Annotated in this window: 70 protein-coding genes (2 of these 70 only partly in view); 56 read left to right on the top strand and 14 right to left on the bottom strand. The window is 69.5% G+C overall.

Annotated elements, in window-relative coordinates; translation table 11 throughout:
- The 5 genes from STRCI_RS06475 to STRCI_RS06455 all read left to right on the top strand — a co-directional run.
- Positions 1–525, top strand: the 3' portion of a protein-coding gene (locus STRCI_RS06475; RefSeq protein ID WP_269657885.1) for a hypothetical protein. The gene continues 222 nt to the left of window position 1, outside the view; the window shows 525 of its 747 coding nt (coding positions 223–747); its start codon lies off the left edge, out of view; the stop codon is at positions 523–525.
- Positions 525–737 (top strand): hypothetical protein, encoded by a 213-nt coding sequence (locus tag STRCI_RS06470; RefSeq protein WP_269657884.1) that lies wholly within the window; start codon positions 525–527, stop codon positions 735–737. Before STRCI_RS06475 ends, STRCI_RS06470 begins: the two co-directional genes overlap by 1 nt.
- A 2-nt stretch (positions 738–739) precedes the next feature.
- A complete protein-coding gene (locus tag STRCI_RS06465; protein WP_269664499.1) occupies positions 740–1,207 on the top strand; it encodes a helix-turn-helix domain-containing protein in 468 nt (155 codons plus the stop codon).
- Between the two features lie 218 nt (positions 1,208–1,425).
- Positions 1,426–1,830, top strand: coding sequence for a hypothetical protein (locus STRCI_RS06460; RefSeq protein ID WP_269657883.1), 405 nt, complete (start codon positions 1,426–1,428; stop codon positions 1,828–1,830).
- Positions 1,827–2,345, top strand: coding sequence for a hypothetical protein (locus STRCI_RS06455; RefSeq protein WP_269657882.1), 519 nt, complete (start codon positions 1,827–1,829; stop codon positions 2,343–2,345). The genes STRCI_RS06460 and STRCI_RS06455 overlap by 4 nt, the downstream gene beginning before the upstream one ends.
- A gap of 104 nt (positions 2,346–2,449) precedes the next feature.
- On the opposite strand, the gene STRCI_RS06450 is transcribed toward STRCI_RS06455, so the two are convergent.
- Positions 2,450–2,908 carry a hypothetical protein gene (locus STRCI_RS06450; RefSeq protein WP_269657881.1) on the bottom strand — a complete coding sequence of 153 codons (459 nt, stop codon included), beginning with the start codon at positions 2,906–2,908 and terminating at the stop codon, positions 2,450–2,452.
- A 47-nt stretch (positions 2,909–2,955) separates the two neighbouring features.
- On the opposite strand from STRCI_RS06450, the gene STRCI_RS06445 reads away from it, so the two are divergent.
- The 5 genes from STRCI_RS06445 (at position 2,956) to STRCI_RS06425 (ending at position 5,556) form a co-directional block, all read left to right on the top strand.
- Complete coding sequence (locus tag STRCI_RS06445) at positions 2,956–3,624, top strand: hypothetical protein (RefSeq protein ID WP_269657880.1); 669 nt, start codon at positions 2,956–2,958, stop codon at positions 3,622–3,624.
- 4 nt (positions 3,625–3,628) lie between these two features.
- A complete protein-coding gene (locus STRCI_RS06440) occupies positions 3,629–3,847 on the top strand; it encodes a hypothetical protein (RefSeq protein WP_269657879.1) in 219 nt (72 codons plus the stop codon).
- Between the two features lie 164 nt (positions 3,848–4,011).
- Positions 4,012–4,386 carry a hypothetical protein gene (locus STRCI_RS06435; protein WP_269657878.1) on the top strand — a complete coding sequence of 125 codons (375 nt, stop codon included), beginning with the start codon at positions 4,012–4,014 and terminating at the stop codon, positions 4,384–4,386.
- Between the two features lie 145 nt (positions 4,387–4,531).
- Positions 4,532–4,933 (top strand): helix-turn-helix domain-containing protein, encoded by a 402-nt coding sequence (locus STRCI_RS06430; protein WP_269657877.1) that lies wholly within the window; start codon positions 4,532–4,534, stop codon positions 4,931–4,933.
- A gap of 110 nt (positions 4,934–5,043) precedes the next feature.
- Positions 5,044–5,556, top strand: coding sequence for a zinc finger domain-containing protein (locus tag STRCI_RS06425; protein ID WP_269657876.1), 513 nt, complete (start codon positions 5,044–5,046; stop codon positions 5,554–5,556).
- Positions 5,557–5,680: 124 nt separating this feature from the next.
- On the opposite strand, the gene STRCI_RS06420 is transcribed toward STRCI_RS06425, so the two are convergent.
- The 4 genes from STRCI_RS06420 to STRCI_RS06405 form a co-directional block, all read right to left on the bottom strand.
- Positions 5,681–6,142 (bottom strand): hypothetical protein, encoded by a 462-nt coding sequence (locus STRCI_RS06420; protein WP_269657875.1) that lies wholly within the window; start codon positions 6,140–6,142, stop codon positions 5,681–5,683.
- A 17-nt stretch (positions 6,143–6,159) separates the two neighbouring features.
- Positions 6,160–6,510, bottom strand: a complete 351-nt coding sequence (locus STRCI_RS06415; protein WP_269657874.1) for a hypothetical protein — start codon at positions 6,508–6,510, stop codon at positions 6,160–6,162.
- A 602-nt stretch (positions 6,511–7,112) separates the two neighbouring features.
- Positions 7,113–7,709, bottom strand: coding sequence for a hypothetical protein (locus tag STRCI_RS06410; RefSeq protein WP_269657873.1), 597 nt, complete (start codon positions 7,707–7,709; stop codon positions 7,113–7,115).
- A gap of 32 nt (positions 7,710–7,741) precedes the next feature.
- On the bottom strand, positions 7,742–8,020 hold the full coding sequence (locus STRCI_RS06405) for a hypothetical protein (protein ID WP_269657872.1): 279 nt from the start codon (positions 8,018–8,020) through the stop codon (positions 7,742–7,744).
- A gap of 423 nt (positions 8,021–8,443) precedes the next feature.
- Here STRCI_RS06405 and STRCI_RS06400 point away from each other — a divergent pair, with 423 nt between their 5' ends.
- From STRCI_RS06400 to STRCI_RS06235, 34 genes are all read left to right on the top strand, one after another.
- Complete coding sequence (locus STRCI_RS06400; protein ID WP_269657871.1) at positions 8,444–8,599, top strand: hypothetical protein; 156 nt, start codon at positions 8,444–8,446, stop codon at positions 8,597–8,599.
- Between the two features lie 150 nt (positions 8,600–8,749).
- A complete protein-coding gene (locus STRCI_RS06395; RefSeq protein ID WP_269657870.1) occupies positions 8,750–9,052 on the top strand; it encodes a hypothetical protein in 303 nt (100 codons plus the stop codon).
- A gap of 99 nt (positions 9,053–9,151) precedes the next feature.
- On the top strand, positions 9,152–9,796 hold the full coding sequence (locus tag STRCI_RS06390; protein ID WP_269657869.1) for a hypothetical protein: 645 nt from the start codon (positions 9,152–9,154) through the stop codon (positions 9,794–9,796).
- A gap of 94 nt (positions 9,797–9,890) precedes the next feature.
- Positions 9,891–10,127: a hypothetical protein gene (locus tag STRCI_RS06385; protein WP_269657868.1), complete on the top strand. Its 237-nt coding sequence runs from the start codon at positions 9,891–9,893 to the stop codon at positions 10,125–10,127.
- Positions 10,128–10,278: 151 nt separating this feature from the next.
- Positions 10,279–10,635 carry a hypothetical protein gene (locus tag STRCI_RS06380; protein ID WP_269657867.1) on the top strand — a complete coding sequence of 119 codons (357 nt, stop codon included), beginning with the start codon at positions 10,279–10,281 and terminating at the stop codon, positions 10,633–10,635.
- A gap of 44 nt (positions 10,636–10,679) precedes the next feature.
- Positions 10,680–10,847, top strand: coding sequence for a hypothetical protein (locus STRCI_RS06375; protein WP_269657866.1), 168 nt, complete (start codon positions 10,680–10,682; stop codon positions 10,845–10,847).
- On the top strand, positions 10,847–11,170 hold the full coding sequence (locus STRCI_RS06370) for an HNH endonuclease (RefSeq protein WP_269657865.1): 324 nt from the start codon (positions 10,847–10,849) through the stop codon (positions 11,168–11,170). Before STRCI_RS06375 ends, STRCI_RS06370 begins: the two co-directional genes overlap by 1 nt.
- 566 nt (positions 11,171–11,736) lie before the next feature.
- A complete protein-coding gene (locus STRCI_RS06365; protein WP_269657864.1) occupies positions 11,737–13,266 on the top strand; it encodes a hypothetical protein in 1,530 nt (509 codons plus the stop codon).
- Between the two features lie 23 nt (positions 13,267–13,289).
- On the top strand, positions 13,290–14,552 hold the full coding sequence (locus STRCI_RS06360; RefSeq protein WP_269657863.1) for a phage portal protein: 1,263 nt from the start codon (positions 13,290–13,292) through the stop codon (positions 14,550–14,552).
- On the top strand, positions 14,545–15,594 hold the full coding sequence (locus STRCI_RS06355; protein ID WP_269657862.1) for an HK97 family phage prohead protease: 1,050 nt from the start codon (positions 14,545–14,547) through the stop codon (positions 15,592–15,594). The genes STRCI_RS06360 and STRCI_RS06355 overlap by 8 nt, the downstream gene beginning before the upstream one ends.
- 141 nt (positions 15,595–15,735) lie before the next feature.
- Positions 15,736–17,121 (top strand): phage major capsid protein, encoded by a 1,386-nt coding sequence (locus tag STRCI_RS06350; RefSeq protein ID WP_269657861.1) that lies wholly within the window; start codon positions 15,736–15,738, stop codon positions 17,119–17,121.
- A gap of 64 nt (positions 17,122–17,185) precedes the next feature.
- Positions 17,186–18,334 (top strand): glycosyltransferase family 4 protein, encoded by a 1,149-nt coding sequence (locus tag STRCI_RS06345; protein ID WP_269657860.1) that lies wholly within the window; start codon positions 17,186–17,188, stop codon positions 18,332–18,334.
- Positions 18,331–19,371: an FkbM family methyltransferase gene (locus STRCI_RS06340; RefSeq protein WP_269657859.1), complete on the top strand. Its 1,041-nt coding sequence runs from the start codon at positions 18,331–18,333 to the stop codon at positions 19,369–19,371. Before STRCI_RS06345 ends, STRCI_RS06340 begins: the two co-directional genes overlap by 4 nt.
- Before the next feature lie 3 nt (positions 19,372–19,374).
- Positions 19,375–20,031: a hypothetical protein gene (locus tag STRCI_RS06335; protein ID WP_269657858.1), complete on the top strand. Its 657-nt coding sequence runs from the start codon at positions 19,375–19,377 to the stop codon at positions 20,029–20,031.
- Positions 20,028–20,837 (top strand): head-tail connector protein, encoded by an 810-nt coding sequence (locus STRCI_RS06330; RefSeq protein ID WP_269657857.1) that lies wholly within the window; start codon positions 20,028–20,030, stop codon positions 20,835–20,837. The genes STRCI_RS06335 and STRCI_RS06330 overlap by 4 nt, the downstream gene beginning before the upstream one ends.
- Positions 20,837–21,298: a hypothetical protein gene (locus STRCI_RS06325; protein ID WP_269657856.1), complete on the top strand. Its 462-nt coding sequence runs from the start codon at positions 20,837–20,839 to the stop codon at positions 21,296–21,298. The genes STRCI_RS06330 and STRCI_RS06325 overlap by 1 nt, the downstream gene beginning before the upstream one ends.
- Before the next feature lie 90 nt (positions 21,299–21,388).
- On the top strand, positions 21,389–21,721 hold the full coding sequence (locus tag STRCI_RS06320; RefSeq protein WP_269657855.1) for a hypothetical protein: 333 nt from the start codon (positions 21,389–21,391) through the stop codon (positions 21,719–21,721).
- Positions 21,721–21,951, top strand: coding sequence for a hypothetical protein (locus STRCI_RS06315; protein WP_269657854.1), 231 nt, complete (start codon positions 21,721–21,723; stop codon positions 21,949–21,951). Before STRCI_RS06320 ends, STRCI_RS06315 begins: the two co-directional genes overlap by 1 nt.
- A gap of 3 nt (positions 21,952–21,954) precedes the next feature.
- Entirely contained in the window at positions 21,955–22,437 is a 483-nt protein-coding gene (locus tag STRCI_RS06310) for a phage tail tube protein (protein WP_269657853.1), read from the top strand.
- A complete protein-coding gene (locus STRCI_RS06305) occupies positions 22,434–22,910 on the top strand; it encodes a hypothetical protein (RefSeq protein ID WP_269657852.1) in 477 nt (158 codons plus the stop codon). Before STRCI_RS06310 ends, STRCI_RS06305 begins: the two co-directional genes overlap by 4 nt.
- A gap of 9 nt (positions 22,911–22,919) precedes the next feature.
- Positions 22,920–23,396 (top strand): phage tail assembly chaperone, encoded by a 477-nt coding sequence (locus tag STRCI_RS06300; RefSeq protein ID WP_269657851.1) that lies wholly within the window; start codon positions 22,920–22,922, stop codon positions 23,394–23,396.
- Between the two features lie 176 nt (positions 23,397–23,572).
- A complete protein-coding gene (locus STRCI_RS06295) occupies positions 23,573–28,069 on the top strand; it encodes a phage tail tape measure protein (RefSeq protein ID WP_269657850.1) in 4,497 nt (1,498 codons plus the stop codon).
- Complete coding sequence (locus STRCI_RS06290) at positions 28,066–29,532, top strand: hypothetical protein (RefSeq protein WP_269657849.1); 1,467 nt, start codon at positions 28,066–28,068, stop codon at positions 29,530–29,532. The genes STRCI_RS06295 and STRCI_RS06290 overlap by 4 nt, the downstream gene beginning before the upstream one ends.
- Positions 29,533–29,536: 4 nt before the next feature.
- On the top strand, positions 29,537–30,616 hold the full coding sequence (locus STRCI_RS06285) for a DUF5047 domain-containing protein (RefSeq protein WP_269657848.1): 1,080 nt from the start codon (positions 29,537–29,539) through the stop codon (positions 30,614–30,616).
- A gap of 10 nt (positions 30,617–30,626) precedes the next feature.
- Positions 30,627–31,442, top strand: coding sequence for a hypothetical protein (locus tag STRCI_RS06280; protein WP_269657847.1), 816 nt, complete (start codon positions 30,627–30,629; stop codon positions 31,440–31,442).
- 66 nt (positions 31,443–31,508) lie between these two features.
- The gene (locus tag STRCI_RS06275) at positions 31,509–32,282 is read left to right on the top strand and encodes a glycine-rich domain-containing protein (protein ID WP_269657846.1); all 774 of its coding nucleotides are present in this window, start codon (positions 31,509–31,511) and stop codon (positions 32,280–32,282) included.
- A gap of 3 nt (positions 32,283–32,285) precedes the next feature.
- On the top strand, positions 32,286–32,690 hold the full coding sequence (locus STRCI_RS06270; protein WP_269657845.1) for a hypothetical protein: 405 nt from the start codon (positions 32,286–32,288) through the stop codon (positions 32,688–32,690).
- Between the two features lies 1 nt (position 32,691).
- Positions 32,692–32,904: a hypothetical protein gene (locus tag STRCI_RS06265; protein ID WP_269657844.1), complete on the top strand. Its 213-nt coding sequence runs from the start codon at positions 32,692–32,694 to the stop codon at positions 32,902–32,904.
- A 2-nt stretch (positions 32,905–32,906) separates the two neighbouring features.
- Complete coding sequence (locus STRCI_RS06260; protein WP_269657843.1) at positions 32,907–33,164, top strand: hypothetical protein; 258 nt, start codon at positions 32,907–32,909, stop codon at positions 33,162–33,164.
- On the top strand, positions 33,161–33,400 hold the full coding sequence (locus STRCI_RS06255; protein ID WP_269657842.1) for a hypothetical protein: 240 nt from the start codon (positions 33,161–33,163) through the stop codon (positions 33,398–33,400). The genes STRCI_RS06260 and STRCI_RS06255 overlap by 4 nt, the downstream gene beginning before the upstream one ends.
- Positions 33,400–33,603: a hypothetical protein gene (locus STRCI_RS06250; protein ID WP_269657841.1), complete on the top strand. Its 204-nt coding sequence runs from the start codon at positions 33,400–33,402 to the stop codon at positions 33,601–33,603. Before STRCI_RS06255 ends, STRCI_RS06250 begins: the two co-directional genes overlap by 1 nt.
- A gap of 3 nt (positions 33,604–33,606) precedes the next feature.
- Positions 33,607–34,542, top strand: coding sequence for a peptidoglycan recognition protein family protein (locus STRCI_RS06245; RefSeq protein WP_269657840.1), 936 nt, complete (start codon positions 33,607–33,609; stop codon positions 34,540–34,542).
- Between the two features lie 12 nt (positions 34,543–34,554).
- The gene (locus STRCI_RS06240; protein WP_269657839.1) at positions 34,555–34,743 is read left to right on the top strand and encodes a hypothetical protein; all 189 of its coding nucleotides are present in this window, start codon (positions 34,555–34,557) and stop codon (positions 34,741–34,743) included.
- Positions 34,740–35,033, top strand: coding sequence for a hypothetical protein (locus STRCI_RS06235; protein WP_269657838.1), 294 nt, complete (start codon positions 34,740–34,742; stop codon positions 35,031–35,033). The genes STRCI_RS06240 and STRCI_RS06235 overlap by 4 nt, the downstream gene beginning before the upstream one ends.
- Positions 35,034–35,102: 69 nt before the next feature.
- On the opposite strand, the gene STRCI_RS06230 is transcribed toward STRCI_RS06235, so the two are convergent.
- The 4 genes from STRCI_RS06230 to STRCI_RS06215 all read right to left on the bottom strand — a co-directional run bounded on the left by STRCI_RS06230 (position 35,103) and on the right by STRCI_RS06215 (position 37,115).
- Entirely contained in the window at positions 35,103–35,855 is a 753-nt protein-coding gene (locus STRCI_RS06230) for a hypothetical protein (RefSeq protein ID WP_269657837.1), read from the bottom strand.
- 17 nt (positions 35,856–35,872) lie between these two features.
- A complete protein-coding gene (locus tag STRCI_RS06225) occupies positions 35,873–36,187 on the bottom strand; it encodes a PadR family transcriptional regulator (RefSeq protein ID WP_269657836.1) in 315 nt (104 codons plus the stop codon).
- Positions 36,188–36,516: 329 nt separating this feature from the next.
- Positions 36,517–36,732 carry a hypothetical protein gene (locus STRCI_RS06220; RefSeq protein WP_269657835.1) on the bottom strand — a complete coding sequence of 72 codons (216 nt, stop codon included), beginning with the start codon at positions 36,730–36,732 and terminating at the stop codon, positions 36,517–36,519.
- Between the two features lie 44 nt (positions 36,733–36,776).
- Entirely contained in the window at positions 36,777–37,115 is a 339-nt protein-coding gene (locus tag STRCI_RS06215) for a DUF6233 domain-containing protein (RefSeq protein WP_269657834.1), read from the bottom strand.
- A 62-nt stretch (positions 37,116–37,177) separates the two neighbouring features.
- Between STRCI_RS06215 and STRCI_RS06210 the strand changes: the two genes are divergently transcribed.
- Positions 37,178–37,459: a hypothetical protein gene (locus STRCI_RS06210; RefSeq protein WP_269657833.1), complete on the top strand. Its 282-nt coding sequence runs from the start codon at positions 37,178–37,180 to the stop codon at positions 37,457–37,459.
- Between the two features lie 276 nt (positions 37,460–37,735).
- Here STRCI_RS06210 and STRCI_RS06205 read toward each other — a convergent pair whose 3' ends face one another.
- The 3 genes from STRCI_RS06205 to STRCI_RS06195 all read right to left on the bottom strand — a co-directional run bounded on the left by STRCI_RS06205 (position 37,736) and on the right by STRCI_RS06195 (position 39,802).
- A complete protein-coding gene (locus STRCI_RS06205) occupies positions 37,736–37,981 on the bottom strand; it encodes a hypothetical protein (RefSeq protein WP_269657832.1) in 246 nt (81 codons plus the stop codon).
- A 197-nt stretch (positions 37,982–38,178) separates the two neighbouring features.
- Positions 38,179–38,622 carry a GNAT family N-acetyltransferase gene (locus STRCI_RS06200; RefSeq protein ID WP_269657831.1) on the bottom strand — a complete coding sequence of 148 codons (444 nt, stop codon included), beginning with the start codon at positions 38,620–38,622 and terminating at the stop codon, positions 38,179–38,181.
- On the bottom strand, positions 38,600–39,802 hold the full coding sequence (locus STRCI_RS06195; protein ID WP_269657830.1) for a helix-turn-helix domain-containing protein: 1,203 nt from the start codon (positions 39,800–39,802) through the stop codon (positions 38,600–38,602). The genes STRCI_RS06200 and STRCI_RS06195 overlap by 23 nt, the downstream gene beginning before the upstream one ends.
- Positions 39,803–39,995: 193 nt before the next feature.
- Here STRCI_RS06195 and STRCI_RS06190 point away from each other — a divergent pair, with 193 nt between their 5' ends.
- The 8 genes from STRCI_RS06190 (at position 39,996) to STRCI_RS06155 (ending at position 46,307) form a co-directional block, all read left to right on the top strand.
- Positions 39,996–40,538: a hypothetical protein gene (locus tag STRCI_RS06190; RefSeq protein ID WP_269657829.1), complete on the top strand. Its 543-nt coding sequence runs from the start codon at positions 39,996–39,998 to the stop codon at positions 40,536–40,538.
- Positions 40,535–41,035: a DUF6415 family natural product biosynthesis protein gene (locus tag STRCI_RS06185; protein WP_269657828.1), complete on the top strand. Its 501-nt coding sequence runs from the start codon at positions 40,535–40,537 to the stop codon at positions 41,033–41,035. Before STRCI_RS06190 ends, STRCI_RS06185 begins: the two co-directional genes overlap by 4 nt.
- Before the next feature lie 142 nt (positions 41,036–41,177).
- Positions 41,178–41,423, top strand: coding sequence for a DUF397 domain-containing protein (locus tag STRCI_RS06180; protein WP_269657827.1), 246 nt, complete (start codon positions 41,178–41,180; stop codon positions 41,421–41,423).
- Positions 41,424–41,493: 70 nt separating this feature from the next.
- A complete protein-coding gene (locus STRCI_RS06175; RefSeq protein ID WP_269657826.1) occupies positions 41,494–42,012 on the top strand; it encodes a hypothetical protein in 519 nt (172 codons plus the stop codon).
- A gap of 19 nt (positions 42,013–42,031) precedes the next feature.
- On the top strand, positions 42,032–42,928 hold the full coding sequence (locus STRCI_RS06170) for a JmjC domain-containing protein (protein WP_269657825.1): 897 nt from the start codon (positions 42,032–42,034) through the stop codon (positions 42,926–42,928).
- Between the two features lie 255 nt (positions 42,929–43,183).
- Complete coding sequence (locus tag STRCI_RS06165; RefSeq protein WP_269657824.1) at positions 43,184–43,906, top strand: DNA alkylation repair protein; 723 nt, start codon at positions 43,184–43,186, stop codon at positions 43,904–43,906.
- Between the two features lie 269 nt (positions 43,907–44,175).
- Entirely contained in the window at positions 44,176–45,345 is a 1,170-nt protein-coding gene (gene tuf, locus STRCI_RS06160; protein WP_269657823.1) for an elongation factor Tu, read from the top strand.
- Between the two features lie 122 nt (positions 45,346–45,467).
- Positions 45,468–46,307, top strand: a complete 840-nt coding sequence (locus STRCI_RS06155; RefSeq protein WP_269657822.1) for a spermidine synthase — start codon at positions 45,468–45,470, stop codon at positions 46,305–46,307.
- Here STRCI_RS06155 and STRCI_RS06150 read toward each other — a convergent pair.
- Entirely contained in the window at positions 46,269–47,594 is a 1,326-nt protein-coding gene (locus STRCI_RS06150; protein WP_418953314.1) for an MFS transporter, read from the bottom strand. The two genes, STRCI_RS06155 and STRCI_RS06150, sit on opposite strands and share 39 nt — an antisense overlap.
- Positions 47,595–47,632: 38 nt before the next feature.
- The gene (locus tag STRCI_RS06145) at positions 47,633–48,640 is read right to left on the bottom strand and encodes a DUF8017 domain-containing protein (RefSeq protein ID WP_269657820.1); all 1,008 of its coding nucleotides are present in this window, start codon (positions 48,638–48,640) and stop codon (positions 47,633–47,635) included.
- A gap of 174 nt (positions 48,641–48,814) precedes the next feature.
- Between STRCI_RS06145 and STRCI_RS06140 the strand changes: the two genes are divergently transcribed.
- The 3 genes from STRCI_RS06140 to STRCI_RS06130 form a co-directional block, all read left to right on the top strand.
- Positions 48,815–49,252: a DUF4442 domain-containing protein gene (locus STRCI_RS06140; RefSeq protein ID WP_269664498.1), complete on the top strand. Its 438-nt coding sequence runs from the start codon at positions 48,815–48,817 to the stop codon at positions 49,250–49,252.
- A gap of 406 nt (positions 49,253–49,658) precedes the next feature.
- Entirely contained in the window at positions 49,659–51,245 is a 1,587-nt protein-coding gene (locus STRCI_RS06135) for an RICIN domain-containing protein (protein WP_418953454.1), read from the top strand.
- A 214-nt stretch (positions 51,246–51,459) separates the two neighbouring features.
- Positions 51,460–53,877: the 5' portion of a beta-glucosidase family protein gene (locus STRCI_RS06130; protein WP_269657818.1), read on the top strand. The gene runs 51 nt beyond the window's last position; 2,418 of the gene's 2,469 nt are visible here — the first part of the coding sequence; the start codon lies at positions 51,460–51,462; the stop codon falls past the right edge of the window.

The following is a 53,877-nucleotide window of genomic DNA, read 5'->3' as shown; positions in this document are numbered from 1 at the left end:
CTGGTCGTGTCCCGCTTCGACGTGGCGATGGAGCCCGCCCCGGAGGAGGAGCCGGTCCTCACCGTTGGCGCGGTTGCCCAGGACGGGCGCCCGGTGGCGTTGTGCTTCGACCCGGAGACGCGAGCCAAGGTCGCGAGCTGGCTCGCCCTAGGAGAGGCGGACACCGCCGAACTGGAGCGCCTCCGGGTCTTCGCCCGCGCGACCGAGCGGCGGAACGACGTGATCCGCGCCCTGCTGGCCCGCGTCGACATCTGCGACAGCGCGGAAGCCTGGGACCTCGGCATGGCCGTCATCGCCATCGTCGAAGGCCCGCTGCATCCCGACGACGAGACTGCGCCCCGACTGGCCGACTTCGAGATCGTCGACTACAGCCACCGAGATCAGTACCGGGCCGCCGACGAGTACCGGTGCCGGAAGTGCGGCGCGATCGGCGCGCAGGGCACCGAGCCGAAGACGCTCGCCGACTTGATCGGCATGGTGCTGCGCCACGAGTGCCTGCCCCACGTCGAGCGCGGAGGCGCGTGATGGCGATCGGCTACGCGCACACCCTGTTCTGCGACCGTCCCGGCTGCCGCGCCAAGGTCACCGTCGCGGACACCCGGAACGCGGCGCACGCCCGCCGGGTGGCGCACGCCAGCCAAGGGTGGCGCTGCGACAGAGCTGGCGACTTCTGCCCCAACGACCGTACGACGGGCGCCAAGGAGCGCCCCGTCGCGCGCCAGGGAGCCAGCCGGTGAACATGCCCGCCCCCCTCACCATCACCGCGCGCCGCGCCATGGTCGAGGAACTGATGCGCCAGGAGCCGGGCATCAGCGCCCGAAAGATCGCAGCTCGGCTGGGGGTCAGCAAGGACACGATCCGCCGCGACCTCGCCGAGATCGAGACGGCGCAGCGCCAGCCCACGCCCGAGCAGCAGGCCCCCCAGCCGGAGCCCGAGCCGGATGCGCCAGCGGCCGAGACGGACCATGCGCCACGCGACCCGCTCGACGAGCCACTGCGCAAGTGGCTCACCCCCGAGGCGCGAGCCGACCTCGCCCTGCTCCAGGAGACCGGCCACTCGCCCGGCTACGCACTGCGCCGCGCCCTGGAGGTCCTTGCCGACACCTACCGCGGCGCCTGGGACCGCGGCCTGTACCCGCGCGGCACCGCCCCCGAGATCACCAGCATCAGCGTCCGAACGAACACCCTGAAAGGCCCCACGCCGTGAGCCCACTACCCGAAGCCACTGTGGAGGCGGTCAAGGAGGAGCTGGCCACCCAGCTCCGCGACCGAACCGAGTGGGATGAGGTACCCGCAGTGTTCACACTGCACAGCCTGCCCTGCGGATCCGCGCGAATGGACGAAATGTGGATCCCGGGCGCGCTCTGGGAGGCCGTTCCGCATCCCCCTACCGCGCTCGCCAGGTTCGCGGAGGTGGCAGCCCAGATGCCCAGGCGCAGCGACGGGCAGCACGTGATCGTGCCGGGAGACGGCGACCTGGTTGCGGTGGCCTTCCGGTACGAGGCGTACTCGATTAGCGAGGACGCGGACCACCCGGCCGCGCGGGAGGCTGCGCGCCGTCGCATGTCTGGCGGCTCCACACCCCGCTTCGAGCACATTCCCGGCCGCATCGAGCAGCGCTGCATCACCGCCGTAGACATCGGCGGCGGACGCTACATGGCCAGCAGCAATCGCATCGACGGCTCCCAGCCCGACACCACCGAACCGCGTGCCGCCTACCTTGCCCCCGACGACCCGAGCGGGGACCAGATGACGGGCAACGTCGTCAACGCCGTCCTCCGGATGCTCAACGCCATCAAGCCCCTGCCGACGAAAGGCCCCGCCATATGAGGCCCGTCGTGTGCAGCTTCCACATCCGCACCCCGGCCGAAGTCGGCCAGTTCCGCTACGACCACGTCAACATCGGCAGCCCGCACGGCGACGGCAAGTTGCACACGCCGTACCCGCCACAGGTCGGAGACCTGATCCACCTGTGGGACCCCTTCGAGAAGAAGGGTGGCACCTTCGAGGTCCTTGCCCGGCAGTGGCTGCACTCCAGCTACGGCTCGACGAACTGGCCGGTCCTGGCGCAGCAGCCGACCGTGGGTCCGCTCCTGGACCTCATCGTGCAACCGGCCGAGGGCGTGTTCCGGAACGAAGCGCCGCACACGGAAGAGGATGACGACGAGCGAACTACCGTCCGTACCCCGACGCTGACCACGCCCTCGCCCAGGTGGAGCGGGCCACCGGGCTACGCCTGTCCTGGAAGCGCGCCGCGCTCGGCCTGGCTGTCTCCGCCGTCACCCACTACATCGCCGACCGGTAAGGCGGCCACTGGCGCGACGAGCAGCCGCGCGGTGTCGTGAAGCTCGCCGCCGCAACCGGCCACGCCGGATGGCTCCATCGCGTTCCGAACGCCGGCTACCTGCTCGACCTTCTCTGCACCAAGTCCTGGGCCCAGCCTTGGCAGTTAGGGTATTTGGAATCCGATCTCGGCAAGGAGGTCGCGTGTAGTGAGGACCTCGATCCCGCGGTCTCGCGATCGATTGGTGAGGCGCTTCTCGTTTGTGACGAGGGCGCACTGTTCGAAGTCTGCCGTGACGGCGATCAGGGCGTCGCGCGTGTGGTCGATGTTGCCGGACCGCAGCGCCTCGGTGACTTCCTCGTCGTCGTTGAGGCGGCAGAAGTCCAGTCGCGAGTAGTCCAAAGCCGCCGCGCCCGTGGGGACAAGGGTGCCGAGGTCACAGAGGAGCAAGAGCAGGAACGAGCGCCGATCCAGGTCTGGGATCGCTGCGAGCTCGTCGATGTTGACGTGTGTGATCAGGAGTTCGATCTTGCCGTCGACGATCGCGGCCCGAGTGGCCTCGTAGGCCCCCGGGGTGTCAGCTATCGGGTCGATCGCGTTGGAGTCGAGCACAAAGCGGCGCATTCTGCAGACGCTACTGGTCGCGGCCTCGTATCCGCAGGTGGTTTCTGATGACCTCCATCGATCAGGTTGCGACGTTCGCGACGGTGCTCTCTGTCGCTCACAATCTCGCTGATCATGTGATCGGGCAGACCGACCACCAGGCCGTTGGCAAGGCGGCGCCGTCGGAGGCAGAGGTCGTCGACGGCGTGAGCCCGCGGCGGGGCTGGGGGGCGTGCCTGGGACGCGTAGCCCGGTACCACTTGGTGATGGTCGCGATGCTGGCGCTGGTGTGGGCCGTCCTTCCGCTTCACATGTCCTGGACCTGTCTGGCGGCGGGGCTCGCCGTCTCGATGGGCACGCACGGGTTCTTCGATCGCCGGTGGCCGGTCCGCTGGCTTCTGGAGCACATCGGTTCCAAGGGCTTCGTCAACGGACCAGTCCTGGCACAGGGGCTGGATCGCAGTCGCCGCGGCCGTCATCGCCGGAGGGGACCACTCGTGACCGACCGACATCCCCGCCGCACGACGGACCGCCGCGGTGACAGCGCCGGGCCCTCGCCGGTCGACGTCTGGCTCATGGGCGACGACGCGGCCGTGCGCCAGCTGGTCGTCGCGCTCCAGCAGGCCGCGAACCTCGGCCCCGCCTCCTACTGGCCCATGCGCGGCAGCGACGGCACCCGCGCCTATCTCTCCGTCGTTGTACCTCCGGCCATGACGCACCCGTCCACGGGAGGATGACCCCATGACCACCGAGCGTGTATCTGTTCGCATCCTGCTGCTCGTCGGCGACGAGGCTGAGGTCGTTGCCGACGTCCCGCCGGGGGAGCGCGCCGAGCCGGAGCGCTACCCGGCCGCCGACATCGCCGCAGCTGTCGGCGTCACCGTGGACGATCTCCCAGGGCACCGGCTGACGGCCGACGTCGGAGACGACCAGCGCCTCTCCGGCTGGCGCCTCGCGTAGAGGCTGAGCCTGGCCCCGGGTCGGCGTAGATCCGGGGCCTCTTTCTCGCCCCAGGGTGTTGCAATTCACTACTCAAGCGCTGTAAAGTACTACTCAAGAGGTGAGGGGCTGCGAACCCCAACCCTCCGATCCATCTCAACTCAACAGAGGAAAGGAAGGCCAACATGGCTGACCGAGAGGACGAGATGCTGAGGGTGCTAGCCCTCGGAATCTCCCAGGTCTACTCGATCCTCGTCGACATCTGCGGACTGCTCCCCGTGCCGCTGCGACTCCCCGTCGAGGGGCGGGTCTCCAGCAGGGAAGCCGTCCCTGCGGTGATCCGAGTCGACGAACTGGCCGCAGACCAGCCGATGGGTGAGGACCAGGCAGCCCTGCTGCACACCGGTTGCATCCACTGGCTGGCAGCGATCGACCTGTACACGCTCTGCTCCGAGCATGAGTACAGGATCACCAGGATCGAGGGAATCTCCGCCAACCTCCTCTACGCAGAGGATGCGCTGGGGAGGCTCCACCTGTGGCTCCTGAGCAGCCGGAACTGACCTAACGACCACTGCCCCCGGCACCCAGCCGGGGGCAGCCCCATGCAAGATCGGCGACCGGCGGGAGCCAGGCCGAAGCCTCAGCGCGAACGCCGTTGCGAAACCCCCGCCGGTCGATCCATCCCTCAATAGAAGGACGGCCCCCATGGTAGACCGCACCCCCGAGACCGTCGCCGACATCGCCCGCCGCACAGGACGACCCCAGACCACAGTCAGCAAGACATGGACCCGCCACCCCCACTGGCCCGCACCCCTCAATGAACGGCGAGGCCGCTGGCGGCTCTACAACCCGGACGACGTCGACGACTTCATCCGCGACCACATCGACCGCCAGGCCGCCGAACTAGAACCCCGCCGCCTCTACACCGCCACCGAGCTGGAGAACGCGGGCATCGGCATCAAGGCCGCCACCATCCGCGCCGACCGCGCCCGAGGCCGCTGGCCAGCCCCCGACGACACCACCGACGACGTGAACCGCTGGTACGGAGCCACCGTCACCAAGGCCCTCGAAAGCCGACGTGGCTATCGGCGCGGAGGGGCAGGATGACTGTGTGACTGAACAGCCTTTGAACATGCTCCAGTTCGCGCGCGACCTTAGCCGGTTTCAGGAGCGCCTCAGCTGGGCCCGGCAGGGAGCTGGACGCGGCCGCTACGGCGATGTGGGATGAGCTCGCCGCCGCGCTCCAAGCTCTGCTGCAAGGTCTCACGGACGGCCTTGACTCCATCGCCGCGATCACCGATGCGATGCGTGCCCACGACGAACGAGTCGAGCGCAATCGTGCGGCGGACGAGGTCAGGATGGATCGCTGGCGCGAGGCACAGGAGCGGAAGATGGCCGAGGAGGAGGTGACGCGCAAGGTCGAGTGCCCCTACTGCGGAGCTTCGCCAGGGACCAGCTGCCGCACCGCACCGCCTGCGAGAGCCGTGCGCACGGGCAGCCACCGTGATAGGTGCAGGCTTGCCCGTGGGCTGAACGAGGGCGCCGCAGAGCCACCTGATCGTGCCAAGCAGGATGACCACGCCCTCAGCGTCCTGAACAACGCTCCGGACGAGGAGCTCAGGCGTTGGGCGGCCCGAGAGCTCGATGTCAGTGCACTCCAGGCGGGCCAGATCTCACAGGCTGAGTTCCAGCGCCGCTGGCCGGATGATCAAGGCCGGGACGAATGCTGACGGTGAGCCCTTGATAGGGGTAGGCGTACAAGGCGGCCGTACATCGCCTAGCGTCATGGGTGTGCCGAGCGGCCCTCCGGCTGGCCGCACACGACGTTGGCGATCTGGATCGGCATAGCTGCTGTCACTGTTCGGCCGAGGCCGTGGGGCTTGTCGCAGGCGGCGAACTATCCTTTGTGCCCACTCCTACGTTCTGTTGGGCGAAGATGGCGAGAAGGACCAGGCCGGCCGTGACCGTGAGTAGGTGGATCAGGCCAAGCCACTCCAGGAGACCGCCCCGAGGCTTGAGGTCAGACTCCGCCAACAAGCTGATCTGTTGGCCGAGGACGACGAAGCCGAGCAAGACCGAACCGGCGAGCAGGCCCCACCCGGTCCACATGGCCCACTCCCAGTCTCCCTCGCCGTAGATACTCTTCAGTAGCGCGACAGTCAGCGCCAGTGTGCCGGTCGCAAGAGTGATCAAGGAATTCGTGAGTGTACCGATTGTATTGAGCGCTGCCCTCTTGTCTTCTGGCTCCCCTGTGTTGTGTTCTTCGGTTGACACCGCTTTTTTCTCGTTCGAAGAGCCGCTGTCGGCGCTCACCATCTTGACTCCCCGTCAGGTCAGCAGCGATGGAAAGGCCAGGGGCAACGCTTCTTCTTCTGGACGTCACCAAAGATGGGGTCGGCCTCTTGGGCTACTTCTTCCGGCGGAATGGTTGAGATGTCGCGGTGCTTATCGAGGGCGTCGAGGCACTCCTCCAGGATTTCCCGAGTTCGATCTTCGTCGAGTTCCGTTGAGGCTCGCGTCTCCCATTCCTGGTCCGGCACCAGGACTCTCGGACCCAGGATGTAGTCAGTGATGGCACTGAGCGCTGGAGATCCCTCTTTACCTCTCTCCTTGGCCCAACCGTCCACAATGCCGAGGACGAAGTCCTTTCGGTCCGGGATGTATCGGCCGCTGGTGCTTGACATATGCATAGCCACGCGCTGTCTCCTGTGCCGCGGAAATCTCCACGCTGAGCGTAGGGCTGGTGACACTCCGCATTGTGGTGTGCTGGCCAGCACACCACAACATCGACCCGGAAGGAGTAAGAATCCGGAATCGAGAGACCTGTCGTCTCAGCTGATCACGGCCATCACAATGCCTCCAGCTATGCATAGGAGCGCCGCCGTGAGAGCCACAAGGGACGGCCACCCGAATCGACGAACTTCGATACGCATCGTGGTACCCCTTCGAGAGAGTCAGCCAAGTCCGACCGATGCTTCAGGCGCTATCCCTGATATGTCAAGGAGTTTCGATTTCAATCTTGTTGCAAGTTTTTCTGGTTCGAGGCGGCGCAGTGCACGACCGTGGCGCTCGTCCACCGAGAAGCCTCGGGCGCCACGACACTATTCCGGGACGCAGCCCTACAGCCCAGTGTCCCCAGCGCATAGCGTGCAGGCCGCCTCAATCCTTCTGGCCCGCAAACAACTACCGTCGCGCCCAAAGGCGTTGTCAGTCCCTCATGGCATGCTGCGCCCCAACACCACCAGGAGGGAGGTGAAGAGAGATGTCGAAGAACCAGAAGGCCCGTTCAGGCCGACTCCTCCAATACGGCCGACGCCTTGGTGACCAACTCATCGAGCCGTCCGTGGAGTGTCCTCACGCTCTCGTTCCACCTGATCTCGATCTCGTTGGGCCTCCTCCCTGCCTTGGCGTCTTCCAACCTCCTGCGCGCGGCCTCACGCATGTCGGCCATGGCGAAGATGAGTTCAGGGATGAGTTCCTGGATGTCCGAGGGCCCCTCGATGCGCACGATCTGCGCACGCTGGAATGCCGCCTCGTATCGCTGCCGCAGCTCGTCCACGAGTTCGTCCGCCCGTTGCCCGTCGCCTTCGGACAACGGCCGTGCTACGGGCCAGCTTTTACTGATCAGCGCTCCTATCGGTTCGATCATGTCGCGTACACGTTCAACGGCAATCACGAGGTCCGCGTACGCCGTCCGCCGCTGCTCACGACGCGAAGCTCGCTCCGTGGCATCTACTTGGTCCCGAGCGATCTTGCGTTGCGTCTCGTTGGTGCGGTGAACACCCCAGAGCGTGAAGACACCGGCAATAAGGCCGCCAACGGCCACGCCAGCAACGGTCACCCACGCGACATCTGTCTCAGGGGAAGCGAGAAATATGTGCACGCGTGCAGTCTGCCGCAACGGACCGCCGCTCCTCAGGATCCGCCTGGGCAGAACTTGGCGCCGGCGTCGAGCCACAACGCGTACGCGTCGCCGTCCTTGCCGTCCCACAGGTCCGTTCCCGCGTTGCCCTTGACGAAGCCAGGCTCGGTGATCGTCCCGGTGAGCAGGTAGTTCTCGCCGTCCGACGCGTTCAGGTACGCCCCACCGCCGATCGCCTCGCTGCACGCCATCACCACGTCCTCGGCCTTCCATGGCCAGCCCTCGCCGTACGAGTCCCGGTTCGCGATGACACTGTCCGCGGTCTGGTGCACCGAGTGCCCCGGGAAAAGGGCCGCCGACGCCGACGGCGTCGCCTCGGGCCTGCTGGCCGTGGGGCTGGCCGAGTCCTGAGTCGACGGCTCCACAGTGGGACTCGGAGACGAGGACGTCGGCGTGCTCGCTTGGCTGCTGGGCGGGGGAGACGTCGGCACCTCGTCTCCGCTGTCGGAGTCGGAGTCGGAGTCGGAGCCGCACGCCGCGCAGACTGCGGCAACCAGGGCTGTGGTAGCCAGAGTTCTCAAGACCTTCACAGCAGCACCATGGCACCAGCACGGTGCAGCGGACGCACAGTGACCAACCTGTGACGCGACACTCGCTGAACCTGGACCAACGACCAACAGCCCCGTCATAACAGGGCATTGTCAGACCCAGGTGTCATCATGCCTCCCAACTCTGTTGAAAGGAGGTGAGGAGAGATGTCGAAGAAGCAGCAGGCAGCCGTCCTGATGGTCGCTGCCATGGCTGGCCAGGTACTGCTGAGCAAGTACGCCAAGCAGCAGGCCGCCGCGCTCGGTCTGTCGACCGTAGCCGTCGGCCTGGTCAGCATCGTCATCGGCACGGCCCTCGGCTGATCGAGCCATCTCGGTCCCTGGTCTGTCGGAGTTCGAGAGCCCAGGGATCGAGACGCGCTTCCGTTTCGCAGGGGTCTCCGGATAACAACGTGCGGGAGACCGGCAAGCGCCCTCACAATGCCAAGAGGATTCGCAGCACTGGGAGTTATGGTGACCTCATCGCTAACGCCGTCTACGGTTCAGCAACTTGCGCTCGTCAAGCACGCCTACCAGGAAGGCGTCGACGCGGGTCGTCTGGTGCACCCGCTCTCCTCGACGGCCGTCCTGAAGTTCCACGACGCGGTCGAACTGTTCCTAGGATTGGCCGCGAGTCATCTCGGCACGAACGTCAACCCCAAGATTGACTTCCTGGAGTACTGGGGGCAGATCAAATCCCAGAGCCAGGTCGCGCTCCCCGGCAAAGCCGACATGGACAAGCTGAACCATGCTCGTATCGGATTCAAGCACAAGTAGATCATTCCGGCGGCTGAAACCGTCGAGCGCTGCCAGGGCTGCGCACTGAAGTTCCTCACGGTAGCTACGCCACTCGTGTTCGGTGTCAGTTTCGATGCCGTGGACATGCTCGACCTGGTCAGCCAGCCGGAAGTTGCCCGCTTGCTTCGCGAAGCACAACTTCACGCCGACCAAGGCGACATCATGCACGCCATGGCAGGACTTGGCCTCGCGATGAAGGCCCTGATGCAGTACTACGCCAGGGACATCTTCGATGGCCGCTACCCTTCCCCCTTTTCGTTCGGCGACAACATCTCCACCTTCGACCGGCCCAAGCACGGACTCGGTCGAAGCCTGGAAGCCTCACTGGCTAAGACGATGGACATCGTTGAGAAAATGCAGGCAGCACTGCGTGTGACTAGCCTCGGAATTGACCTTCCGAAATACCTACGCTTCGAAGCGCGCGTTCCTCGGGTCGACGGATATATGGATGGCTCGAAGAGCTATGCCGTAGCCGAGTCATACAAGTCGATCACTGTCGAGGAATGCGAATGGTCGCGGCAGTTCGTCATCGATTCCTGCCTGCACGCGGCTCGCTCCGACGGACTCCACGAGGTGCTTGAGGCCGACCTGCAAGCAAACTGGAAGGCTTCTCTCGATCGTCGATGGCGTGCAGAAGAGCGCTACTGGACCGGACCTCCTGAAGTTCCCCAGCAAGCGGAGGCAGACGCCGGCAACGAGGAGTCACCGACACTGGGAGCGTGAGCACCACGCGCACCGGACTCGACGATTGCCGCAGGACAGGAGCCGCATGCGGCGCAGCCGCGGGGTGGCTGCGTCTCGTGGGCATGATTGATGTGTGAACACTCCACTGGGACGCGATGGGCGCGCCCTCGTCACCACGCCCCAGGCCGCCTACTCCCTCGGCCTCAACGCCAAGCAGTTCCGGGACTGGGCGCGCCGACGCCACGTCAGCCCGGCCGACTCCATACCCAACCCCGTGCGCGGGCAGCGCCTGGCCCTGTGGGACCTCGCCGACATTGCCGACGCAGTACGTGCGCACGACGCCAAGCGGCCGGCGTGTCAAGGGGCCTGACCTGCATCTGCTTGACAGAGATCAGTAAGACGCCCATTCTGTGAGACGGTGGCAGCAATGTCGGCAAGGTCTCTACGCCTCACCGGCCACCGAACAGCAGGACCACCAGCCCGGCCGCAGCGCCGGGCTTCGCCGTGTCGAGGGGGCAGCCGTGGGCGGTCCGCACCTCACGCTTCGCAGTAGCAGCCTGCTCTCCAAGTGGGGCTTCAACGACGGCGACGACCCCGAAGACTGGCTCGACTACTGCGAAGCCAACGGCATCGACTACACCAACCTCGACTTCCCGCTCATCCCGATCGTCCGCCGGTACCTGCTGCCGAAGCTGGACCAGAGCGTCGAGGTCGTCGAGCTGGAGACCTGCCACAACCCCATCCGGGCCGAGACGGTCGACGGTCAGGACGTGACCGAGGTGTGGTTCGGCAGAGCACCCGAGCCCACGCTCACACCCGAGTCGGTCGACGTACCCATGGCCGACGTCCTACGCCTCGCGCTGGCGGAAGCGGCCTGAGGCGCGCCTGAGGCGACTGAGGTTCGAGGCAGGGGGGGCACACCATGGAACCCGAGGACCTGGACGACCAGCCTGTGCAGTGCTGGCACACCGAACCCAGCAGCCCGTGCGACTGGAACATCTGCCGCCAGCCTGGGCGCCTGGCCGCAGGAGACCGGGGCACCGACCCTGCACTGCGCACCTACGACGTCGCCACCCGGTACAAGCGCTGATGCAGCTGACCCAGCAGGACATCGACCGCCGTACCAAGCAGGCCCGCAGCGGCAGGCCCTGGCTGCGCGTGCAGGCCCAGGTCTTCGCCGAAGAGACTCACTGCTGGATCTGCCACCGCTACGTGGACCAGTCCCTACCCGGCACCACGCACCCGATGGCACGCACCGTGGACCACGTCCACCCACTCTGGCTCGGTGGCGACCCACTCGACCGGGCCAACTGCCGGCTCGCCCACCGACGGTGCAACACCGCCCGGAACAACAGGCTGCGCGCCGCGCAGCGGCCGCGCCCCAGCCACACCGTGGACGCCTCCACCCTGTGACCTGCCCGCCCCATCAAGCCCCTGACCTGCACTGATGGTGCTCCGGTGCAGGTCAGGCGGGCCGGTCCGGGATCACCGGACCAAGATTAAGGATCATGGGCCGATCGTGATCATGCCTCTGACCTGCAGAAACGTGAAATGCGGCCCAAGATCATCTTTTTTTGATCATGGCGTGGCTGACCCCGCACCCAACTCAAAAAAATATCCCCCCGAAGAAAACGGCAGCCGTCTTCTCCCTCAGGGGGTGATCGTGGAGCCACCCCCCGGACTCGGGGAGCGGGGCCGGCGGATGTGGACTGAGTCCCTCGCGATCTGGTCTCTGACTCCGGCGCATCTGGTGCTGCTGGAGGAGGCTTGTCGGATCGCTGACCGGCTTGACCTTCTGAACACCATGTTGGGGACTCTCGCCGGGGATGTCAACCCCGATATTGCGCAATTCCCTGATATTTCGGGGTTGTTGTCTGAGTCTCGACAGCAATCCAGTGCCCTCAAGCTCCTGTTGGCGGAGGTTCGCCAAGGTCAGAGGGTGTCTGGCCCGGCTGGAGCGGACCCGGCGGGAGGTGTCGGTGTCGCCGACCTCACCGCGCGGATCGCTGACCGCAAGCGCCAAGCCGAGGGTTGAGGTCCACCCGCCGTACGCGTACACGCTCGGCCAGGAGGCGGACGACCTTGCCAGGAAGGCCGGGCTCGTCGCAGACCCGTGGCAGCGGGACGCGATCGATCTGCTGCTGGCCTGCCGGGCAGACGGCAAGTGGGCGTGCTTCGAGTATGCGGAGCTGGTCGCCCGGCAGAACGGCAAGGGCGCCATCCTCGAAATCCGGGTGCTGATCGGCTTCCTGGTCCTGGGCGAGGAAACGATCCTGTGGTCCGCGCACGAGTACAAGACCTCGATGGAGGCCTTCCGGCGGGTCCGCAGGCTCATCAAGCGGCTCGGTACGCAGGTCGGCAACAACGAGAACCTGTACGAGATCGACGGCGTCCGCATCAAGATCTCGAACACCAACGGTGAGGAAGGCTTCGAGCGCCTCGACACCGAGGCCCGGATCAAGTTCGTTGCCCGCTCGAAGGGCTCCGGCCGCGGCTTCTCCGGTGACCTGGTCATCATCGACGAGGCGTTCGCGTACACGCTGATCCAGCAGGACGCGCTGATGCCGACGATGCGGGCCCGCCCCAACCCGCAGATCATCTACACCTCGTCGCCCCCGCTGGACGGCGAGAGCGGCGACGTGCTGTTCATGCTGCGCGCGCGAGCCGAAGCCGGAGGGGACGACTCGCTCGGATACCGCGACTGGGGCGCCGCGGGCGACCTCGACCACCTGGACCAGGTCGACCTCGACGACCGGCGGATCTGGGCGGCAACGAACCCGTCGTGGGGGATCCGGGTCACGCCGGAAGCGATGGTGCGCGACCGACGCGGCATGAGCCCGAAGGGCTTCGCGCGGGAGATCCTCGGGATCTGGCCGAAGCGCTCGCAGGGCAACATCGTCATCGACCCGCAGAAGTGGGCGGCGATGGCCGACGAGGCCTCCCGCCGTACGGCCGAAGGCGGCGTCGCGATCGGCGTCGATGTGTCGCCGCTACGGGACTACGCCGCGGTGTGCGTGTACGGCGTCCGCGGCGACGGACTCGGGCATGTGCAGGCCGCCGACTACCGGTCCGGCACCAAGTGGCTCGTGCCGCGCCTGGTCGAGCTCCGTGAGGCGCTGGAGCCGATCGCCCTCGCGATGGGCCGCGGCACCCACGCCTTCCTGGAAACCGCCCTCAAGGAGGCCGGGTTCCAGGTTCCCGAGGACAAGGACGCGCCGGAGGCCGGCGACCTCGCCGTCACCTCCGCGGTCGACATGGCGGCCGCCGCTGGGCAGGTCCTCGAGGGCGTCCGCGAGCAGGCGTTCCGGTACGTGCCGGACCAGTACCTCGACGCCGCGGTGGCCGGGGCGAAGACCAAGCAGTCCGGCGACACGATCGCGTGGACTCCGCACGGGCCCGACGTCGACATCAGTCCGCTCGTCGCCATGTCCCTGGCCCGCTGGGCGTACGTCGCCCGCAGCTTCCTGCTCGCTGAGCGGCAGTACGACCCCCTGGACTCGATCTTCTGACCTCCCTGGAAGGGGGCCGCCGCATGCGTAACCCCTTCCGTCGCTGGGGCTGGACGCGCCGCGGTGCGGGCGCGCCCGAGCAGCGTGACATCGGGGTCGGCGATGTGTCGTGGCCGGTGGATGACCTTGCGTCCCCGTCCGCGCTGTCGGTGCCCGGTGCGATGCGCCTCAGCCCGGTCTTCGCCGCGGGCCGTCTGCTGGCGTCGTCGGTGTCGTCGCTGCCGATCCACCAGTACCGGCGCGTCGGCGGCCTGACGACGCATCTGCCGCTCGCCCACCTGTTCCAGAAGCCCGCCGCGCAGGGAACGATCGACGACTGGCTGGTGCGGGCGATGCTGTCGCTCGTCTACCGCGGCAACGCCGTCGGCGTCGTCACGGAGCGGGACTGGCTGGAGTTCCCGACGAAGATCGAGTGGCTGAACCCGTCCGACGTGTTCGTGCAGGACACCAACGCGATCGGCACCCGGGGCAGCGCCACGGACCCGGTCTGGTCGTACCTGGGCGTCGAGCTGCCGTCCGAAGACGTCGTACACATCCCCTGGATGACGCTCCCGGGCCGCGTGTGGGGCCTGTCTCCGATCGCCGCCTACGCGGTCACGGTGTCGACAGGCCTGGCCGCGCAGAAGTTCGTCGACGACTACTTCCGCGCCGGCGGGCAGCCCCCGGGCCGCTTCAAGAACACGATGCAGACGATCGACCAGGGGCAGGCGTCGGTCATCAAGCGCCGCGTCGTGCAGGCGATCCGGTCGCACGAGCCGATCGTGTACGGCAAGGACTGGGACTACGAGCCGATCACAATCTCGGTGGCCGAGGCGCAGTTCTGCGAGACGCAGCGGCTGACGGCAACGCAGATCGCGGCGATCTACGGCATCCCGCCAGAGAAGATCGGCGGCGAGACCGGCGGCTCCTACTCCTACAGTTCGCCGGAGCAGCGGCAGATCGAACTCGTGCAGGACGCGCTGCTGCCGTACCTGACGCGGCTACAGAACCACCTCTCCGAGTGCCTGCCCCGCGGCCAGTTCATCAAGTTCGACGCCGACGCCCTGATCCGCGTGGACCTCGCCGGGCGCATGGACGCCTACGAAAAGGGCCGCCTGATCGGCATGTGGAACATCGACGAGATCCGGGCGAAGGAAGACGAAGCCCCGCTGCCGGACGGCAAGGGCCAGGACTGGACACCGCTGCCGATTCAGGCCGGATCCAACATCACCGTCCCGCAGATCCGCTCGCGCCGGGAGGACCCCGGGCTGCATCTCATCAAGACCCCGAGGGGGAATCATGGCTGATCGCCGCGACCTGATCGACGTGCCCGAGCGGCGCGCGATCCAGGTGAACGGCGGCCTGGAGCTGCGGGCCGACGGCACCAAGCTGACCCTCACCGGCTACGCGAGCGTGTTCGAGTCGCCGTACGACGTCTACGGGGGCCCGCCCTACGGCTGGACCGAGATCGTCGACCGCAAGGCGTTCGACGTCACCCTCGCTGCGAAGCCCGACCTGCACCTGCTCATCAACCACGCGGGCATGCCGCTCGCCCGCACCAAGTCGGGCACGCTGCTGCTGGCCGCGGACACCAAGGGCCTGCACGTCGAGGCCGAACTGGACGCCGACGACCCGGACGTCCAGCGGCTGCTCACCAAGATGAAGCGCGGCGACATGGACGAAATGTCGTTCGGGTTCCGGGTGAAGCGGCAGGAGTGGAACGAGGACTACACCGAACGCCGTCTGCTGGAGGTCTCCCTCCACAAGGGCGACGTGTCGGTGGTGAACTTCGGTGCGAACCCGGCGACTTCCGCAGAGATCAACAGTGCGGCCGGTGCGCTGGAGATCCTCGCCGCCCTCGACCCCGACGCCGCGATGGCTGAGCTGCGCTCCGAAGGCGTGGACCTCGAACGTCTCACCCGGGCGCGGGACGCCGTGGTCGCCCTGCACCGGCAGATGAGGCCGCGGCCGAAGGCGCCCGGCCGTCTGTCCCTGGCTGAGGCCCGTGCCATCGAGGGCGGCGACGTCGCCGTGAAACTGTCCGCGCAGATCCCCGCCCACGGCACGGCAGTCTCCAACGAGCCGGGCTTCGACCGGCGGAGCGCCGCAGCCGGCGGGGCGGGCAACCAGGTGGTGCTCCGCTACGTGCACGCCTGGGTCGACCCCGACGGTGACCCCGAATCCGCGGACTCCTACCGCTTCCCGCACCACGAGCCGCGCATCGGCTCCCCGGCGAACCTCGGAGCTGTCCGACACGCGCTGTCCCTGCTGCCGCAGGCCGACATGCCGCCGGAGGCGAAGGCCGCCGTCGAGACGCACCTGCGCCGCCACCTCGAAGACGCCGGCTGACCCGCGTCTTCCCTCTGAGTTTCCCGCGATCCGTCACGGACCGCGGCCGCTGTCGCCCGCCTGGCACTGGCGCTCGACGGCTCATCACGGCCTGGCACTGGCCGCCGTCATGATCCGTAACGCCAGAAAGGGCAACTCGTCATGTCCGACGAGCGTTTCCGGCGGCTGGTCGCACGACGCGAGCAGACCGCCCGCGAGCGCGAGGAAATCCTCGCCAAGCGCACGGCCATCACCGACCTCGCTGAGGAGGAGGCCCGCGAGGACCTCCTCCCCGAAGAGGACTCCGAGTTCCGCGAGCTGACCGCGCAGGTCAAGGCCAAGGACGAAGAGCTGCGGGCGCTGGACGAGCGCATCGCCGAGCTGTCCGAGGAGGCCGAGCGCGAGCGCACCGTCACCGCCGGCGCCGCCGCGGTGAAGCGCGCCAAGGCCCGCGTGGAGACCGTCCACGAGTCCCGGACCTACGAGCGGGGCAACGGCCGTTCGTACCTCCAGGACCTGGCGCGCGTCCAGCTCAACATGGACGGCGACGGGACAGCCCGTGAGCGTCTGGTGCGCCACGCCCAGGAGGTCGAAACCGACCGAGAGTTCCGCGACCTCAACCGCACGGACGGCACTGGTGGCTACTTCGTGCCGCCGCTGTGGCTGATGTCGCAGTTCGTCGAGCTCGCGCGGGCAGGCCGGGCGTATGCGAACGTCGTCACCTCGCAGCCGCTGCCGCCCGGCACGGACAGCATCAACATCCCGAAGGTGGCCACCGGCACCGCCACGGGCGTGCAGACCGCGGACAACGCGGCCGTGCAGGAGACGGACCTGACGGATGACTTCGTCACCGCTCCGGTCCGGACGATCGCCGGTCAGCAGGACGTTGCGATCCAGCTCCTGGACCAGAGCCCCGTCTCCTTCGACGAGGTCATCTTCCGGGACCTGGTGGCCGACTACGCCACCAAGCTGGACCTTCAGGTCATCTCCGGATCGGGCGCTGCCGGGCAGGTCACGGGCGTCCGCACCACGCCCAACATCATCACCATCGCCGCAGCGACGGCGACGGTCGCCTCGATCTACTCGAAGATCGCGGACGCGGTGCAGCGCGTGCACACGCAGCGCTTCATGCCGCCGACCGTCATCGTGATGCACCCGCGCCGGTGGGCGTGGTTCCTCGCGGCGACGGACACCAACGGCCGGCCCTTGGTGGTGCCGGACGCGGGCAACCCGCAGAACGCGATCGCCACGCTCGGCGCGGTGGCTGCGGAGCAGGTCGTGGGGCAGATGCACGGCCTGCCGGTCGTCACCGACCCGTCGCTGCCGACCACCCTCGGCGGTGGCACCGAGGACGTCATCCACATCCTCCGGGCGAGCGACCTGCTGCTGTTCGAGTCGGGCATCCGCTCTCGCGTGCTGCCCGACGTCGGCTCCGGCAACCTCACGGTCCGGCTCCAGGTGTACGGCTACCTGGCCTTCACCGCGGGTCGCTACCCGAAGTCGATCGTGGAAATCGGCGGCTCGGGCCTGGTGGCACCGACGTTCTGATCCACAGACCGGAGGCCCCCGTCTCTCCCCGGAGCGGGGGCCTCCACCTATCCGGGGAGACACCTTGAAGATCCTGTGGCACTCGAATGCGCCCTGGGTTCCGACCGGTTACGGGCAGCAGACCGCGCTGTTCGCGCCGCGTCTGGCCGCCATGGGGCACGACGTCGTGGTGTCCGCCTACTACGGCCTCCAGGGCGCCGCGCTGACGTGGAACGGGCTGCGCGTGTGGCCGGGCGGGGAGGACCCGCACGGCAACGACACCATCGGCCCCTATGCGCGGGAGCATCTCGCCGGGGGCGGCCTCATCCTCACCCTGCTCGACCTATGGGTGATGATGAAGACCATCGGTATGCGAGGCCATCGGGTTGCCTCGTGGGTGCCCGTCGACCACGACCCGCTGCCTCCGCAGACTGCGGTGGCGCTCGCCCACCACCAGGCCCGGCCCATCGCCATGTCCCGGTTCGGGCAACGAGTCCTGCGCGACGGCGGCTTCGACCCGCTGTTCGTGCCGCACGGCATCGACACCAGCGTGTTCCGCCCCTTGGATCGCACCGAGGTGCGGCGCGCCCTGGGGATCCCCGAGGACGCGTTCGTGGTCGGCATGGTCGCGGCCAACAAGGGCACCGCGCCGCCGCGGAAGGCGTTCCCGCAGGCGCTCGCCGCCTTCGACGTGTTCCGCCGCAGGCATCCCGAGGCGCTGCTGTACCTGCACACCGAGCTGCTCGGCGGGCCCACACACGTCGGCATGGACCTGCTGAACTACATGGACCAGATCGGGCTGCCGCCGCAGGCCGTGCGCACCGTGGACCAGCAGGCATACGCCCGGGGGCTGCCGCCCGAGCATGTGGCCGCCGCCTACTCGGCGATGGACGTACTGCTGAACCCTTCATTCTGCGAGGGCTTCGGCATCCCGATCGTCGAAGCGCAGGCATGCGGCACGCCCGTCATCGTCAACGGCTTCAGCTCGATGCCGGAGCTGGTCGGCGCCGGCTGGACGTGCGACGGCGAGCGGAACTGGAACGAGCTGATGCAGTCCTGGTTCCAGGCTCCTGACGTCGGCTCCATCGTCGACTGCCTGGAGAGCGCGCACGCCTCGGCCGGGGACGGACAGCTGCGTGAGCAGGCCCGCGAGTTCGCGCTCGGCTACGACGCCGACCGGGTGGCGGCCGAGTACTTCAAGCCCGCGCTGGAGCAGTTGGAAGGAACGTCGTGAGCCCCACCGTCACCGGGCCAGCGCCGGGCGATCCGGAAGCGATCCAGCGGATCCTGTTCGGGTTCCGTGGGGCCCTCGCCTTCGATGTCGGGGGGAACTGGGGCGTCGTCGCCCGGCGGCTCGCCGCCAACTTCACCCGTGTCATCTCCTTCGAACCGGCCGCCGAGTCGTACGGGATTCTCGTCGACGCTGCGAACGACACCCCGGGGCTGGAAGCTGTCCAGCTTGCGCTCAGCGACCGCGACGGGGAAGTCGTACTGGCCGCCCAGGAGAACAGCATCCGCACCGGGCAGCTCACCACCCCTGACCCGGACGGTGAGCCGGACAGCCTCACCGAAAGCACCTGGGGCAGGGTCCTGGAACGCCGGTCCGTCCCCTGCGCGCGCTTGGACGACCTTGACGACAGGTATGGCACCCCCGACTTCATCAAGGTCGACGTGGAGGGACACGAAGTCGCCGTCATCCAGGGTGGTCTGACGCTGCTGGAGACGGCCAGGCCGCAGCTCTTCATCGAGGTCCACAGCGCAGGCCTCGGCGCCCAGCTCGGCACCCTGCTCCGGCGCATCTACGGGGAGCACCTGCACGTGGTGCGCCACCCGCACTACCCGGCGGGCAGCTGGGGCCATGACAACCACTACTACCTGATCGCCGGGCCCGCAGCGTCAGCCCTGGCCGCACCAAGGAGGCCGCTCGTGCCCGTTGGCCGAAGGAAGGAGACCGCCGTGCCCGCAGGCAAGCGCGACATCGAGGCGGACTACCGCAACGCGTACATCGACGAGTACGAGGCATACAGGACGGCCGGACGCGACGAGGAAGCCGACCGCGTCGCGCACATCCTCCGCGACCAGTACGGCCACGACGTCGACGCTGCCGACGTGGCGGCGGAACCGGACAGCCCCGTGGAGCGGCCGGAGGCGAACGCCCCGGAGACGACGGCCGTCGCACCGCCGCCCGAGGCCGCCGTCGAGCCGAAGCCTGCGGCGAAGAAGGCCGTGGCGCGCAAGACGGCCGCGAACAAGCCCGCGCCGAAGGCGTAGCCGATGCCCGGGTTCGGCATGCTCACCGACACCTTCGACGACGGCGTCCGCGACCCTGTGCTGTGGTCGGGGTCGTACGGCGACGTCGAGGAGGCCGGCGGCCGCGCCCGGGTGCCGTGCACGACCGCGTTCTCCGCCTACCAGTCCGCCGCCGTCTACACCCTGACGGGTTCACAGGTTGCCTGCCGCGTCTACCCGCCCGCCGCCGGGGGCGCCGCGGGGGAGGCGCTGGCCGAGCTGCTCGTCATCACCGCGGTGGGCGGCACGGACGGCGGGTTCAGCCTCAACAGGGTCACGGGCCTGCTGAAGCTGATCTCTCGCACCGGGTACGCCGACGCGAACGAAGTCGTCCTCACCTACGACCCGGTGGCGCATGCGTGGCTGCGGCTGCGGGAGGCGTCCGGGCTGCTGCTGTGGGAGACCTCCCCGGACGGCGGGACCTGGACGGCCCGCCGCACCGCACCGGCCGCCGCCTGGACGGCCGACACCAACCTGTCCGTCATCCTCGCCGGGCACCGCGACAGCGGCAGCGGCGACTTCGCGGAGTTCGACAACTTCAACCTGCTGCGCCGCGCGCGCCTGACGTCAGCCTCCCCGGCCGGGGCCGCCCTGGCGCCGCTGGAGCGGAGCGCACCGGCCATGAGCGGGAGCCCGGCGTGAGCTACGACCTCGGGGACGTCGTCCCGCTCGGTGTCACCGTCACCGACGCCGGAGGCACGCTCGTCAACGCGGGCGCCATGGCGCTGACCATCACTCAGCCCGATGACACCACCGTCACGGTCAGCCCCGTGACCCCGGTCAGCTCGGGCACGTACGCGTACGACTTCCTGACGTTGCAGGCCGGACGCCACCTGGTGCGCTGGCTGGCCACCGGCGCCAACGCCAATGCGTACACCGACGTCTTCGATGCGGCCGCCGCGGAGCCGGTCGCCATCGTGTCGCTGGCCCGCACCAAACGGCAGCTCGGCATCGACGAGTCGGACCAGACCCACGACGAAGAGCTGCGCGGCTTCATCACCGGCGCGAGCAAGGCAGTCGAGCGGCAGCTCGGCACGATCGTCGCCCGCCGGTCCTTCACCGAACGCCGCACCGCGGACGTGTACGGGCAGATCCTGCTCAGCAACGTCCCTGTGCTGTCTGTGACCAGCGCCGTCAGCGCGGACGGATCGAAGACGTGGAACGCCGCCGACCTCGACACGGAGCCGGACAACGGGCTCATCTACGCGGCCACCGGGCCCGCGCTGCGCGGCGTCGTGGACGTCGCCTACCGGGCGGGGCTGCGGATCGTCCCTGACGACTACCAGCTGGCCACGCTCATCATCGTCGAGCACCTGTGGGAGACCCGGCGCGGTGCCCTGCGGATCCAGCTCGGTGGCGAGAACGAACCGTGGCTGCCCGGCCGCGGGTTCGCCGTGCCGCGCCGCGCCATCGAGCTGCTCGACTCGACTCTCCCTGGAATCGCCTGATGCCCTGGTCCTCCCGTGTACCCGACACCATCGACGCCCTCGTCGCCGCCTTCAAAGTGGCGCCGGAGCTGGAGGGTGTGACCGTGTGGGACGGCCCCGAGCTGTCCAAGGCGGCCCCACAGGAGATGCTCACGGTCGGCTTCACCGGCGACGACACCGACTCCGACGTCGAGTCGACGAGCCTTCCCGAGGGTCTCGCGAGCCGCCCGGACCGTGAGACGTTCACCGTCCGGTGCGCGGCCGCCGTACTAAACGGCAAGGCGGACATCGCGGCCGCCCGCCGCCGTGCCTACGCGATGTACTCCGCGGTGGGCGCTGTCCTCGCCCGCGATCCCCGGCTCGACGGGATCGTCCTGCGCGCCCGCCTCGGCTCGCACACCTTCAAGCAGGTGCAGACCGACCGCGGCGCACAAGCCCTCGTCGTCTTCGGCATCGACTGCGACGCCTTCACCGGCCGCTGACCGGCAGCCTGCCGCCGCCCTGGTCCTCCCTTCAGACATGTCCGGACGGTCCGGCCTGTCGCCCCCGCCGTCACACAGAAGGAGCTAGCGATGGCCGCCCTCACCACGAACGTGGTCCCCCTCGCGGGGATCAGGTTCGACGACAAGCTCGTCGCCGCAGCAGGCGGCGGTGACACCGCCCAGACCGGCGCCGGGGTCCTCCTCGCGATCAAGAACGCCGACGCCAGCCCCCACACCGTCACCATCGCCACCCCCGGCACAGTCGAGGGCCTCGCCATCGCCGACCGCCCGGTGACCGTCCCCGCCGGACAGACCTACGTCGTCCCGATCACCGACCGATACCGGGACCCGTCCACCGGCCGGGCCGCGCTCACCTACGACGGCGTCACCTCCGTGACCGTCGGGGTCTTCCGGGTGGCCTGATGGACACCGTGACCATGCGGCACCCCAGCCTGCCGGACCAGCCGATCACCGTTCCCGCCTCGGCCGTCCCTCACCACCAGGCGTCCGGCTGGGAGCGCGTCGAAGACGCCCCTGCCGCCCCGGCACCCGAGCCCCTCCCACAGGCCGCCCCCGTCGAGGAGCAGACGGCTGCCGAGGAGACCCCCGACACCAAGCCGGCCCGGCGCCGGCGCACTCAGGAAGGCGAGTGACCCATGGTCGCCACCCCGATCTCCGCGTCGACCCGGTACATCCCGCCGGGGACGCGCGCCTATTACTGGGTTCCGACGATCGCGGTCAAGGCCGCGCCGACGCGCGTCGAGCTCGACGCGGGCACGGATCTGACCGGCGAGGTCGCTGACGTCTCCGGGTTCCAGACGACGTCGGAGTCCACCGACACCCCGGACCTCGGCAGCCGGTTCACGTCGAAGATCCCGGGCCGGATCACCGCCGACGACTCCAGCATCACGCTGTACGCGTCGGAGGACTCGCAGGACGTGCGGCAGCTCCTGCCCCGCGACACCGCCGGGTTCATCGTCCAGTTCCCCGAGGGCGACGTCGCCGCGCGCACGATGGACGTCTTCCCGGTGAAGGTGTCCTCCGCGCCGAAGGAGACGAGCATTGAGGACCCCGGAAAGATCATGGTCCAGTTCACCGTGACCAGCGAGCCGGTGGAGAACGTCACGGTCCCGGCGTGATCGACGTCGAGCTGCGGGGCGGCGCAGACCTGGCCCGCATCAGCCGGGCCCTGCGGGACATGGACAACCCGGAGGTCGTCAAGCGGTTCCGGCGGGAGCTGCGGGAGGCCGCGAAGCCGCTCGTGCCGCAGGTGCGTGCCTCGATCCAGGCCATCCCGTCCCGCACTGGCAAGGGGACGCTGCGCGCGGAGATGTCGAGGGCAACCCGCATCGAGGTGCGCACCACCGGCCGGAACGCGAACGTTGCGATCCGTGTCGACGGCCGCAAGATGCCCACCAGCAAGCGCTCCCTCCAGGCCTACATGGAGGGCACGAAGCGGCCGTGGCGGCACCCGGTGTTCGGCAACCGCGAGGTGTGGGTGCGCCAGGAGCCGAAGCCGTACTTCTTCCGCGTCGTCGCCCCCGCCGCCGGCCCTCGCTCCCGGGCGGCCGTGAACCGGGTCCTCGACAGCATCGACCGAGAAATCAGCTAGGAGACGCGCATGACCAACCCCGAGACGGTGCTGGACGACGCCGACGACATCCTCGACTGCGATGACGTCGTTATCGAGCCGGTGACGGTGCCCGAGTGGGGCGACCGGACCGTGCTGGTGCGCGGCCTGTCCGGTGAGGAGCGGGACGCCTGGGAGGCGTCGATCCGGAAGATCCGGCCGTCCCTGTCGAAGAAGGGCGAGCAGGAGATCGTCCTCGACCAGGCCAACGCGCGCGCCAAGCTGCTGGTGAAGTGCATCGTCAAGCAGGACGGCGCGAGGGTGTTCACCGACCAACAGGCTCCCGCGCTCGGCCGGAAGAACGGCAAGTCCATCGATCGCCTCTATGACGTCGCGACCCGGCTGTCCGGGCTGTCCGACGACGAAGAGGAGGCGATTGAGGGAAACTCCGAGGGGACGACGGAGGGTGGCGACGATTCACCTTCCGGCTCGCCCGGGACCTCGGATGCACCCGAGCCGAACTCCTGAAGCGGATCAGCTCCCATGAGCTGACCGAATGGAGTGTGCTGTACCGCCTGGAGGCGGAAGAGGAACAAGCCCAGCAGGACGCACGCACCTAGCAGGATCCCTGGCGCTGACCGCCTGACCGCCTGACCGCCTGACCGGCGGCCGCCGCACCCGACACCCGCGAGGGGAGGTCTGGTGTGGCCACACGTGCCGTCGTCTACCAGTTGATCGCCCGGGACCGTGCGACGAGGACGTTCGCGACCGTCGGCCAGTCCGCGACCAGGCTGTCCCGCACTGCCACCACGGCGGGCGCGGCCATCAAGGCCGGTCTCGCGGTGGGCGCGGTCGGCACGGCCGCTCTCGGGGCCTCCGTCATCAAGATGGCGGGCGACTTCGAGAAGAACATGAACCGCGTCGAGGCCCTGTCCGGCGCGAGCGGCAAGCAGCTGAAGATGCTGCGCGACCAGGCCAAGGACCTCGGCCGGAGCACGCAGTACGGGGCGGCGCAGTCCGCGGACGCCATGGCGCAGCTCGCCACCGCCGGTCTGACCGTCAACCAGATCTACGGTGCGATGCCGTCGGTGCTGTCGCTGGCGTCGTCGGAGCAGCTCAACCTCACGAGGGCTGCGGAGATCACCACGAACGTGCTCACCGGCTACGGCATGAGCATCAAGGAGATCCCGCACGCCGTCGACGCGATGGTGAAGGCCTCCGTCAAGGCCAACACCTCCGTCGACGACCTCGGCGAGGCGTTCAAGTACTCGGGTCCGATTGCCCATCAGGCCGGGATTCAGTTCGAGGAAGCCGTCGCCGCGACCGCCCTCATGGGTAACGCCGGCATCAAGGCCAGCATGGCGGGCACCGCGCTGCGAGGCGCGGTGACGCGGCTGCTTGCCCCGACGAAGAAGATCTCCACCACGCTTCACGACCTGGGCGTGAATGTCGCGACGTCGGACGGCAAGCTGCGCCCGCTCACCCAGATCGTCGACGAGCTGGCGAAGAAGGGCGCGACGACCGGCGACATCATGACGATCTTCGGTCAGCGGGCCGGTCCCGGTATGGCCGCGCTGATCCAGCAGGGCTCGAAGAAGCTCGCAGGGCTCACCAAGGAGCTGGAGAACAGCGGCGGCACCGCCGACCGCATCTCCAAGATCCAGATGAAGGGCTGGCGGGGCGAGGTCACCAGGCTGAAGAACGCCTGGGAAGGCCTCATGATCGAGCTCGGGGACACGGGCGTCCTGACCGGGGCGACCAAGGCCCTGTCGGGCATCACGCTGGGCGTCCGCAACTTCGCGGACTGGGTCAACACCCGGGGCATCCCCGCGGCCAAGGGCTTGGGCCGCGAGATGGGCGACCTGATCCCCGTCGAGACCATCAAGGACCGGTTCACCCAGGCCAAGACGCTCGTCGCCGACTTCTTCGCCGGTCTGAGGGGCAAGAGCACCGGCACCGTCGACGTGTCCGTGCCCCGCGTCGACAAGGCGCCCGTGCTGGTGCCGGCGTCGGCGGCGACCGATGTCGGCCGTCAGATCCGTGACGCCTTCACCGGCGGCATCCGCGGCATCGACTGGACGAAGATCGGTGGCGCGATGGGGCTCGGCCTCGTCAAGGGCCTGGAGGCCGGTGCGAAGCTCGCCGTCAAGCTCACGGCCGCGTTCGGCAGCCTGCTCGCGAAGGTCGACTGGGTGGGCGTCGGCATCGCCATCGGCCGCTTCGTGCCGTCGCTGCTCGCGGGGTTCATCGTCGGTCTGATCAACTTCGACATCGGTGGGCTGCTCAAGGGTCTTGGGAACCACTGGCAGGAAGTCCTTCTGTCCGTCCTGTTCGTGGCGTTCATGCCCGCGAAGTGGATCGCCGGGATTGGCAAGGCCCTCGGCAAGATTCCCTTCCTGGGCCGGCTCCTGTCCTGGGCGTTCGGCATCTTCGCGAAGTTCTCGAAGTTCCTCGTCGGCGGCGCGGGCAAGCTGCTCGCCGGATTCGGCCGCGGTCTCCTCCAGGGCCTCACTCGGCTCTTCCCCTCCCTCGCCTCGGGAATCGCGGGCTTCCTCGGCCGGGCCGCTCTCGCCATCGTCGGGTACGGCGGCCGCTTCACCGAGGCCGCGATCCGCCTGGCCAAGGCCATCGGCCCCGGCCTCGTCAAGGGTGCGGAAGGGCTCGGCCGGGTCACGGTCCGCATTATCGAGATCATCGTGCGGCCCTTCGCGAAAGCCGGTGGCTGGCTTTTCAGGCACGGCACCGCGGTCGTCGGTGGACTCCTGCGCGGGATCGCCTCCGCGGCGAAGGCCGTCGGCGGCTGGGTCATGCGCACCGTCATCACCCCGCTCAGGTCGAGGTTCGCGACCGCCGGCTCGTGGCTCCTCACCCGCGGCCGGGCGATCGTCTCCGGCCTGAAGTCGGGTGTCGTCGCGGGCGCCAAGGCGATCGGCAGTTGGGTGTCCCGCACGGTCATCGCTCCGGTCACCAGCCGGTTCGCGACCGCCGGTTCGTGGCTGGTGAGCAAGGGCCGGGCGATCGTCTCCGGAATGAAGTCCGGCGTCACCACCGCCGTTGTCGGCATCAGGAAGTTCCTCACCGACAAGATCGTCAGCCCGGTGACGGGTCGTTTCACGAGGGCCAGCACGTGGCTGAAGTCCGCGGGCGGCTCCCTGATCTCCGGCCTGAAGTCCGGCATCACGGGCGCCATGAAGAGCATCGGCACGTGGCTCAAGAAGAACCTGATCGACCCGATCGTCGGCGCGGTGAAAAAATTCTTCGGGATCCGCTCCCCGTCGCGCGTGTTCGCGGGGATCGGCGGTCACCTGGTGTCCGGCCTGGTGAGGGGCATGGCGCAGACCTCCGGCACCGCGATCGCGAAGAAGATCTTCGGGGACATGCCGTCCGCGCTGGGCGCCATCGTCTCCAAGGGCCTCGTCTCCGTTGCGAGTCTGCCCGGCAAGGCGATGAAGGCCCTGGGCGGGCTCGGCAGCAAGTTCCTCGGCATGCTCGGACTCGGGGACTCCGGGAAGGTCGGCGGCGGCGTGAACCGGTGGAGCCCCTTGGTCGCGCAGGTGCTGAAGATGCTCGGGGCGCCCGCCTACGCGCTCGGCCCGGTCCTCCAGCGCATCCAGCAGGAGTCCGGCGGCAACCCCAACGCCATCAACAACTGGGACATCAACGCCAAGAACGGCGACCCCAGCCGCGGCCTCATGCAGACCATCGGCTCCACCTTCAACGCCTACGCGGGCCCCTTCCGGGGGCGCGGCATCTACGACCCGCTCGCCAACATCTACGCCGGCGTCAACTACGCCATGCACCGGTACGGGGCGGGCTGGGTCAACGTGATGACCAGGCCCGGCGGCTACGCCAAGGGCAGCCGCGGGCGCGGTGCGGCACCCGGCTGGGCGTGGGTCGGCGAGCGCGGACCGGAGCTGATCAACCTCAAGGGCGGGGAGGACATCCTCAGCAACCCCGACTCGATGAAGGTGGCCAGCCAGTTCGGGATCCGTCTGCCCGGCTACGCCTCCGGGACCGTCGCGAACGCGCAGGCGAGGGTGAAGCAGGCCAAGGAGGACTTGGAGCGGGCCAAGGAGCGCAAGTACGGCGTCCAGGCTGCGAAGACCCGCCTCAAGGCCGCGCAGCAGGAGCTGGCCGCCGCCAAGCGGCGCACCAAGATGGCCGTCGATAACGCGCTCACCGCCGGGTTCAAGAAGACCATCGCCACCGGGACGGCGTCGGCCATCAAGTCGGCGATCAAGTCCATGGTGGACAAGCTCCAGAACGCGGGCGTCTCCAAGGCGTACATCAAGAGCGTCCTGAAGAAGTCGGAGAAGCTCCAGAGCCTGGCGACGAAGAAGGCCGACGTCACCGCGAAGATCCAGAAGGCGAAGGAGTTCGCGGCCGACCAGTCCAGCAACCTGCGCGAGACGTTCAGCGTCACTGGCACCTCGGCCACCACGGTCGGCGGCCTCATCTCGGAGATGAAGTCGAAGCAGGCCGACGCGAAGCAGTTCGCCAGCCAGGTCGAGTACCTCAAGAAGCAGGGCCTGTCCGCGGACCTCATCGGGCAGCTCGCCGAGGCCGGGCCGGGCAGCCAGCTCCACACCCTGCTGGCGGGTGCGACCAAGAGCCAGATCGCCCAGCTGAACTCGCTGTCCAAGTCCGGTGTGAAGCTCGCCGATTCATACGGCAAGACTGTCGCCGACGCGATGTTCGACTCGGGGAAGAAGGCGGGCGACGGCTTCCTGACCGGGCTGAAGGAGCAGGAGAAGCAGCTCGCCAAGGAGATGGAGAAGCTCGCCGACGCCCTCATCAAGTCGATCAAGAAGAAGCTGGGGATCAAGTCCCCGTCGCGGGTGATGCGGGACCAGATCGGCAAGCCCACCGCACTCGGTGTGGTCGCCGGTATGGACGCCACCCTGCCGGCCATCGCCCGCTCCGCGCAGCGCATGGTCGACACCGCCAGCGGCGCCCGCCCGCGCCGCATCGTCATCCCCTCCAGCGTCAGCGGCCAGCAGCCCGCCGCAGCCGACCCCCAGCAGGACGCGCTGCGGCAGCTCGTCGATGCCCTCCAGACGGGGCAGCTGGGGGCGACCGAGGTGCACGTTCACTTCAACGACGACCGCCTGCGCGACCTGATCGACGTCCAGGTCAAGCCGAAGGTCAAGGCCAGCGAGGACCGGCAGGCGTTCCGGGCGAGGGTCGGGCGACGCGGATGACGATCTCCTACATCGGAGTTGGCGCGGTCTCCAGCCACGCCGACACCATCACCCCCGCCTACCCGGCCGGGGCCACCGTCGGACGGCTCGCCGTACTCACCGTCATCTCCGGACACCCCAACGAGTCGACCCCGTCCACCCCTTCCGGGTGGGAGGCGGCCGGATCGGTCTCCGGAGGCGGCGGCGTGTTCGGCGCGTCCGCCGGCCCCCGCCGCATCACCTACTTCGTGCGGGTCCTCACCGGCGGCGACGCCCAGCCCACCACGCTGATCCCGACCGGCGGGTCCGGGTCGCTCATCGCCGGACGCATCGCCGTCCTGGAGCGCAGCGCGGGCACCGGCTGGCGGTGGGCGACCGCCTTCGGTGAGGACACCACGTCGGGCACGGGCTTCTCCGCGGTGTCCTCGACCGCGCTGACGTGGACGGCCGGCGACTTCGTGATCCTCGGCTACGGCATCACCACCTCCGGGCTCGGCACCAGCGCGGAAGCCATCGCCGCGTCCGGCATCACGTTCGGCACGATCACCGAACGCGTCGACGACGGCGTGGCCGTCGGCAACACGACGCGGTTCGCGCTCGCCACGGGAGCGGTCTCCTCCGGGTCCGGCAGCCAGGCCCCCACCCTGTCCGCGACCCTGTCGGGGTCGTCCACCGGGGCGGCCGGGGTGCTGCGCGTGCGCGAGGCCAGCTCGGACGTGAACGCGACCGCGCAGTCCGTGTTCCCGCCGCGGAACCTGGTGAGCGTGACGGGGCTGCTCGCCGACGACATCACCTCCGTCACCGTCTACCGGCAAGTCGGCACCACCCTCACCGCGGTGCGGGCCGCATCCGACGTCGACACCACCGGCGCCGACGTCCTCCTCCGCGTCGATGCCGAGCAGCCGTTCGGGGTGTCCCTCAACTACGCGGCAACGCTGACCGACGTCAACGGCACCCAGTGGACGGTCTACTCGGGGCCGATCACCTCCACCGTGGACGGCGACGTCGTCTCCGACGCGATCCGCGGCATCGGCGCCATCGTGAAGATCGAGGCCCCGCTGGAGTGGAAACGCAGCCGCGAGGCCAGCGTCTTCAACGTCGGCGGCCGCCTCCTCGCCGTCGGCCGGCCCCGCTCCGCACCCTCGACGACGTTCACCGTGCGCACCGAAAGCGAAGAAGAAGGCGACGCCCTCGACACCGTCCTCGACGACGTCACCGAAGGCATCCTCCTCATCCGCAAGCAGGTCACCATCCCGCGCCTCGACGGGCACTTCGCCCTGCTCGAAGACACCGAAGCGCCCACCTGGTACGACGCATACCGGTGGTGGTCGCTCGACGTGGTCAAGGTCGAGGCGTGGCCGGACTCGCTGGAAGCCGCCGGGTTCACGCTCCAGGACATCGCCGACAATCTCTCCACCCTCCAGGACATCGCCACGGCCTTCCCCGGCACGCTCCTGGACATCGCCCTGTACGACTTCGGGTGACCTGATGCTGGAGATGTCAGACGCCGCGCTGGCCATCGTCCAGGGCAGCTTCACCATGGCCGTACGCGGCGAGGTCTGGCGCGACGGCGAACTCCTCGCCGCGGACATCCCCATCGACGACGGCTCCGAGGAACGCGACCGGTCTCTCGCCGTCGCAGAGCGCATCAGCCTGTCCGTGCCACGCCGTGACCGCGGCTTCGACTGGGAACCCATCCACCCCGACCATCCACTTGCCGCCTACGGGCAGCAGCTGCGCATCTCCTACGGCGTCGACGTCGGCGGCAGCTTCGAGTGGATCGACCGCGGCTGGTTCCAGATCACCGAGTCGTCCACCGACGGCGACACCGTCAGCGTCCAGGCCGAAGGCCTCCTCGCGATGATCGACGAGGCCAAGTTCGCCGCCCCCTTCCAGCCGTCTGGAACGTTCGTGTCCACAGCGCGCGCCCTGGTCGAGCCCGCGCTCACGGTCGAGGTCGACGACACCCTCATCGACAGGTCCATCCCGGTCGGCATGCAGTGGGACGACGACCGGATGGGGGCTCTCACCGAGCTGCTCGACGCATGGCCGGCGGACGCCCGGGTCACCGAGGACGGCGCGCTCCGGATCGAGCCCGTCACCGACTCGGGCACGTCCGTGCTGTCGCTGACGGACGGCACCGGCGGCACGGTGGTGCGCTGGCAGGGCGCCAGCAGCCGCGACGGGGCGTTCAACTGCGTCGTCGCCAGGGGCGAGGACGCGGAAGGAACCCAGATCCAGGGCGTCGCCTACGACCTGGACTCGATCAGCCCGACACGGTTCGACGGCCCGTTCAGCCCGCTCGCCGTCCCCTACTTCCACGCCTCACCGCTGCTGACCACCGTCGCGCAATGCCGCACTGCCGCGCAGACCACCCTGACCCGGCTGCGCCGCACCACCGGCCGACGCCTGGAAGTCAGCATGGTTCCGCACCCGGGCCTCATCCCCGGCGACATCGTCACCGTCACCGGCGCAGGCCTCACCGCGGCGCCCTGCGTCATCGAGTCGCTGTCCCTTCCCTACTCGCCAGGTGAGCAGCGGCTGGCCGTGCGCACCCTGACCGCGTGAGGAGGAGCAGGTGCCGGACTTCGCCGACTTCAGGGGCCTCCTGGCCTCGCGGCACACCCTCGTCGGGCAGGCGCTGACCACGGTCTCCAGCGGCGCGTGCGTGGCGTCCGTCGGCGGCATCGAGGTCACGGTGCGGGCCGTGTCCGGGCTCGCCGTGGCGGTCGGCGACCAGCTGCTCATCGTCCGGCACGGCTCTGTGTACTGGGCGGTCGCGGTGACGGTCGCCGCCCCGGCGGTGCCGCCGCCCCCGCCGCCCCCGCCCGAGGAACCAGGCCCGGACATCGGCGACAGCGCGCCCGCCCCCAAGCCAGTCGTCACCACGGGCAGCCTCGTCTGCTCCCCGGTCGCCACCGCCTCCTACCGCGACGGCAAGTGGCGCACCGACATCGGCTCCACCAACAACGCCGACACCTTCCAGGGCAAATACGGCGGCTCTTCCTTCGGCCGGAACACTGGCTGCGCCTTCTACGGGTCCAAACCGCGCACGCTGGCCGGGGCCACCGTCACCAAGGCCACCCTGAAGGTCCGCCGCCTCACAGCCGGGGACTACGCGGCCCGCACGCCCACCCTGCGGCTCGTGACACAGTCGACCAGGCCGTCCGGCGCCCCCACCCTCAACGAGTCCACCTCCGGCCCCTCGCTGGCGGTCGGAGCAACGGCGTCCGCGTTCGTCATCCCCGACAGCTGGGCGCAGGCCATGGTCGACGGCGACCGCGGCGGCCTCGCCATCTCGATCGGCTCCGACAGCCCGTATATCCGGTTCGCCGGGCGCGGCTCCTGGTCCGCAGCCTGGACGCTGACCATCTACTGGCGCCGCAGCTCCTGACCCCCGCACCCCTCGAAGGCGTCGCCCCGGCGGGGCCTTTCCCGTGCCCAGTGAAAGGCGGCCACCGTGGCGCAGGAGACGTCCAAGGGCATCACGTACCCGGAGAGTTCGGACCACACGCGCATCTGGGAGCACTTCCAGACCCTCGCCACGGACGCCGACGCCATCATCATCGGCAACGTCAACGTCCAAAGGTTCGACGCCTCCGGGACGTGGAACAAACCGGCCGGTGCATTGCTCGTCGATGTGGTCGTCGTCGGGGGAGGGGGAGGCGGCGGCGGGGTTCCGGACACGTCCAGCTCCCAGGCATCCGCAGCCGGTGGCGGCGGGGGAGGCGGCTACGCCCGCCGCGTCCTCGCCGCAGCGTCCGTCGGCTCCACCGTGTCCGTCACCATCGGGGCGGGAGGCGCCGGCGGCACTGGCTCGGGAGCTTCCGCGAACGCGGGGGCAAGCGGTGGCACGACCAGCTTCGGCAGCCACTGCGTCGCCGGGGGAGGCAGTGGAGGCGGCCCCGGGCTCCAGTCCGGCACGACGCAGGCCGTCGGCGGCGGCGCCCCGGGCACCGGCACGACCGGCGATGTCCTGCTGGGTGGCAGCGACGGCGGCAACGGAGTCGTCATCAGCGCCGCGCCCGCGTTCACCGGCACCGGAGGTGCAGCCGGCGTCCTCGGCCGTCTGCGACGCGGCCCCGCAGTAACTGCGTCCGCGGCCACCGGCACCGCGGGGTACGCGCCCGGCGGTGGAGGCGGCGGCGCGGTCGGCGGCACTGCGGCGGGCAGCGCCCAGGCAGGTGGCGCTGGTGCGGAAGGCGTCGTCATCGTCACCACCTACACCGCATAGCCCGTGACCGCGCCCGTCGAAGAACAGCCGCCCCCGCCGGAAGATCCCCCGGCCCCGTACACCGTGGAACTGCGGGACGCCTCCATGACACGGCAGTGGGACATCCCGACCCGCACCTACCGCTGCTTCACCGCCGGGCAGGCGACGGAAGAGCGCCCGTTCACCGACGCAGAGAATGCGTGGGCTGACCGGCTCGCCGTCGCAGAGGGGCGGCGCACCAACGAAGCGGAGCTCCGTAGTCGGGCGCGCGCCGCGCTGACCACCAACCGCTCGTACCTGGACGCCGTCGCCGCAGGCACTGCCACTCAGGCCACCCACCTCGCCCAAGTCGGCGCCCTCACCCGCCAGATGCAGGGCCTGATCCGCCTGATCGTCGGCTCAGATCTGCTCGATGAGATCGGAGGCTGAGATGGACTTCCCCCTGTGGCTGTGGGCCATCCCCGCCGGGTCGTTCGCCGTCCTCGAAGGCCTCGCCATCGCCAACCGGCGGCGCGGCGACACCGCATCCGAGCTGCTGCGCGCGGCGGCCGGAATCAAGCCCGCCCGGCCGTGGCGCCCGGTCGGCGTCGCCGTCATCGCCGGGTTCTGCGCCTGGCTCGCCAACCACCTGATCGGAGGCTGACCATGGTCCCCACCCCCGGCCGCATCGTGATGTACGGGCTGTCCGAGGACGACGCCCGGCACATCACCCAGCAGCGCGCCCACCACGGCGTCACCGGCAACTTCGTCCGTGAGGGCGACCGCTATCCGGCCGTCGTCGTACGGACCTTCCCCGGCAACCCCGCCGACGTCGCCAACCCGGACGGCGAGGACACCCACTGGGCTAACTCCCGCCACGAGGGCGACGAGCCCGGCACCTGGGCCTGGCCGGTGAGGTCATGACCGTGGACAACAAGGGGTTCCACGCCCGCGACAACTGGTTCTTCCGCCGCGAGGACGACGGTTCAGTGCGGATCCTCGCGCCGGACAGCATCGGCCCCGGCGCTCACCAGGCGGTGACGCTGGACGCAGATACGTGGGCGTCCGTCGTCGCTTCCGTGAGCGGAGGCGGCGAGACCAGCGAGAGCTTTCAAGCGGCGCGGAGCTTCCACGACGCCCGACCCGAGCGTGGTGCGTGATGGCCCGCCACGACCCGACGGAACTCGCGAAGACCGCGTACACGGCGTACGGCCGCTCCACCGGCGGCAAAAACTACCGCGGCCAGCCGATGCCCGCCTGGGACGACCTCGGCCCCTCCATCCATTCGGCCTGGGAAGTTGCCGCGGAGGCGATCGCCCGGAAGGTCCTCGGCCTCGACACCCGCCCGAGATCGGAGGGCTGAGCCATGGCCGCCCCCCTCACCGCCGACCAGCTGGTGGCAGCCCTGCGTGCCGAGGGCTGCGACGTCCACGAGGTCAGCGGCTGGCGCACCAACAACCGGAACCACAAGGGCCCCTGGGGTCCCGTGAACGGGGTGATGGTCCACCACACCGTCACCGGGCCCGGGACCGATGTCGTCGGCCTCATCTTCAACGGTCACAGCGCCCTGCCTGGACCGCTGGCCACCGGCTGCATCACCAAGAACGGCCGCGTTCACCTCACCGGCAACGGCCGCGCCAACCACGCCGGAGGCGGGGACCCCGACGTCCTCACCGCTGTCGTCAACGAGTCGTACGGCTCCTACCCGCCGCCCACGAACGAGCACGAGGGCAGCGCGGGCGCGGTGGACGGCAACGGCCGGTTCTACGGGTGGGAGTGCGAGAACGAGGGCGACGGCCAAGACCCGTGGCCGCGCGTCCAGTACATCGCCATGGTCAAGGCCACCGCCGGGATCTGCCGGGCGCACGGCTGGAGCGCGAAGAGCGCTATCGGCCACCTGGAGTGGTCGGACTGGAAGCCGGACCCCCGCGGCTTCGACATGAAGAACTTCCGCAGCGACCTCGCCACATGCCTGGCCCTCCCGGCCGGAGCATGGGAAGGAGAAGACGACATGGCCCTGACTGTTGCCGACATCCAGCTGCTCGCGAGCAAGGACGGCATCTGGAAGGCACCGAAGGACGCCCCCGACTACTCGGACGACCCCAACGACCCGAACCACTACTGGTCGCTGGGCACCCACATCGTCGGCCTCACCACCAAGATCCGGGGCGTGGAAGGGCGCCTCGCCGACGTGGACCGCAAGATCGACGCGCTGTCCGTCGGAGGCGTCGACCTGGACGCCCTCGCCGCGAAGGTCGCCCCGCTGCTGGCCGCCGAGCTGGCCGCACGGCTGGCCGAGTAGGGGACGGCCCACATGAAGGTGTCCCACTACGCCAAGGCAGTCGTCGCCGCCATCATGGCCGGCGCCGGATCACTCGGCACCGCCATGCAGGACGGCGTCGTCACCCAGGGCGAGGGAGTCACTGCCGTCCTGCTGACGCTCGGTGCGCTCGGGGTCGTCTGGAAGGTCCCGAACCGGCAGGAGCCGAAGGACCAGGCATGACGGCGCCCCCGGACCCGACGGTGAACGTCGCGGTCGAACTCGCCCAGCTACGAGGGGAGATCAACACGGGGCTGGAGAGCATCAAGGGCATCTTGAACGTCCTTGTCGAGCGGACCACTCGCACCGATGCCGACCTCCGCCAACTCAAGGCCGACATGGAGAAGGAGATGGACGAACTGCGCACAGAGGTCAACGAGCTGAAGAAGGGCCGCTGGCCTCTCGCGCAGATCGGCGCACTGGTCGCTGTCGGCGGCCTGGTCGCAGCGGTGATCGCCCTGTTCCTCAACTGACCCGGCCGTACCGTCTACAGACGACTACAGATCGTCTACTGGCCCCCGCTGCCGTCAGGCGGTGGGGGCCTACTCCGTTTGGCTACTCGCCTGCAATCTCTCGACTGTCGCCAACTCGATGCCCCGGACGCGGCGGAGCCACCGAACCAAGGCGTACAGCGCCGCCGCAGCAATGCCGCAGGGCTCCCAAACGGAGGTCGCGAGGGCGCCCAGACCATCGTCGCCCACGATATAGATCGCCTGAGCGCCAATCACCGTTGCGATGAGCCCGTTCGCACGAGATGGGACGCGTAGGAGCCAGTCGACCGGTCGCCACAGGGGGCGCACACCATCGTGTGAGCGTAGACGTGCGGCTGCAAGTAGGAAGCCGAGTGCCAGGACAAGCTGCCGTCGCGGCGAGAAGGTGATGCCTTCCTCTGGCATGCCCTGGAGAATCGTTACCCACTCGCGGTGTAGGTGAGAGCGCGCTCGACCTGCGATACGTGCGGCCACGCCAATCGCCGTGTTGGCCGATCGTGTCAGTGCGCTGTCCAGCGGCGGCGGGCTTGGGACGGCTGGCCAGTATGTTTCGTCATCCTCCCGACTGTCCGCTACGTTCCTTACGCGCAGCAGCGGACCTTGTGCCCATGCGGAGATGAACAGGTGCTCCGTCACCCAGAGTTCATGTACCTCCGTGTCGTCCAGGAAATCGATACGGTGGGAACGACATGTCGGTGACTTGCCTTCGGCGAGTTGCCGAACAGCGCTATCGATCAGGACTTCATCGCTTCGACTCAGGTAGGAGCAACCGAGCCTGGCATCGCCAGACCAGGCGATCGTCATGGGGTGCGGGTGGGCATTCACGAGGCGCCACCCAGTAGTCCAAGCCCGAGGCGACGGACTCTCCGCGCTTCTAGGGCTTGGTTAGCCTGCAGGCGCCCGGTGCCTGTGAGCTCGTAGAACCGACGAGCGGGACGCCCTGGGTGCGGAGCCGTCTCCTCGCGACTGGCTACCCAGCCGCGTTCGGCGAGCCGATCGAGGATGGGATAGACGGTGCCGGGTCCGAGATCGGCGTCTCGGCAGATGCTGAGGCCCCACGCTGGGGCGTCGTCCGTCGCGGAGATCAGTGTCTCCAGGACGGCGATGGTCGGCTTGGTGAGCCGGATGTTCGCCATGGCATCAGGAGACCATGTATCGAGTACGACATGCAAGCGTGTATCGAGTACGACCTACCTCGTTGTATCTAGTCGATGTCATGAACCCCTGAGCGCCTGCCGCCTTCGGGCGGCGGGGGCTTCCTGCTTCGTTTCGCTGGTCTGGCAGGAGGCGCACACAGGCTGAGCGTGCCGCTCGTACCGGACTGTCAGGCCCTGGCAGCGGGCACATGGCCCGATCTGCTCAGGGGAGCAGTCCAGCATCAGCGCGGCGGACATCCGGTCCGTCGTCGGAGGGATGCGTCTTGGTGCCTCGCCCATGTGTCCGAAGGTAACCCCGGGCGCGCCCATCAGCGGTGCCAGACGTCCGGCCCGCCGCCTCGCCACTCGATCAGCTCGGATGTGCCCACATCAACCTGGTCCCAGCTCTCCAGGCCTGCTCGGCGGAGGAATTCGGTGACGTCGCGGACGCTGAAGGCGCGGCCGAGGATCACCCCGTCCATACGCACCCGCCGGCCGCCGTCCTCGTCGGGCGGGTAGACGATCACGGGGCGTGATCCGGGCATGGCTTCAGGATGATCCGGGCAGCCCTGAGCCGCATCCGCGCAGGTCAGTCGACGAAGCCCAGGAGCGCGTCCGGATTGCAGTGGGGGCACGGGTCCACTCGCTCCGCGAGGGCCCGCAGTGCCACTTCCCGGGTCACGGGCTTCGAGCGTTTGCCGGCCATGTGGCAGTCGCCGACGTGGACGTAGACGGGTGGGGTGTCACGGCTGAGGGACTGCTCGATGAGCCAGTCAGGCGCTGGCGGCCGGGCCTGGATGCCGCGCTGGCGCTCGGCCTCGCGCCGTTCTTCCTGAGCTATCCATCGGCGGGTGCGCTCCAGGTCCTGCTCCTGCACGCGCTCCAGGAAGCGGAGCAGGGCGAGTCTCGGAGGGCCTGGATCGTTCACGTGTTCGATTCTAGGTTGTACGGTGTCCGTCGACACCACGAGGGCCGACGGGGGAGGCGGGCATGCTGTCGCAGCGGGACAAGGCGGAGCTGGCGGCACTCGCCGTGCTCGGCGTCGACCCGGTCGGTCTGGACCCCGGTCCGGCCGACCTGCTGCACGCGCCCGGCTGGCAGGCACGGGTCTGGCCTGACGCGCCCACCCGCAAGCCCTGCTCGGCGTGCGGCCGCCCGGCGACGTCCACAAGGCTGGTCCCACTGCCCGGGCTGGGGCCTCGTTGGATTGACGCCTGCCGTGACCACATGGTCGCGGGATGGCGGGCCCGCTCGGCCAGCATCACGGAGTGACCACCCCGGCGACAGCACTACTTTGTCGATGAAGCGACAGGCGGCGTGTTGACGGCCCGGCTGGAGGAGACTGGACCGTCTGCAATTCTGTCGGCATGGACCACGATGAAGAGCCTCCGGCCCCGCAGGACGACGAATTCGACGACGTCGTCAGCGCCGCCGAGGACGTGCCGCCCACTGACGAGTACCGCCTCTCCAGCCGCTGACCCTCGCCCTGTGGACGGACAGAACTGGCCCCTGCTGCTTCGGCGGCAGGGGCCTTCTCCTGTGATCGGGTTACTCGATGGTCTCCGGCTCGCCGTGCCGTACGGCCTTCTTCGCAGCCTGCTCCACCTCGTGCCGGGACAGGGTGACGTCGTCGCGTGCGGCGTACTCGGTGACTGCGCCTTGGAAGGCTTCGGCTGCGCTGGCCCATTGGCGCCACTGTGCTGCGTGTTCGTCGCCGTCCAGGCCGGTGAGCTTCGCGCGCTCGGCCTCGGCGGATCGTTCCAGCTTGATCAACTCATCGGGGATGTTTGCCACAGGCACGGATCATATTGCCGCGTCCGATGTATTGCGCATTCCGGCCAGCGAGGCGCATTGTGGTCGCCCACCGTCCCACCGGCGCCCACCTCATGGGGTCGGCTCTCCCAGGGGCGGTGGGCCGCCGGTTCACTCCCCCGGGTGGACTCAACGACACGGCCTCTGCCACCCTCGGGCGGCAGAGGCCGGTCGTCTGTTCACAGGGCTTGGCGGTAGAAGACCTTCCCCTGGTGGGTCGCGACCCCGAGCGCCTCGTAGAAGTCGAGCGCGGGAGGGTTATCCGCGTCCGCCGTCCACTCCAGGCGCGAGCAGCCGGCTGCTCGGCCTGCGTACCGTACGGCGTTCATCAGCTCTCCAGCGACGCCTCGTCGACGGTGCGGCGCCCGGACGAAGAGCTCCTTGAGGTAGATCGAGGTGTCAGCCCCGGCCGCCGGCCAGAGGAAGCTGTACGACGCGAAACCCAGCACGTCGTCGCCGTCACGCGCGATGAGCACGGTGGCGACCGGCTGGGGGCCGAAGAGAGCGGCGCGGACCTGGTCCTCGTCGGCGGGCGTGTCCGTGCCTCCGTAGTAGGATTCGACCTCTCCGAGCAGTCCCGCCAGGAGCTTGGCGTCCGCCTCAGCCGCCTTCTCGATCTGCACCGCTGCTACCCCTCTCGCCTGCGGGCAGCGCCAACAGCTCGTGCAACACCCGCACTTCTGATTCCCCTCGTGCCCCGGGCACCTTAGCCGCAACGTCGCGGGCCCGATAGATGATCAGGGCGGAGCGGTGCTGTGGGGGCAGGCCGATGATCGTCTGGGTGGCGTGTGCTGCGGCGCTGGCTGGGTCACCGTCCAGGGCTACGCACATGGCCTGGTCGAGGCGGAGGAGCGCGAGGTCCGTGTGGTCGGTGGCCGGGTAGAGCTCCAGCGCGCGGGAGTGCTCGGCTGCCGCGCGCTGCGTCTGGCCGAGGTGGGTCCAGGCGTTCCCGGCGTGGAAGCGGAGCTGGCTCTCGCTGTAGCCGAACGCGCTGCCGATGCGGTCCGGCGAGGGCAGTCGTTCGAGCGCGGCCTCGGCGGACGCCAGAGCTGCACTGGTCTGCTCGGCCGCACCGAGCAGGGCGTGAGCACGTGCTTCCAAGGGCGCTGCAAGAGCGGCTCCCGTGCACGGGAGCCCTCCGGCTAAGTGCTGCGCTCGGCAGGCCAGTTCGACTGCCCCGAACAGGTCTCCGCCGTAGTAGAGCTGATACGCCTCTTGCGCGTAGATCCAGGACAGGGTCGCCCGGTCGTCCGCCGCGGCGGCCGCGGAACGGCCGGTCCGCCACCAGGACCTGGAGCGGCTGTCACCCAGCTTGAGGAGAGTCAAGGCCATGAGGCCGGACAGCTGCGCTGCCGTGATGGTGAGCTGCTTCCGCACATGCGCCGGGTGGCGGTGGGACATGACCAGGCGCAGGTCCTGAAAGTGCTCCACCAGCTCGGCCAGAAGTTCGGACTCCGGCCGGTAGCGAGTGGCCCGGCCGTGCATGGCGACCGTGAACTCCCACTCGTCCAGGCTCGCGTCCGTCATGGGGCCAGCCGCCAGCATTTCGCTCAGGCCGCGCTGCAATGCGTCGGCTTTGGCCAGCGCGCCGTCACCCGGGCGCACCTCGGCTAAGGCGGTCAACTCGCCGTCTGCGCCGAGCGCCCGATCGAGCGCGAGTGCGATCTCCGGAGTGGGCCACCGTTTGCCGAGCTCCAGGTCAGAGACGTAGCTCTTGCCGCAGCTGGCCAGCAGGGCGACGTCCCGGACGGAGCGGCTGCCACGGAGGCGCCGGAGGGCTGCGCCGAACGATTCCTGCGTCATGGTGCTCCCCCGTCCGCGGTGTCCGCAGGTGTGCGGACGGGAGCGGACATGCAATGGCTGTGCCTGACGGTCCGTACAAGAAACGCTACTCAGAAGCGCTGGCGACGTCAGCGATTGCTCGAAGTCGACCCCGGCGACCGCGCGACACGGCCCCGGGAGTGGCCAACGCTCGAAACTATGAGGGAGCGTCGACATGACGAACAGTACGGCCCCGAGAGGGGCATTGGCACCACCGAGTCCACAGCGATCACAGGCAGTTGAGGCGTGGCTCGCCGCCGCGCACCCACTGCCCAGCGCGGTACATGGCGAGTGGGACAGCGACGCCAGACTCGCTCTGCTCCCGCTGGGGAAGCTCTTCGACGCGGTCCGCATCCCCGAGCACCTCATCCACGCCATCGCCGAAGCCAGCAGCCCGGCCATCGTGAGCAACTGGCTCGGCTGGATCTTCAACGGCCGCCCCGTCATCCACGACCCGCAGGGCCGCCGCTACTACGCCCTCGTTCCGCCCGGCACCGCCAAGGACTGGCGGGCGCCGGCCGCGTCCTGCCTCGGTGACGGCACCTACCTGGGTGTGCCGCGCACCGATCTGACGGTGCTGGAGGAGGCTGCCTCGGTCTCGTACTGGGCGGTGCCCCTGACCCGGCCGGGCTGGCTGTGCAGAACATCCGACGTGCAGACGTTCGTCATGGCGGCCGGGTGCCTGACCGACGAGGACGACAGCGAGGCCGAGTCGTGACCACGCCCGAGCCGCCTGGCGCCACGGATGCCCCGCCGGTGGACATCGCCACGATGCGCGCGAACGTCGCCGAGGTCCTCCCGCCCGAGGCGACTCCCACCGACCGGGCCACGCTGGAGGTGCTGACCGACACCCTGCGCCACGGCGTACAGATGCTCATCGCTGAAGTCGAGCGGGCCGCCGAGAAGCAGTCAGCCGACGACATCCCGCGCTACGTCGCGCTCGCCTGTGTCCGCGAGGCACGCGGCAAGCTGGACGCTGGCCCTGTGCTGATGCCGTCTGATGCCGCCGCTTACGTGCGCAAGCTCGGCAGGTCGTTGCTGGCGCTCTGCGACCACTACGAGGCGTTGGCTGGCATCCGCGTGTGCCTGGCCTGCGACCAGCCCTTCAAGCCGGATGAAGCGACGCAGCCATATGACCGGGGCAGCCCGACGGGCGGGGCGGCCGTCTCTGGCCGGATCCACGAGCGGTGCGTCAACTCCGTTCGCCTGCGCTGATCGGCGCCGCCCTTCCCCGGCGAACAGGGGTCCCACGGCGACCGCGGGCCAGGGTCGCACCTCCCACGAACCCCCGCCCCAGAGCGGGTGCACAACGGCCAGGAGACCGCCTCTCCGCACGTAAGACCACTGGAGGTCAACGATGACCACACCCAACCTGTACGAGCTGCACGCAGCCACCGACGCCACGGCGGAGAAGTGGTGCGGCGGCAACCTCGGCGGCGACAACGAGACCTGCCTGACCACCACCCCCCTCGCGGGTGCCGTGGACGCGTTCGCCGTCGGCGACTCCAAGCCCCAGGGCGCCGGAATTCGCCTCTGCATGAGCGGTCCGGAGCTCGACTCGTTCGCCATCGAGTGGGCCAAGGCCCGGGGCTTGGCGCTTTAGGCTGACCGCTCACCTCACGCACATTGCGGGCCGCCTCTGCGCGCGGGGCGGCCCGTCTCGGAAGGACACGATGACCGCTACATCCGAGCTTCAGGCACTGACCAGCCAGACCTGGGCTGGTCACTGGCACGGCTTCGGCCCCTGGGTCGGCTCCCCGGACACGTACGCCAAAGAGGGCAACCGGCGGCCCGCACATGCGATCCAGCCCGACCCCTCTTCCGACCACGCGACCCGGTACCGCGAGGCCGCCAGCGAGTTCGCCACCGGCAGCGTGCCCCCACTGATGAGCGGACACTGGCTCCTGAAGCGAGGGCAGGCGGCCCGCGCCCGCACCTGGACGGACATCACCGACGCCGTCGAGTGGCTCAAGGGCGTCTACACCACGACCCCGCCGTTCGAACGCACCGACGGCAAGCGGGCCTACGTCGCCCTGGACGTGAAACTGGCCTACGCGTACGACGTTCTCCCCCGGGGAGTCGACGTCGCCTGGGTCCATCACACCCAGGCCCGCGGACTGTTCTCCGCCTCGGTCGTGTGCTGTCCCAACCTCTTCCACCCGGACATCGCCTGTCCGCTGCCACCCGCATGACCCGTGAGGAGACATCCTCGTGTCACTCGAATTACTCCTGCCCCCAGAGGGGGTAGCCGACCTCGTCACTACCTGGCCCGACGCGCCCCGCGTGTACGAGCGTGGCCGGACCGAGGTGGACCAGGTCATGAGCCTGGACTACGTCGCCGACCTCATCGACACCGGCTGCGCCCCGCCCGACGAGATCGCCGTCGTCAAGGCCGGACCCTCCAACCGGAGCGCGTTCCTGACGAACGGCCGCACCGATCCGATCAAGCTGCGGCGACTTGTGAGCCAGGGACACACCGTGCGGTTCGGGAACTTGCAGCGCTGGCTGCCGTTCTTTCACCGCCTGTCACAGGGCATCCAATGGGAGACCGGCTACTCGAACTACATGTCCGCCTTCCTCACCCCCGGAGGCGAGCAGGGGCTGCTGCACCACTGGGACCAGCAAATGGGCGTCATCGTGCAGATAGCCGGGGCCAAGACCTGGCAGCTGTGGAAGCCGGTGATCTCCGATCCGATGCGCGAGTGGGGCGAGTCGTTCCGCGTGTGGCGCGACGACTTCATCCCGCGATGGGAGGAGACCGGGCCGGACCTCACGATCGAACTGACCGCCGGTCAGACGCTGCTGATGCCCCGCGGCTGGGTCCACAACCCGCACGCCCTGGGCCACGCCGAGCCCAGCCTGCATCTCACCTTCGCCATCCGGGAGCGCACACCACTCTGGGTCGCGGAACGGCTCATCGCGCAAGCCATCGAGCAGCCAGAGTTCCGTCGCGTGATCCTCCCCGCAGACCTGGAGGAGCCGATACTCGTCGGCCGCCTGGCCGAGACCAGGCAGACGCTGATGGAGTTCCTCGGCCAGCTCGACATGGACGCGCTGGCACGCCTGGTCCGCCGAGCGGCCGTGACGGATCTGGAGTACACGACCTGACGCCCCAGACCGGCCCTGCCCGTCCGCTTCCCCCGTGGCGGATGGGCAGGGTCACCCGCAGCAAGAAAACACCCCGCCGCATCTGAGGTCCGGAAGCCCCACCGGGCGGCGGGGTGTTTCGTGCTGAGGGCACTGTCTAGACGCCCCCGCCTACCTGCGGATTTGCTTACGCCCTACAAGTCGGTGTTTTCTTGGACGCCAAGCATCCGGTGACACTAACCGACAAATGTGTGTGATCGCCGTATGGTTCGTCTCATGAGCGTGACAGGTGCGGGAACCCTGGACGTCCCGGACAGCGCCCTCGCCGACACCCTGCTGGACCGGCTGACCGCTGCCTACGGCGCCGCTGCCGACCCGGAGCGCGCCGGGCCCATGCGGGCGTACATGAAGGACGTGTCGCCCTTCCTCGGCCTCACCACGCCGGTCCGCCGCGCCCTGTCCCGCACCGTCCTGGAGGGCACGCCCCGGCCGGACGAGGCCGACTGCACGGCCGTCGCGCTGCGCTGCTGGCGGCTGCCCGAGCGGGAGTACCAGTACTTCGCCGTGGACTATCTGCGCCGTCACGCCGGACGCTGTTCCTCCGCCTTCCTGCCTGTGACCCGGCACCTGGTCTCGACGATCCCCTGGTGGGACACCGTCGACCTGCTCGCCGCGCATGTCGTCGGCGCCCTCGTCGCCGCCGACCGCAAGCTCGCCGCCGACATGGACGCCTGGAGCGCGGACCAGGACCTGTGGATCGCCCGCACCGCCCTGCTCCACCAGCTCCGCTACAAGGAGCACACCGACGCCGACCGCCTCTTCGCCTACTGCCTGCGCCAGTCCGCGCACCCGGACTTCTTCATCCGCAAGGCGATCGGCTGGGCCCTGCGCGAGTACGCCAAGACCGACCCGGCGGCCGTACGGGACTTCCTCGTGCGGGAGAAGGGATGCTTCGCACCGCTTTCGGTACGCGAAGCCCTCAAGAACATCGGCGCCTGAGGAACGACGGCGCCTGAACTCCCGTACCGGCGAAAACCATTCGACGTCGGACACCGCGTCGACGATGATCGACCTCATGTTCCGGCACGCCTTCCTTCTCGCAGCATCCGCGGTCGCGGATGCCCCGAAGGCTGCCGTCCCCGTCTTTTTGGCCGCTGTCGACGGCGCCCGAAGCTGACCCTCTCCGGATCGTCCGGCGGACCCCGCAGGGGGAGGGTCGGCCGGTTCCCGGGGTCCCACCGCCACTTCTGACGCTTCGAGGTACCGCCATGTCCAAGACGGCTTACGTCCGCACCAAACCGCATCTCAACATCGGCACCATGGGCCATGTCGACCACGGCAAGACCACCCTGACCGCCGCCATCACCAAGGTCCTGGCCGGCCGTGGCTCCGGCACCTTCGTCCCGTTCGACCGCATCGACCGGGCGCCGGAGGAGGCCGCGCGCGGCATCACCATCAACATCGCGCACGTCGAGTACGAGACCGACACCCGGCACTACGCGCACATCGACATGCCGGGCCACGCCGACTACGTCAAGAACATGGTCACCGGCGCCGCGCAGCTCGACGGGGCGATCCTCGTCGTCTCCGCGCTCGACGGGATCATGCCGCAGACCGCAGAACACGTGCTGCTCGCCCGGCAGGTGGGCGTCGACCATGTGGTCGTGGCGCTGAACAAGGCGGACGCGGCGGACGAGGAGCTGGTCGAACTCGTCGAGCTGGAGGTCCGCGACCTGCTCACCGCGCACGGCTACGGGGGTGACACCGCGCCGGTCGTACGGGTCTCGGGGCTCCGCGCCCTGGAAGGGGACCCGAAGTGGACGGCCTCCGTCGAGGCGCTGCTGGACGCGGTGGACACATACGTTCCGATGCCGGAGCGGTATGTGGACGCGCCGTTCCTGTTGCCCGTCGAGAACGTGCTCACCATCACCGGCCGGGGGACGGTCGTCACGGGCGCCGTCGAGCGGGGCGTCGTGCGGGTCGGGGACCGGGTCGAGGTGCTCGGGGCCGGTGTTGAGACCGTCGTCACCGGCGTCGAGACCTTCGGCAAGCCGATGGAGGAGGCGCAGGCCGGGGACAACGTGGCGCTGCTGCTGCGGGGGGTGCCACGGGACGCGGTCCGGCGCGGGCATGTCGTCGCGGCGCCGGGGAGCGTGGTGCCGCGGCGGCGGTTCACGGCGCGGGTCTATGTGCTGTCGGCGCGTGAGGGCGGGCGGGCGACTCCGGTTTCCTCCGGTTACCGGCCGCAGTTCTACATCCGTACGGCGGATGTGGTCGGGGACATCGATCTGGGGGAGGTCGCGGTCGCCCGGCCCGGTGAGACGGTCACGATGACCGTTGAGCTGGGGCGGGAGGTTCCGCTGGAGCCAGGGCTCGGGTTCGCCGTCCGCGAAGGGGGACGGACTGTCGGAGCGGGGACCGTGACCGCCGTGGTGTGAGTGCGGCTTGTTGTTTCGTGGGGGCTGCCGGCCTGTGGGGGCCGGTAGCCCGCGCGGCGGAGCCGCATGTCGATACAGTCCCGCGCCCCTGGCCGGTACCTGCCGCCACGCACAATGGAGTGGTGAACGAAGCCATCCCCGTCAGCCGGCCCGTCGATCACGGCACCGCCAAGCTCATGCCCGATGTCGATCGGGAGCGGGCCTGGTTGTTGACCGTCGACGGGGCGCCGCAGTCCTATGTCGATCTGGATGAGCCGACTCATCTGGAGTTCGAGTACGCGCGGCGGCTCGGGCATGTGCTGGACGTGGTGGACGAGCCGGGGGTGGCCCTGGACGTGCTGCATCTCGGGGGCGGCGCGCTGACTCTGCCGCGGTATGTGGACGCCACCCGGCCCGGCTCGCGGCAGGACGTCGTCGAGGCCGACCGGGGGCTGCTGGAGCTGGTGGTCGAGCATCTGCCGGTGCCTGAGGGGATTCGGCTGCACGCCGGGGACGCGCGTGCCTGGCTGGAGGCGGCGCCCGACGACTCCGCCGACGTGCTCGTCGCCGACGTCTTCGGCGGGTCCCGGGTACCGGCGCATTTCACCTCCCTCGCCTATGCGCGGGAGGCCGAGCGGGTGGTGCGCGGTGGCGGCGTCTATCTCGCCAACCTCGCCGATGCGGCGCCGTTCGCGTTTCTGCGGTCCCAACTGGCCACCTTCGCGGCCGTGTTCGAGGAGCCTGCGCTGATCGCGGAGCCGGGTGTGCTGCGCGGGCGGCGGTTCGGGAACGCGGTGCTGGTGGCCTCGCACCAGCCCGTCGACCTCGCCGCCCTGACCCGGCTCACCGCCTCCGACGCCTTCCCGGCCCGGGTCGAGCACGGGCCGGGGCTGCGGGAGTTCATCGGTGGTGCGCGACCGGTACGGGACGAGGACGCCGTGCCCTCACCCGAGCCCCCGGACGGGGCTTTCAGCATCGGCTGACGGCTGCGCGGCGGCCGCGGCGACATGCTTCGTGCGGCGGCGCAGGTTCCGGACGTCCGGGACGCACAGCACCGCCGCCGTGACCACGACGACCAGCACGGCGCAGCCCCACAGCGCCGGGGTCCGGCCGAAGGACAGCTCCGCCGGTCCCGCGAGGGCGGTCGCCAGCGGCACCAGGGCGACCGAGCCGAACCAGTCGTAGGCGGCGACCCGGGAGAGCTTGTCCTCCGGGATCTCCTGGTGGAGGGCGGTCATCCAGCTGACACCGAAGACCTCCAGGGTCACGCCGGTGACGAACATCACGGCGCACAGGATCCCGGCCGAGGTCGGGATCGCCAGGGCGGCGGAGGGCAGGGCCAGCGGGAAGACGCACAGGGTGCCGGCGAGCAGCAGCCGGCGCGGCTTCCAGCGGGTCATCAGCAGGGCGCCCGCGACCGTGCCCGCGCCGAAGAAGCCGAGCGCCAGGCCCCAGGGTCCGGCGCCGCCCAGATGGTCCCGGGCGACGAGCGGGCCGTAGACCGCGTCCGCCGCGGCCACCACCGCGTTCGCGATGGAGAACTGCACGACGACCGCCCACAGCCAGGTCCGGCCGGTGAACTCGCGCCAGCCCTCTCGGAGGTCGGCGAGGAGGCCGCCGCCCGGGGTGCGCGGCGCGATGTGGCCCACGTCGAGGAAGGCGCGCAGCGATCCGGCGAGGGCGAAGGCGACCGCGTCGGCCGCGAGCACCCAGCCGGGACCGATCGCGGCGACCATGGCGCCGCCGAGGGCGGCACCGCCCACCGCCGCGCCCTGCATGGCCATCCGGAAGACCGCGAAGGCGCGGCTGGCCTGCTCGCCGCTGACCGACGACAGCAGCATGCCCTCGGCCGCGGGGGAGAAGAACGCGTGGCCGGTGCCGCCGAGCGCGGTGAGCAGCATCATCTGCCACAGCCGGGGCTCGCCGGTCAGGACCAGCAGCGCGAAGGCCCCCTGGGACACGCAGTTCAGGGCGTTGGCCGCGACCATCACCCGGTGCCGGGGCAGCCGGTCCGCGACCGCGCCGCCGATCAGCAGGAAGAGCACCAGCGGCAGGGTGCGCGCAGCCGCCACCAGACCCACGTCGCCGCCGTCGCCGCCGGTCTCCAGCACGGCGAACGCGGCGGCGATGAGCGCGCCGTGACTGCCGAGGTTGGTGACGACCGCGGCGGCGGTCAGCAGCGAGTAGTTGCGGCCCGCCCAGGTCGGGCGGCGGAGCGGGGCGGTGGGCTTCACCTCGCGACTATCACCGGGGCGGGGCCGACTTGCCAAGTCGAATTCCTGTGCGTTATCGGCCCCGCGGCCTGCCGTTACGTGTCGGTCGGCATGGCCTCGGTGAGGCGTACGGTGCTGAGGATCTTCTGGACCGTCGCCTCCGGGATCTCCTCCTTGACGCCCTTGGCGCCGAAGAGGTTCCAGGTGACGTAGTCGCCCGCGCCGTTCTCGAACGCGAAGGTAATCGCCTTGCCCTCGCTGTCGCACTTGCCGTTCTGCGGGGTGTTCTCCGAGCGGGCGGTGGCGACACTGCCCACCAGGCCGGAGGTCGTGGTGTACGCCTTGGGCTTGTCGTACTTCACGCTCTTGCGGTCCGGCTGGGTGTAGCCGCCGAAGATCCACCACGGCACCCGGGTCTCCGCGGCCTCGTCCAGGTCCTTGGCGCCGCTCTCACCGCGGGTGCCGGCGGTGACCAGAGCGGTGTCCTCGGTGCGGCCGTCCTTGTCGGAGTCGACCGTGCACCACTTGGACTTGAGGTAGGCGGGAGCGGTGACGGTGGTGCGGTCGAGCTTGCCGTCCTTCTCCTCCCACTCGAAGCCCACGCTGGTGTCGGTGCTGTCGATCTCCCAGTCGGCGGGCACGTCGAACATCGTGCCGAAGCGCGGGTTGACGACGACCTTCCAGCCCTCGACGGTCGGCTTCAGTTCGTCGTTGCCGCGCGACTCCCCGGACTCGGTCGGGCTCGGCTCGGCCGACTTGCTCACGGTCGGCTTCGGGGAGGACTTGCCGTCCGCCTTGTCGTCCTTGTCGCCGCTGCCCAGCACCAGGGCGCCGGTGACACCGGCGGCCACGACCACGGCCGTGGCCGCCACGATCGCGATCAGCTTGGTCCGGTTGCCACCTCCGCCACCGCCCGTCGGCGCCCCCACGGCGGTCTGCGCGCCCCACTCCGGCTGCCCCTGGGGCTGCTGCGCATAGGGGCTGGGCTGCTGATAGCCCGGCTGCTGATACGGATTCGGCTGCTGGTACCCCGGCTGCTGGTACGGATTGTTCTGCTGCTGCGGGTTCTGCTCGCCCCCGGGCGGCTGCTGTCCTGGCCACATGGGCAGCAACCCTAGCGGCGCCTCGGACACGATTCGGTCACCGGGGCTTGTCAGGGACGTAGCAATCGACGGCGGGTCCTGGCCGGATGACTCGCGCCAGAACTGACGATCATGGCCGGAATCTGGCCAGTGCAGGCTACTCGTGGGTAACATGCCGCCATGAGCGCAGATCAGATGTCTATCGGCGAGCTGCTCGCCGCCACCGTGCCGATGGTTCGGACGCTGAACCTGGAGTACCGGGAGACCAGTCCGGAGAAGGCCGTACTGGTGCTGCCCGACCAGAGCGAGTACCGCAACCACGTCGGTGGGCCGCACGCCGGTGCGATGTTCACGCTGGGTGAGTCGGCCAGCGGCGCCATCGTGCTCGCGGCCTTCGGGGACCAGCTGTCCCGGGCGGTGCCGCTGCCGGTGACCGCGGAGATCGCGTTCAAGAAGATCGCCCTCGGCCCCGTCACGGCCACCGCGACGCTGGGCCGGCCGATAGCCGAGGTCGTCGCCGAACTCGACTCGGGCAAGCGCCCGGAGTTCCCGGTGACCGTCGCCATCCAGCGGGAGGACGGCGCCGTCACCACCGAGATGACGGTGGTGTGGACGCTGCGCCCCAACAGCTGAGCGACACCGGTCGAAGGAGGGCCCCTGCCCGGGGCCCTCCTTCGTCATTTCTGGAGATTCCGTGTGCCGATCGCCTTGCCGTGCGCACAACTTGGGAATGGTTCGGACCGCAAGTTCGAATGCCGGTGCGGATACCGGCGGTAACTATTCTGAATTCCTTGGGCCTTGAACTGTGGCCGGTCGAACTCCTTGTTACCTGTGAGTCGGTTGTGCGAAAGTGAGCGCCCCCTGACGGCCATTCCGACTGTCGTCCAGCGGCTTGGAAGGAATCGGTTCAGTGCCATCCGCCAACCCCCCACGCCCCCCGTACCCGCCCACGACCGGAGTGCGCCCCGCTGACTCCGATCGCGATCTCGTCGCCCGGATCGGACCGCCCGGCACCGCCGCCGACGGCGTCCCGCTGCTGATGGCACGGCACTGGCGGGCCGCCCACGAGTACGCCGTGATCTGCCTGGCCACGACGGGAAGCCCCGCCACGATGGTGACCGCGGCCGCCTTTCACCGGGTGCTCGGCAAACCGTCGGGCGGCGCACTGCGCCCGCAACTCCTCATGGCCGTACGGGACACGGTCAAGGAGTGGGCGGCGGACGAAAGGACTTCCGCCGTACTTCCGGAACTCCGCAAAACGACCGGTGCCCGTGGGCTGCGCGCGGCGAGATCGGTGACGCCGGAAAGGCGACGGCTCGCCGAGTACGCGTTCCAGGCCCTTCCGGGGGCTTCCCAATGCCTGTTGTGGCATACCGAGGTCGAGGCGGAGCCGATAACCGTACCGGCCGGTCTGTCGGGCGTCGACACCATGACCGCGCGGGCCGCACTGGACCAGGCGCGCGAACAATTCCGCGCCGCCTGTGTCCGCGCCCACCATGAACTCGCCCCCACCCGGGAATGCCGCTACTACAACCGCCTCCTCGATGTCCCGATCCGCCGGGGCGGCGCCCTTCTCCCCGATGTCCAGCGGCACTTGACGGAGTGCCGCTACTGCCGGCACGCGGCGGAACAGCTCAGCCATTTCGAAGGTGGCCTGGAGGAACTGCTCGCCGAGACGGTCCTCGGCTGGGGCGCCCGGCGCTATCTGGACTCACGCCCCGGTCGCGCCCCGGAACACCCCAGGCGGCCCGCCCTTTCCCGGGGCGGACGCCACCGGCCCGCCCAGCGGCGGCCGTTGGTCCTGCCCCGCGGCCGGAAGAGGGCCGTCGTCGGGGTCGGCCTGACCAGCCTCGCCCTGCTCGCCACCGTGCTGGTGAACCGCGGCTGGTCCGATGACAACGGTGTCCCCGACCCGCACGCCACCTGGGGCGCCCCCAGTGCCGTCACCGCTGCCGCGACGCCCGGCCCCGCCTCGGCCGCCGCGGAGGGCGGTACCGGCGAAGTCGGCCGGGGCCGGCTCCGCAACCTCGGCACCGGGCTCTGCCTCGACCTCCAGGGCGGAGTGCCCCGGGCCGGTGCGGCGACCGTGCTCGCGGGGTGCTCGGCCGCCGGGTCGCAGCAGTGGTCGTACCGGGACGACGGTCTGCTCCGCAGCGGCGCCGACCCCGGGCTCTGCCTGGAGACCCACACCGACGACGGGCTCGTCGTGCTCGCCGACTGCCTGGTCCTCCCCCACAGCCTCAAGGGCGTGGGAGGTGCCCCCACCGGCGAGGTGCGCTACGACCTCACCGTCCACGGTGAACTCCTGCTCCGCGGCGGCGAGGACGTGGCCGTGGCGCCCGGCGACGACGACCGGGCCGTGACCGTCGTCGAGCGGGACGGATCCGCGCGCCAGCACTGGCATCTCGGCGGCGAGGCGAGCGCCGAGCCGAGAACCGAGGCCGAGTCGGAGAAGGCGCCCGAGCCGAAGAAGCGACAGGAAGCGTACGAGACACGCGTCGCCCAGGTCGGCGAGCGTGCAGAACCTGAACCCGCCGAGCGGAAGGAGCCGGTGACACGGGCTGCGGCCGACGCGCTGGACACCGTCTCCGCGGTCGCCGAACCGCTCGACTCGCTGCTCTCCTAGTGCGCAGGGCCACCCCGGTCGGGGTGGCCCACTTTGCTCATGTCATTGACACGAGTCACCTCCGGTCCTACTTTTCCGACGCGCCGGTGGCGTTGCTCACGGGGTGTCAAGTCCGATGGGCGCATAGTGCGTTCAGAGGGCGAACACAGACCGGGCGCCGTCGCGCATGCGGTTCACATCGTCGTGCCCGCACACCGAAGGAGTGACGGCTGTCATGACCGACACTGTTTCCCGGCGATCCGCCCTGCGGCTGACCGGCGGCGCCATCGCCGTCGCCGCGGCGGCGACCGGCGGACCGACCCCACCGGCCCGGGCTCACGCCCAGAGTGCTCCCGACCCGAGCGCCGGCCGACGCGTCGAAGGTCTCCTCGCCGACCTCACCCTCGACGAGAAGATCTCCCTCCTGCACGGTGCCACCGACCCTGCCCCGCTCGGCCAGGCGGGCTACGTCCCCGGAGTGCCGCGCCTCGGCATCCCGCCCCTCAGACTGGCCGACGGCCCGGCCGGCGTCCGCGTCACCGCACACGCCACCGCCCTGCCCGCCCCCGTCCTGCTGGCCTCCGCCTTCGACCCGGAACTGGCCCGCCGCTACGGCCGCGTGATCGGCCACGAGGGCCGCGCCCTCGGCCAGGACGTCCTGCTCTCCCCGATGGTCAACCTCATCCGCACCCCCTACGCCGGGCGCAACTTCGAGACCTTCAGCGAGGATCCGCTGCTCGCCGCCGATCTGGTGGCCGCCGAGATCGAGGGCATCCAGGAGGAGGGCCTGGTCGCCACCGTCAAGCACTACGCCCTCAACAACCAGGAACAGGACCGCGACACCGTCGACGTGCGCGCCGACGAACAGACCCTGCACGAGGTCGAGCTGCGCGGCTTCGAGGCCGCCGTCGACGCAGGGACCGGCGCGGTCATGGGCGCCTACAACAAGGTCAACGGCACCTACGCGTGCGAGAACAAGACCCTGCTCACCGACGTCCTGCGCGAACAGTGGGGCTTCCAGGGCCTGGTGATGACCGACTGGTTCGCCGCCCACAGCACCGGCAGGGCCCTCACCGCGGGCCTGGACCTGGAGATGCCGAACGGCACCCACTTCGGCGCCGCGCTCAATCGGGCGGTGCGCGACGGCAGCGTGTCCGAGCGGTACGTCGACCGGGCCGTACGCCGGATCCTCGCCGTGCTGGACCGCTTCGGTCTCCTCGACGGCAGCGCGCCGCCACGGCCCGTACGCGACGCCCGGGCCGGCGCGGCCGTCGCCCTGGAGGTGGCCAAGGCGGGCGCCACCCTGCTGCGCAACGAGCGCGCCACGCTGCCCCTGACCCACGGCTCCGTCGCCGTGATCGGCCAGACCGGCGCGCTGCCCTTCGTCAGCGGCGGCGGCAGCGCCCATGTCGTGCCCGACCGGGCCGACAGCCCCCTCGACGCCATCCGGGCCCGCGGCGGCGAAGTGACCTACGCCCTCGGCGAGGACATCTTCGGCAAGCCCGTCCCCGCCTCGGCGTTCAGTCCCGCCCTCGACGGCGAGGACCTGCGCGTGGCGGCCGGGCGGACCTGGTCCTACGACGGCACCCTCACCCTTCCCGAGGACGACGAGTGGACCTTCGTCCTGCACTACTCGGGCGCGCCGACGATCCGCCCGAAGGTGTCCGTCGACGGCAAGGAGCTCTTCCCGCTGGTGCCGGGCTGGGGCGAGTACTTCATGGGCGGCTATGTCACCACGGCGCCCGACGGGCTCTCCGTGCGCCGCAAGGCGCTCCAACTGACCAAGGGCGCCCACACCTTGAAGATCACCGCGGCGGGCGGGGACACCGGCCAGGAGTTCCGGCTGCGCCGTATCACCAGCGCGACCCGGGCCGAGGACGTCGCCGAGGCCGTCCGCGTCGCGCGCGCCGCCCGCCAGGTGGTGCTCTTCGCCTACGAGGACGCCACCGAGGGCCAGGACCGTGCCACGATCGCCCTGCCCGGTCGCCAGGCCGCGCTGGTCGAGGCCGTGACCGCGGTGAACGCCCGTACGACCGTCGTCCTCAACACCTCCTCCGCCACCTCGATGCCCTGGCTGCACCGCACCGGCGCCGTGCTCCAGATGTACTACCCGGGCCAGGAGGGCGCGGCCGCCACCGCCGCCGTGCTGTTCGGCGACAGCGACCCCGGCGGCCGGCTCACCCAGACCTTCCCCGTGGACGACGACCACCACCCGGTCGCCGGGGACCCGCGCCGCTACCCCGGTGTGGACGGCACCGAGGTCTACTCGGAGGGCATCCACGCCGGACACCGCTGGTACGACGCCGAGGACGAGCGCCCGCTGTTCCCCTTCGGGCACGGGCTGTCGTACACCTCCTTCGCCTATCAGGAGATCTCGGCGCACTGGCACCGCGGCGGGCTCGATGTGCGGTTCACCGTCCGCAACACCGGCCGACGGGCCGGGATCGCGGTGCCACAGGTGTACGTGGGCCGCTCTCCGGATCTGGAACTTGACCAGGCGGTACGGGTGCTGGGCGGCTACCGGCGGCTCGCGCTCGACGCGGGGGAGCGGCGCCGGGTCACCGTGCGGATCGCGGTGCGCACCTTGTCGTCGTGGGACGCGAAACGGCACAGCTGGGTGCTGGGCACCGGGCCGCGCACCGTCTGGGTGGGG

It is taken from the genome of Streptomyces cinnabarinus (assembly GCF_027270315.1).
In the GTDB taxonomy this organism is placed as follows: Bacteria; Actinomycetota; Actinomycetes; order Streptomycetales; family Streptomycetaceae; genus Streptomyces; species Streptomyces cinnabarinus.
This window is presented reverse-complemented; position numbering and strand designations above follow the sequence as displayed.

What these genes read in the sequence shown, in the direction of transcription:
- STRCI_RS06470 (WP_269657884.1), top strand. Translation starts at nt 525, where the DNA reads ATGGCGATCGGCTACGCGCACACCCTGTTCTGCGACCGTCCCGGCTGC.
- STRCI_RS06465 (WP_269664499.1), top strand. Translation starts at nt 740, where the DNA reads ATGCCCGCCCCCCTCACCATCACCGCGCGCCGCGCCATGGTCGAGGAA.
- STRCI_RS06460 (WP_269657883.1), top strand. Translation starts at nt 1,426, where the DNA reads ATGCCCAGGCGCAGCGACGGGCAGCACGTGATCGTGCCGGGAGACGGC.
- STRCI_RS06455 (WP_269657882.1), top strand. Translation starts at nt 1,827, where the DNA reads ATGAGGCCCGTCGTGTGCAGCTTCCACATCCGCACCCCGGCCGAAGTC.
- STRCI_RS06450 (WP_269657881.1), bottom strand. Translation starts at nt 2,908, where the DNA reads ATGCGCCGCTTTGTGCTCGACTCCAACGCGATCGACCCGATAGCTGAC.
- STRCI_RS06445 (WP_269657880.1), top strand. Translation starts at nt 2,956, where the DNA reads ATGACCTCCATCGATCAGGTTGCGACGTTCGCGACGGTGCTCTCTGTC.
- STRCI_RS06440 (WP_269657879.1), top strand. Translation starts at nt 3,629, where the DNA reads ATGACCACCGAGCGTGTATCTGTTCGCATCCTGCTGCTCGTCGGCGAC.
- STRCI_RS06435 (WP_269657878.1), top strand. Translation starts at nt 4,012, where the DNA reads ATGGCTGACCGAGAGGACGAGATGCTGAGGGTGCTAGCCCTCGGAATC.
- STRCI_RS06430 (WP_269657877.1), top strand. Translation starts at nt 4,532, where the DNA reads ATGGTAGACCGCACCCCCGAGACCGTCGCCGACATCGCCCGCCGCACA.
- STRCI_RS06425 (WP_269657876.1), top strand. Translation starts at nt 5,044, where the DNA reads ATGTGGGATGAGCTCGCCGCCGCGCTCCAAGCTCTGCTGCAAGGTCTC.
- STRCI_RS06420 (WP_269657875.1), bottom strand. Translation starts at nt 6,142, where the DNA reads ATGGTGAGCGCCGACAGCGGCTCTTCGAACGAGAAAAAAGCGGTGTCA.
- STRCI_RS06415 (WP_269657874.1), bottom strand. Translation starts at nt 6,510, where the DNA reads ATGTCAAGCACCAGCGGCCGATACATCCCGGACCGAAAGGACTTCGTC.
- STRCI_RS06400 (WP_269657871.1), top strand. Translation starts at nt 8,444, where the DNA reads ATGTCGAAGAAGCAGCAGGCAGCCGTCCTGATGGTCGCTGCCATGGCT.
- STRCI_RS06375 (WP_269657866.1), top strand. Translation starts at nt 10,680, where the DNA reads ATGGAACCCGAGGACCTGGACGACCAGCCTGTGCAGTGCTGGCACACC.
- STRCI_RS06370 (WP_269657865.1), top strand. Translation starts at nt 10,847, where the DNA reads ATGCAGCTGACCCAGCAGGACATCGACCGCCGTACCAAGCAGGCCCGC.
- STRCI_RS06360 (WP_269657863.1), top strand. Translation starts at nt 13,290, where the DNA reads ATGCGTAACCCCTTCCGTCGCTGGGGCTGGACGCGCCGCGGTGCGGGC.
- STRCI_RS06355 (WP_269657862.1), top strand. Translation starts at nt 14,545, where the DNA reads ATGGCTGATCGCCGCGACCTGATCGACGTGCCCGAGCGGCGCGCGATC.
- STRCI_RS06350 (WP_269657861.1), top strand. Translation starts at nt 15,736, where the DNA reads ATGTCCGACGAGCGTTTCCGGCGGCTGGTCGCACGACGCGAGCAGACC.
- STRCI_RS06335 (WP_269657858.1), top strand. Translation starts at nt 19,375, where the DNA reads ATGCCCGGGTTCGGCATGCTCACCGACACCTTCGACGACGGCGTCCGC.
- STRCI_RS06325 (WP_269657856.1), top strand. Translation starts at nt 20,837, where the DNA reads ATGCCCTGGTCCTCCCGTGTACCCGACACCATCGACGCCCTCGTCGCC.
- STRCI_RS06320 (WP_269657855.1), top strand. Translation starts at nt 21,389, where the DNA reads ATGGCCGCCCTCACCACGAACGTGGTCCCCCTCGCGGGGATCAGGTTC.
- STRCI_RS06315 (WP_269657854.1), top strand. Translation starts at nt 21,721, where the DNA reads ATGGACACCGTGACCATGCGGCACCCCAGCCTGCCGGACCAGCCGATC.
- STRCI_RS06310 (WP_269657853.1), top strand. Translation starts at nt 21,955, where the DNA reads ATGGTCGCCACCCCGATCTCCGCGTCGACCCGGTACATCCCGCCGGGG.
- STRCI_RS06300 (WP_269657851.1), top strand. Translation starts at nt 22,920, where the DNA reads ATGACCAACCCCGAGACGGTGCTGGACGACGCCGACGACATCCTCGAC.
- STRCI_RS06290 (WP_269657849.1), top strand. Translation starts at nt 28,066, where the DNA reads ATGACGATCTCCTACATCGGAGTTGGCGCGGTCTCCAGCCACGCCGAC.
- STRCI_RS06285 (WP_269657848.1), top strand. Translation starts at nt 29,537, where the DNA reads ATGCTGGAGATGTCAGACGCCGCGCTGGCCATCGTCCAGGGCAGCTTC.
- STRCI_RS06265 (WP_269657844.1), top strand. Translation starts at nt 32,692, where the DNA reads ATGGACTTCCCCCTGTGGCTGTGGGCCATCCCCGCCGGGTCGTTCGCC.
- STRCI_RS06260 (WP_269657843.1), top strand. Translation starts at nt 32,907, where the DNA reads ATGGTCCCCACCCCCGGCCGCATCGTGATGTACGGGCTGTCCGAGGAC.
- STRCI_RS06255 (WP_269657842.1), top strand. Translation starts at nt 33,161, where the DNA reads ATGACCGTGGACAACAAGGGGTTCCACGCCCGCGACAACTGGTTCTTC.
- STRCI_RS06250 (WP_269657841.1), top strand. Translation starts at nt 33,400, where the DNA reads ATGGCCCGCCACGACCCGACGGAACTCGCGAAGACCGCGTACACGGCG.
- STRCI_RS06245 (WP_269657840.1), top strand. Translation starts at nt 33,607, where the DNA reads ATGGCCGCCCCCCTCACCGCCGACCAGCTGGTGGCAGCCCTGCGTGCC.
- STRCI_RS06240 (WP_269657839.1), top strand. Translation starts at nt 34,555, where the DNA reads ATGAAGGTGTCCCACTACGCCAAGGCAGTCGTCGCCGCCATCATGGCC.
- STRCI_RS06235 (WP_269657838.1), top strand. Translation starts at nt 34,740, where the DNA reads ATGACGGCGCCCCCGGACCCGACGGTGAACGTCGCGGTCGAACTCGCC.
- STRCI_RS06230 (WP_269657837.1), bottom strand. Translation starts at nt 35,855, where the DNA reads ATGACGATCGCCTGGTCTGGCGATGCCAGGCTCGGTTGCTCCTACCTG.
- STRCI_RS06225 (WP_269657836.1), bottom strand. Translation starts at nt 36,187, where the DNA reads ATGGCGAACATCCGGCTCACCAAGCCGACCATCGCCGTCCTGGAGACA.
- STRCI_RS06220 (WP_269657835.1), bottom strand. Translation starts at nt 36,732, where the DNA reads ATGCCCGGATCACGCCCCGTGATCGTCTACCCGCCCGACGAGGACGGC.
- STRCI_RS06210 (WP_269657833.1), top strand. Translation starts at nt 37,178, where the DNA reads ATGCTGTCGCAGCGGGACAAGGCGGAGCTGGCGGCACTCGCCGTGCTC.
- STRCI_RS06195 (WP_269657830.1), bottom strand. Translation starts at nt 39,802, where the DNA reads ATGACGCAGGAATCGTTCGGCGCAGCCCTCCGGCGCCTCCGTGGCAGC.
- STRCI_RS06190 (WP_269657829.1), top strand. Translation starts at nt 39,996, where the DNA reads ATGACGAACAGTACGGCCCCGAGAGGGGCATTGGCACCACCGAGTCCA.
- STRCI_RS06180 (WP_269657827.1), top strand. Translation starts at nt 41,178, where the DNA reads ATGACCACACCCAACCTGTACGAGCTGCACGCAGCCACCGACGCCACG.
- STRCI_RS06175 (WP_269657826.1), top strand. Translation starts at nt 41,494, where the DNA reads ATGACCGCTACATCCGAGCTTCAGGCACTGACCAGCCAGACCTGGGCT.
- STRCI_RS06165 (WP_269657824.1), top strand. Translation starts at nt 43,184, where the DNA reads ATGAGCGTGACAGGTGCGGGAACCCTGGACGTCCCGGACAGCGCCCTC.
- tuf (WP_269657823.1), top strand. Translation starts at nt 44,176, where the DNA reads ATGTCCAAGACGGCTTACGTCCGCACCAAACCGCATCTCAACATCGGC.
- STRCI_RS06145 (WP_269657820.1), bottom strand. Translation starts at nt 48,640, where the DNA reads ATGTGGCCAGGACAGCAGCCGCCCGGGGGCGAGCAGAACCCGCAGCAG.
- STRCI_RS06140 (WP_269664498.1), top strand. Translation starts at nt 48,815, where the DNA reads ATGTCTATCGGCGAGCTGCTCGCCGCCACCGTGCCGATGGTTCGGACG.
- STRCI_RS06135 (WP_418953454.1), top strand. Translation starts at nt 49,659, where the DNA reads ATGGCACGGCACTGGCGGGCCGCCCACGAGTACGCCGTGATCTGCCTG.